At 61.6% G+C, this 57,671-nt stretch carries 53 protein-coding genes and 1 pseudogene (2 of these 54 running past the window's edge); 40 read left to right on the top strand and 14 right to left on the bottom strand.

Annotated elements, in window-relative coordinates:
- The 4 genes in view from P6U24_RS22885 to P6U24_RS22870 are tightly spaced (at most 35 nt apart) and all read left to right on the top strand, a layout consistent with a single transcriptional unit that may run on beyond the window.
- On the top strand, window positions 1–708 hold the 3' portion of the coding sequence (locus P6U24_RS22885) for a TRAP transporter large permease subunit (RefSeq protein ID WP_407160557.1). The gene continues 1,167 nt to the left of window position 1, outside the view; only the last 708 of its 1,875 coding nucleotides appear in the window; the start codon falls outside the window, past its left edge; it ends in the stop codon at window positions 706–708.
- Between the two features lie 35 nt (window positions 709–743).
- A complete protein-coding gene (locus P6U24_RS22880) occupies window positions 744–1,757 on the top strand; it encodes a cyclase family protein (RefSeq protein WP_407154758.1) in 1,014 nt (337 codons plus the stop codon).
- Window positions 1,758–1,759: 2 nt separating this feature from the next.
- On the top strand, window positions 1,760–2,623 hold the full coding sequence (locus P6U24_RS22875; protein ID WP_407154757.1) for a hypothetical protein: 864 nt from the start codon (window positions 1,760–1,762) through the stop codon (window positions 2,621–2,623).
- Window positions 2,620–4,380: a thiamine pyrophosphate-binding protein gene (locus P6U24_RS22870; RefSeq protein WP_407154756.1), complete on the top strand. Its 1,761-nt coding sequence runs from the start codon at window positions 2,620–2,622 to the stop codon at window positions 4,378–4,380. The genes P6U24_RS22875 and P6U24_RS22870 overlap by 4 nt, the downstream gene beginning before the upstream one ends.
- Window positions 4,381–4,636: 256 nt before the next feature.
- On the opposite strand, the gene P6U24_RS22865 is transcribed toward P6U24_RS22870, so the two are convergent.
- Window positions 4,637–5,347 carry an acyl-homoserine-lactone synthase gene (locus P6U24_RS22865; protein WP_407154755.1) on the bottom strand — a complete coding sequence of 237 codons (711 nt, stop codon included), beginning with the start codon at window positions 5,345–5,347 and terminating at the stop codon, window positions 4,637–4,639.
- Window positions 5,348–5,789: 442 nt separating this feature from the next.
- Here P6U24_RS22865 and P6U24_RS22860 point away from each other — a divergent pair, with 442 nt between their 5' ends.
- Together P6U24_RS22860 and P6U24_RS22855 are read left to right on the top strand one after the other, a co-directional pair.
- The gene (locus tag P6U24_RS22860; protein ID WP_407154754.1) at window positions 5,790–6,548 is read left to right on the top strand and encodes a LuxR family transcriptional regulator; all 759 of its coding nucleotides are present in this window, start codon (window positions 5,790–5,792) and stop codon (window positions 6,546–6,548) included.
- A 901-nt stretch (window positions 6,549–7,449) separates the two neighbouring features.
- Window positions 7,450–7,926: a hypothetical protein gene (locus tag P6U24_RS22855; RefSeq protein ID WP_407154753.1), complete on the top strand. Its 477-nt coding sequence runs from the start codon at window positions 7,450–7,452 to the stop codon at window positions 7,924–7,926.
- A 90-nt stretch (window positions 7,927–8,016) separates the two neighbouring features.
- Here P6U24_RS22855 and P6U24_RS22850 read toward each other — a convergent pair whose 3' ends face one another.
- The 4 genes and pseudogenes from P6U24_RS22850 to P6U24_RS22835 all read right to left on the bottom strand — a co-directional run.
- Window positions 8,017–8,802, bottom strand: coding sequence for a class I SAM-dependent methyltransferase (locus P6U24_RS22850; protein WP_407154752.1), 786 nt, complete (start codon window positions 8,800–8,802; stop codon window positions 8,017–8,019).
- A gap of 174 nt (window positions 8,803–8,976) precedes the next feature.
- A complete protein-coding gene (locus P6U24_RS22845) occupies window positions 8,977–9,660 on the bottom strand; it encodes a GntR family transcriptional regulator (protein ID WP_407154751.1) in 684 nt (227 codons plus the stop codon).
- A gap of 214 nt (window positions 9,661–9,874) precedes the next feature.
- Window positions 9,875–10,903: an ABC transporter substrate-binding protein gene (locus P6U24_RS22840; RefSeq protein ID WP_407154750.1), complete on the bottom strand. Its 1,029-nt coding sequence runs from the start codon at window positions 10,901–10,903 to the stop codon at window positions 9,875–9,877.
- A gap of 917 nt (window positions 10,904–11,820) precedes the next feature.
- Window positions 11,821–12,691, bottom strand: a pseudogene (locus tag P6U24_RS22835) (N-acetylmuramic acid 6-phosphate etherase); the annotation flags it as partial.
- 113 nt (window positions 12,692–12,804) lie between these two features.
- Here P6U24_RS22835 and P6U24_RS22830 point away from each other — a divergent pair.
- The gene (locus tag P6U24_RS22830) at window positions 12,805–12,936 is read left to right on the top strand and encodes a hypothetical protein (RefSeq protein WP_407154749.1); all 132 of its coding nucleotides are present in this window, start codon (window positions 12,805–12,807) and stop codon (window positions 12,934–12,936) included.
- Between the two features lie 261 nt (window positions 12,937–13,197).
- On the opposite strand, the gene P6U24_RS22825 is transcribed toward P6U24_RS22830, so the two are convergent.
- From P6U24_RS22825 to P6U24_RS22815, 3 genes are all read right to left on the bottom strand, one after another.
- Window positions 13,198–13,302 carry a hypothetical protein gene (locus P6U24_RS22825; protein ID WP_407154748.1) on the bottom strand — a complete coding sequence of 35 codons (105 nt, stop codon included), beginning with the start codon at window positions 13,300–13,302 and terminating at the stop codon, window positions 13,198–13,200.
- 353 nt (window positions 13,303–13,655) lie between these two features.
- A complete protein-coding gene (locus P6U24_RS22820) occupies window positions 13,656–13,790 on the bottom strand; it encodes a hypothetical protein (protein WP_407154747.1) in 135 nt (44 codons plus the stop codon).
- Between the two features lie 78 nt (window positions 13,791–13,868).
- Window positions 13,869–13,997, bottom strand: coding sequence for a hypothetical protein (locus P6U24_RS22815; protein WP_407154746.1), 129 nt, complete (start codon window positions 13,995–13,997; stop codon window positions 13,869–13,871).
- A gap of 804 nt (window positions 13,998–14,801) precedes the next feature.
- Between P6U24_RS22815 and P6U24_RS22810 the strand changes: the two genes are divergently transcribed.
- From P6U24_RS22810 to dhaK, 12 genes are all read left to right on the top strand, one after another.
- A complete protein-coding gene (locus P6U24_RS22810; protein ID WP_407154745.1) occupies window positions 14,802–16,160 on the top strand; it encodes an ABC transporter substrate-binding protein in 1,359 nt (452 codons plus the stop codon).
- A 120-nt stretch (window positions 16,161–16,280) separates the two neighbouring features.
- Entirely contained in the window at window positions 16,281–17,204 is a 924-nt protein-coding gene (locus P6U24_RS22805) for a carbohydrate ABC transporter permease (protein WP_407160556.1), read from the top strand.
- Entirely contained in the window at window positions 17,201–18,163 is a 963-nt protein-coding gene (locus tag P6U24_RS22800) for a carbohydrate ABC transporter permease (RefSeq protein ID WP_407154744.1), read from the top strand. The genes P6U24_RS22805 and P6U24_RS22800 overlap by 4 nt, the downstream gene beginning before the upstream one ends.
- A gap of 68 nt (window positions 18,164–18,231) precedes the next feature.
- Window positions 18,232–18,360 (top strand): hypothetical protein, encoded by a 129-nt coding sequence (locus P6U24_RS22795; protein ID WP_407154743.1) that lies wholly within the window; start codon window positions 18,232–18,234, stop codon window positions 18,358–18,360.
- Between the two features lie 11 nt (window positions 18,361–18,371).
- Complete coding sequence (locus P6U24_RS22790; protein WP_407154742.1) at window positions 18,372–19,469, top strand: ABC transporter ATP-binding protein; 1,098 nt, start codon at window positions 18,372–18,374, stop codon at window positions 19,467–19,469.
- The gene (locus P6U24_RS22785) at window positions 19,462–20,487 is read left to right on the top strand and encodes an ABC transporter ATP-binding protein (RefSeq protein ID WP_407154741.1); all 1,026 of its coding nucleotides are present in this window, start codon (window positions 19,462–19,464) and stop codon (window positions 20,485–20,487) included. Before P6U24_RS22790 ends, P6U24_RS22785 begins: the two co-directional genes overlap by 8 nt.
- A 13-nt stretch (window positions 20,488–20,500) precedes the next feature.
- On the top strand, window positions 20,501–21,124 hold the full coding sequence (dhaL, locus tag P6U24_RS22780) for a dihydroxyacetone kinase subunit DhaL (protein ID WP_407154740.1): 624 nt from the start codon (window positions 20,501–20,503) through the stop codon (window positions 21,122–21,124).
- The gene (gene dhaM, locus P6U24_RS22775) at window positions 21,121–21,513 is read left to right on the top strand and encodes a dihydroxyacetone kinase phosphoryl donor subunit DhaM (RefSeq protein ID WP_407154739.1); all 393 of its coding nucleotides are present in this window, start codon (window positions 21,121–21,123) and stop codon (window positions 21,511–21,513) included. Before dhaL ends, dhaM begins: the two co-directional genes overlap by 4 nt.
- A gap of 31 nt (window positions 21,514–21,544) precedes the next feature.
- Window positions 21,545–21,847, top strand: coding sequence for an HPr family phosphocarrier protein (locus P6U24_RS22770; RefSeq protein ID WP_407154738.1), 303 nt, complete (start codon window positions 21,545–21,547; stop codon window positions 21,845–21,847).
- Between the two features lies 1 nt (window position 21,848).
- Window positions 21,849–23,468, top strand: a complete 1,620-nt coding sequence (ptsP, locus tag P6U24_RS22765; protein WP_407154737.1) for a phosphoenolpyruvate--protein phosphotransferase — start codon at window positions 21,849–21,851, stop codon at window positions 23,466–23,468.
- Window positions 23,455–23,883 (top strand): hypothetical protein, encoded by a 429-nt coding sequence (locus P6U24_RS22760; RefSeq protein ID WP_407154736.1) that lies wholly within the window; start codon window positions 23,455–23,457, stop codon window positions 23,881–23,883. The genes ptsP and P6U24_RS22760 overlap by 14 nt, the downstream gene beginning before the upstream one ends.
- Before the next feature lie 35 nt (window positions 23,884–23,918).
- Window positions 23,919–24,902 (top strand): dihydroxyacetone kinase subunit DhaK, encoded by a 984-nt coding sequence (gene dhaK / locus P6U24_RS22755; protein WP_407154735.1) that lies wholly within the window; start codon window positions 23,919–23,921, stop codon window positions 24,900–24,902.
- Between the two features lie 362 nt (window positions 24,903–25,264).
- Here the strand turns inward: dhaK and P6U24_RS22750 are convergent, their stop codons facing one another.
- Window positions 25,265–26,146: a GNAT family N-acetyltransferase gene (locus P6U24_RS22750; protein WP_407154734.1), complete on the bottom strand. Its 882-nt coding sequence runs from the start codon at window positions 26,144–26,146 to the stop codon at window positions 25,265–25,267.
- A 355-nt stretch (window positions 26,147–26,501) separates the two neighbouring features.
- Between P6U24_RS22750 and P6U24_RS22745 the strand changes: the two genes are divergently transcribed.
- From P6U24_RS22745 to P6U24_RS22735, 3 genes are all read left to right on the top strand, one after another.
- A complete protein-coding gene (locus tag P6U24_RS22745) occupies window positions 26,502–27,425 on the top strand; it encodes a 2-hydroxyacid dehydrogenase (RefSeq protein WP_407154733.1) in 924 nt (307 codons plus the stop codon).
- Window positions 27,426–27,439: 14 nt separating this feature from the next.
- On the top strand, window positions 27,440–27,796 hold the full coding sequence (locus P6U24_RS22740) for a cupin domain-containing protein (protein ID WP_407154732.1): 357 nt from the start codon (window positions 27,440–27,442) through the stop codon (window positions 27,794–27,796).
- 212 nt (window positions 27,797–28,008) lie between these two features.
- Complete coding sequence (locus tag P6U24_RS22735) at window positions 28,009–29,466, top strand: NAD-dependent succinate-semialdehyde dehydrogenase (protein ID WP_407154731.1); 1,458 nt, start codon at window positions 28,009–28,011, stop codon at window positions 29,464–29,466.
- A gap of 85 nt (window positions 29,467–29,551) precedes the next feature.
- On the opposite strand, the gene P6U24_RS22730 is transcribed toward P6U24_RS22735, so the two are convergent.
- On the bottom strand, window positions 29,552–30,241 hold the full coding sequence (locus P6U24_RS22730) for a haloacid dehalogenase type II (RefSeq protein ID WP_407154730.1): 690 nt from the start codon (window positions 30,239–30,241) through the stop codon (window positions 29,552–29,554).
- A 341-nt stretch (window positions 30,242–30,582) separates the two neighbouring features.
- Here P6U24_RS22730 and P6U24_RS22725 point away from each other — a divergent pair, with 341 nt between their 5' ends.
- A complete protein-coding gene (locus P6U24_RS22725; protein ID WP_407154729.1) occupies window positions 30,583–31,959 on the top strand; it encodes an aspartate aminotransferase family protein in 1,377 nt (458 codons plus the stop codon).
- A 32-nt stretch (window positions 31,960–31,991) separates the two neighbouring features.
- On the opposite strand, the gene P6U24_RS22720 is transcribed toward P6U24_RS22725, so the two are convergent.
- Together P6U24_RS22720 and P6U24_RS22715 are read right to left on the bottom strand one after the other, a co-directional pair.
- The gene (locus P6U24_RS22720; protein WP_407154728.1) at window positions 31,992–32,468 is read right to left on the bottom strand and encodes an Lrp/AsnC family transcriptional regulator; all 477 of its coding nucleotides are present in this window, start codon (window positions 32,466–32,468) and stop codon (window positions 31,992–31,994) included.
- A gap of 112 nt (window positions 32,469–32,580) precedes the next feature.
- Entirely contained in the window at window positions 32,581–33,906 is a 1,326-nt protein-coding gene (locus P6U24_RS22715) for an NAD(P)/FAD-dependent oxidoreductase (protein WP_407154727.1), read from the bottom strand.
- Window positions 33,907–34,588: 682 nt separating this feature from the next.
- On the opposite strand from P6U24_RS22715, the gene P6U24_RS22710 reads away from it, so the two are divergent.
- The 17 genes from P6U24_RS22710 (at window position 34,589) to P6U24_RS22630 (ending at window position 56,626) form a co-directional block, all read left to right on the top strand.
- Window positions 34,589–36,265: an ABC transporter ATP-binding protein gene (locus P6U24_RS22710; protein WP_407160555.1), complete on the top strand. Its 1,677-nt coding sequence runs from the start codon at window positions 34,589–34,591 to the stop codon at window positions 36,263–36,265.
- Window positions 36,266–36,284: 19 nt separating this feature from the next.
- Window positions 36,285–37,949, top strand: a complete 1,665-nt coding sequence (locus P6U24_RS22705; RefSeq protein ID WP_407154726.1) for a peptide ABC transporter substrate-binding protein — start codon at window positions 36,285–36,287, stop codon at window positions 37,947–37,949.
- A 73-nt stretch (window positions 37,950–38,022) separates the two neighbouring features.
- Window positions 38,023–38,973: an ABC transporter permease gene (locus tag P6U24_RS22700; RefSeq protein ID WP_407154725.1), complete on the top strand. Its 951-nt coding sequence runs from the start codon at window positions 38,023–38,025 to the stop codon at window positions 38,971–38,973.
- 38 nt (window positions 38,974–39,011) lie between these two features.
- Complete coding sequence (locus P6U24_RS22695) at window positions 39,012–39,890, top strand: ABC transporter permease (RefSeq protein WP_407154724.1); 879 nt, start codon at window positions 39,012–39,014, stop codon at window positions 39,888–39,890.
- 65 nt (window positions 39,891–39,955) lie between these two features.
- On the top strand, window positions 39,956–41,266 hold the full coding sequence (locus P6U24_RS22690; protein WP_407154723.1) for an NAD(P)/FAD-dependent oxidoreductase: 1,311 nt from the start codon (window positions 39,956–39,958) through the stop codon (window positions 41,264–41,266).
- A 222-nt stretch (window positions 41,267–41,488) separates the two neighbouring features.
- On the top strand, window positions 41,489–42,313 hold the full coding sequence (locus P6U24_RS22685; RefSeq protein ID WP_407154722.1) for a GNAT family N-acetyltransferase: 825 nt from the start codon (window positions 41,489–41,491) through the stop codon (window positions 42,311–42,313).
- A 26-nt stretch (window positions 42,314–42,339) separates the two neighbouring features.
- On the top strand, window positions 42,340–43,509 hold the full coding sequence (locus P6U24_RS22680) for an alanine racemase (protein ID WP_407154721.1): 1,170 nt from the start codon (window positions 42,340–42,342) through the stop codon (window positions 43,507–43,509).
- 43 nt (window positions 43,510–43,552) lie between these two features.
- On the top strand, window positions 43,553–44,830 hold the full coding sequence (locus P6U24_RS22675) for an NAD(P)/FAD-dependent oxidoreductase (RefSeq protein ID WP_407154720.1): 1,278 nt from the start codon (window positions 43,553–43,555) through the stop codon (window positions 44,828–44,830).
- Window positions 44,827–46,284 (top strand): aldehyde dehydrogenase family protein, encoded by a 1,458-nt coding sequence (locus tag P6U24_RS22670; protein ID WP_407154719.1) that lies wholly within the window; start codon window positions 44,827–44,829, stop codon window positions 46,282–46,284. The genes P6U24_RS22675 and P6U24_RS22670 overlap by 4 nt, the downstream gene beginning before the upstream one ends.
- Before the next feature lie 244 nt (window positions 46,285–46,528).
- A complete protein-coding gene (locus tag P6U24_RS22665) occupies window positions 46,529–47,308 on the top strand; it encodes an IclR family transcriptional regulator (RefSeq protein WP_407154718.1) in 780 nt (259 codons plus the stop codon).
- Window positions 47,309–47,568: 260 nt separating this feature from the next.
- On the top strand, window positions 47,569–48,888 hold the full coding sequence (locus tag P6U24_RS22660) for an MFS transporter (RefSeq protein ID WP_407154717.1): 1,320 nt from the start codon (window positions 47,569–47,571) through the stop codon (window positions 48,886–48,888).
- Between the two features lie 11 nt (window positions 48,889–48,899).
- Entirely contained in the window at window positions 48,900–50,531 is a 1,632-nt protein-coding gene (locus tag P6U24_RS22655) for an amidohydrolase family protein (protein WP_407154716.1), read from the top strand.
- 141 nt (window positions 50,532–50,672) lie between these two features.
- Window positions 50,673–51,056, top strand: a complete 384-nt coding sequence (locus P6U24_RS22650) for a RidA family protein (protein WP_407154715.1) — start codon at window positions 50,673–50,675, stop codon at window positions 51,054–51,056.
- Between the two features lie 808 nt (window positions 51,057–51,864).
- Entirely contained in the window at window positions 51,865–52,920 is a 1,056-nt protein-coding gene (locus P6U24_RS22645) for a sugar phosphate isomerase/epimerase family protein (RefSeq protein ID WP_407154714.1), read from the top strand.
- Window positions 52,921–52,931: 11 nt separating this feature from the next.
- On the top strand, window positions 52,932–54,107 hold the full coding sequence (locus P6U24_RS22640; protein ID WP_407154713.1) for a Gfo/Idh/MocA family protein: 1,176 nt from the start codon (window positions 52,932–52,934) through the stop codon (window positions 54,105–54,107).
- Between the two features lie 48 nt (window positions 54,108–54,155).
- Window positions 54,156–55,370, top strand: coding sequence for an MFS transporter (locus P6U24_RS22635; protein ID WP_407154712.1), 1,215 nt, complete (start codon window positions 54,156–54,158; stop codon window positions 55,368–55,370).
- A 548-nt stretch (window positions 55,371–55,918) separates the two neighbouring features.
- The gene (locus tag P6U24_RS22630) at window positions 55,919–56,626 is read left to right on the top strand and encodes a L,D-transpeptidase (RefSeq protein WP_407154711.1); all 708 of its coding nucleotides are present in this window, start codon (window positions 55,919–55,921) and stop codon (window positions 56,624–56,626) included.
- 264 nt (window positions 56,627–56,890) lie between these two features.
- Here the strand turns inward: P6U24_RS22630 and P6U24_RS22625 are convergent, their stop codons facing one another.
- Together P6U24_RS22625 and P6U24_RS22620 are read right to left on the bottom strand one after the other, a co-directional pair.
- Complete coding sequence (locus P6U24_RS22625) at window positions 56,891–57,178, bottom strand: hypothetical protein (RefSeq protein WP_407154710.1); 288 nt, start codon at window positions 57,176–57,178, stop codon at window positions 56,891–56,893.
- 10 nt (window positions 57,179–57,188) lie between these two features.
- On the bottom strand, window positions 57,189–57,671 hold the 3' portion of the coding sequence (locus tag P6U24_RS22620; protein WP_407154709.1) for an SDR family NAD(P)-dependent oxidoreductase. 198 nt of this gene lie beyond the right edge of the window; the window shows 483 of its 681 coding nt (coding positions 199–681); the start codon falls outside the window, past its right edge — the gene reads right to left on this strand; it ends in the stop codon at window positions 57,189–57,191.

The raw sequence follows: 57,671 nt of genomic DNA, 5'->3' as shown, positions 1-57,671 counted from the left end.
GCCGTGGTGATGTATCGCTACCGGAACGAAGATCTCTCCGGTGTGCGGCGTGCCAGTCGACAAGAGATCGGCCGCGCCCTTGTCGCCGGTCTGCCAGCGCTGGCGCTCCCCTTCGTCATCCGCGCCGCAGTCATGGAAGGCATTGCAACCGCAACCGAGGTGTCGACGATCGGTGTGGTCTACGCGATGCTGATCGGGCTGCTCGTCTATCGCAAGTTTCCATGGCGATTGCTGCTGCCCAGATTGGTCGACACCGCGGTTCTTTCAGGCTCCATCCTGTTCATCATCGGTACCGCAACCGCAATGGGGTGGGCACTGACCCAATCCGGCTTTTCGCAGATGCTGGCGAAGTCCATGGCAGGTCTGCCGGGCGGAGCCGGCACCTTCATGGCCGTTTCCGTCCTCGTGTTCATAGTACTCGGCACCGTGCTCGAGGGGATCCCGGCCATCGTGCTGTTTGGGCCGCTGCTGTTTCCCATTGCGCGCGAGCTTGGCATTCATGAGGTCCAATACGCGATGGTGGCAATCCTCTCCATGGGGCTTGGCCTGTTCGCTCCACCATTTGGCGTCGGCTACTACGCGGCATGCGCGATTGGGCGCGTAAGACCCGACGAAGGCATGGGACCGATCTGGGGTTATCTGCTCGCGCTATTGGCTGGCATCGTGCTGGTTGCGGCGGTGCCCTGGCTGTCGATCGGTTTCATTTGAGCGCGCCCCCCAGTTGGAAGGCAACGGAAGATCTCATGCGGCGCTGGATCAATCGACCCGAAGGTTCTAACTGGGGAGAGTTCGGAGAGGACGACCGGTTGGGGCGCCTCAATCTGCTTACCCCGCAGAAGGTCCGCCAAGGCCTCGCCGAGGCGAGAGAAGGTTTGACCTTCTGCCTCAGCCTGCCATTGGACTATCCCGGCGGCCAGGTGCTGGCGCCGCATCGGCTGCCACCGAAGCTGATGCCGACGCGACGTAACGGGCAAGAGTTCTTGAATTACAGTTTCAGGAGGGAGGGGCCTCACTTCTTCGATTGCGGCTGCGACGATGCCGTCCTGCTCTACACCCAATATTCGACGCAGTGGGACAGCCTGGCACATGTCGGTGCCTTCTTTGATGCCGATGGCGACGGCATTCCGGAGGCGGTCTATTACAACGGCTTCCGCGGCACCGTGGATTCCGGCGATCCTTGTCCACGAATGCAGTTGGCAACGACTGCTCTCGGCATCGCGCATATGGCGGAGCGCTGTATCCAGGGCCGCGGAGTCATGATCGATCTCGAAGAAGCGTTCGGGCAGAAGCGAACGCTCGTCGGCTATGACGCGCTCATACAGGTGATCGATAGACATTCCATTACTATCGAGCCGGGAGATATTCTCTGTCTGCACACGGGTTTTGCCGAGCTCTTGCTGGAGATGAAACGGCAGCCCGAGGCAGATCGGCTGCACGCCTCTTGCGCGGTGCTCGACGGAGCGGACGAGAGGCTCTTGCAGTGGATCACGGATAGCGGCGTCGCAGCCATTGCGGCGGACAATTATGCTGTGGAACAGATTCCCGCCAGGACCGTAACCAAAGGAGAGCGCTCCTTCGTTCCTCTCCACCACCACTGCCTTTTCAAGCTTGGTGTCCCGCTCGGCGAGCTCTGGTTCCTCGGCGATCTCAATCAGTGGCTCCGGCAGCATCGTCGAACGCGGTTTCTATTGACCGCACCGCCGCTTCGATTGCCCGGAGCGGTCGGCTCGCCGGTGACACCCATCGCGACGGTGTGACGATGCGAAGTATCGTTGTAGACAGCATTACGCAATTGCCAAGGGACTGCGGTGGCCAAACAGTCATCGCAGCATCTCATGGCGGGCTCTATTCGGCCAACTGCGCTCTCGCGGCTGCAGTGAAAGGTGCGATTTTCTGTGATGCTGGCATCGGGCGCGAACGGGCCGGTGTTGCCGGCGTTTCATTTCTTGACGCCAATCAGGTCCCGGCTGCCGCTATCGGTCATGCTTCGGCGCGCATCGGCGACGGGGCGGATTGCATGTCACGTGGCATTCTCTCCGTTGTGAATGAGGCTGCTCGACGTATCGGGATCAGGGCCGGCATGCCGGCCTCAGTCGCCGTCGCGATGATGCAGGCCATGGAGCCGCCGAGCGCGAAAACTCCTTGGCATTCCGGCGATCCTTCGGACCGGTGCGAGTTCGATCGGCCTGAACACCAGGTTCGCTTCGCGATCGAGGAGTGCCTCCCTGTACCCGTCGTGGCAATTGATTCCAATTCGCTTGTTGCAGAGACTGACTCGCAATCGATCGTCTTAACCGGCTCCCATGGCGGACTGCTCGGCGGCCGAAGCGACCGCGCCATCAAGAACCGGGTCTTCGCTGTCGTCTATAACGATGCGGATGTGGGCGCGGACGGAGCGGGGATTTCACGCCTTGGTGCGCTCGAAGACTTGAGGATCCCGGCTGCAACCGTAAGCGCCTGGAGCGCCCGCATCGGTGACGGGCGATCAACTTATCAGGAAGGCTTCATTACGCATCTCAATGACAGCGCAATCGCGCTCGGCGGCGAGCGAGGCATCTCTACCAAGACCTTTGTCGCACGCCTGGCGGAGGCATGGATTCAGGGCAAAAGGAGCGAAAAGTGAACCAGACGATCGATCCCGCACAATTTAACACACAGCGGACAATGACCGGCGGCCGTGCGCTGGGGGAAATGCTCAAGCTCTACGACGTCGACGCTCTGTTCGGCATGGGAGGCTTTCAGCTCCTGCCATTCTACGAAGCGTGCCGTGTCCTGGAGCTGAACCATGCGCTCATTAATGACGAGCGGAGCGGTGCCTTTGCAGCGGATGCGTATGCCCGAGTCACCAATCGGCCCGCGGTCGTCGACGCCACGCTGGGGCCGGGCGCGACCAACCTCGTGACCGGATTGGCCGAAGCCTTCAATGCGGGAATTCCTCTCATTGCCATCACGGGCAATACCAACCGAGAGCACTCCTGGAAGAATATGACCCAGGAAGCCCGACAACTGGAGATCTTGCGTCCTGTCGTGAAGGAGCTCATTCGCGTCGAAGTTCCCAAGCGAATCCCGGAACTGGTGCGTCGCGCCTTTGCAGTCGCAACCTCAGGCCGGCCTGGACCGGTTCTGCTGGACCTGCCCGAGGACATCACTCATGCAGAAATCGCCTTTGATGCAGCCGACTTCTGGGCGGACCACCATACGGTGAAAGCACAAGCCCGTCGCTTCCGTCCCGATGCCAAGGACGTGCTTCGCGCGGCGGACCAAATCGCTACGGCCGCGCGCCCGCTGATCCTGGCTGGCGGCGGCGTTCATCTCTCCGATGCTTACGATGCCCTCCTCGCGCTTGCGGAGCGGCAAAGCATTCCGGTGGCTCATACGATGTCGGGAAAGGGGGCGATCGCCTGTACACATCCTCTTTCAGCGGGCCTGTTTGGACGTTATTCGCGCATAGCGAACGAGCTCATTGAAGCCTCGGATTGTCTGGTCGTCGTCGGATGCAAGCTGGGTGAGGTAGCAACGCGACGGTTTCAATTGGTTGGACCGGGTAAGGCTGTGATCCACATTGATATTTTGCCGGAAGAGATTGGACGCACCACGCCCGCCTCGATCGCGCTTGTAGGAGACGCTCGGCTCGCCTTGCAAGATCTCTCGGTCGCTCTGGAGGAGAACACAGACAACCTGGTCGACAGGTCCGAGTACGTTGCCGAAATTCCGCGCCGCATGAGTTCGTGGCGGCAATCGGCGGCGGACCGCCTGCAGTCTCGTGAGGTGCCGATCAATATCGGGCGCATCATGGGGGAGCTTAATGCTGTCATGCCCGAAGATGCAATTCTCGTGGCAGACGGTGGTTTTGCAGCGCATTGGGGCGGACTGTTGTTCGATACCAAGCGCGCAGGTCGAGGTTTTGTTGCGGACCGCGGGTTTGCCTCGATAGGGTACGGCGTTCCCGGCGGTCTCGGTGCACAACTCGGTGCCGGCCCCAAGCGGCGGGTGGTCGCCCTGACCGGTGATGGCGGATTCAACATGTCAATGGGCGAGCTCGAGACGGCAAGGCGCCTTGGCGCAAATTTTGTGACATGCGTCTTCAACAATGCCGCATCCGGATACGTGAAAGCGCTCCAGCATGCCGTGTACGGCCCGGGAAACTATCAATCTTCCGATCTGATCGAGTTCGATTACGCTGCGATCGCGCGCGCGATGGGATGTCAGGGGATCCGTGTCACCGACCCGGACGAGCTGCAAACCGCCCTGCGGCAGGCGCTGGCCAACACGAGCTCACCGACGGTGCTTGACATCGTGGTCACACGCGATCCAGCTAGAATGCTGCCGGCTGCCGACAACCGGACTCTGACCGTGAGCAAGGGTGACAGGCCGGTCTGAAACAGATCAGACCGGCAGTGTGCCGAGGCTGCGCAAACCGGAAATGCGAGCGGTTCGACTACAAGCCAGGCGGTTGTCGGTCGCGACGACCGCGGCCGGCTGGCTTAACCCAGGCCGGCCCAATCGCGGGGACAGAGGATCTAAATGAACGAAACATTCATGCCTCGGGATCGCCCAATGGAATGAAGCTTCGTGGCTGCAAACCTCACCTGCTTGTGGTGACATGGCCGATGCATTTCCCCGAAAAACGCTCCGGCTATTTCCGAACGGCCTGTGTGGGCTGCCGGATCGCACCCGTCCGCCCATTCCGTTTCTGTAAACCTTCCGGCGGCCGCGAGGCGGCACGGAAGGGCGGCGGAGACGGATTCGGGTCAGTCAGGGCGTTGTTCAAGCCGGTGTGCTGGCGCACAGCATCGAGCACCGATGGCGATACGTCGATATAGGCTGCCTCAACTCTATCGCCGCCGAGCATGGCTCGCGATCGAAGAATGGTGACAGGGCAGCCATGGGAGCCGATCACGTGCTTGAAAATCCAAGCCGGCATCACGCCGAGGTAGCGCTCGATGCCGTTCAGGACGCCAAACTCCTGGCAACCCTGGATCAGCTGGGCGACGACCTGTCGGCGGTTCACAGCATCGAGATCACGATCGCAACCGAAGCGCGAGGCCTCCCAAATCGCTGGCAGGTGAGGCAGCGCGATATCGATGAGATCCGGCCACAACGTCTCCACCATATAGGGACGCGTCGTCGGTATCAGGCGCGTGGTCCCAAGCGTTCGATTGTGATCGTCGACGACCAGAATGTAAGTTGCGGCCGGCGTATCAAATTGATCATATTCCAGCTGCCGGTAGCTGGGGACGTTCCATCTCTGCCTCTCCACGAACATGCGGTAGCGAAGCCGGTGGTGTGAGATCCAGGCCTCTCCATATTGATGAGCCGTCTCCCACGTGAGGGCTATCGTACGCATGGGGCTGGGTCCAATCACGATGCGTCATCAATCCTCGGCGAGACTAGCTCGCCGAAGGACAGCGTGACGAGCTACCGATTCGGGTAGGACCGAGCTGCCATTCGAGGCGCCAAGCTGTCTGCGCTTGCTAAGTCTGCTGCATCTTGAGCAGGATCGCCGTGCTGGCTCGCCGGCAGTCGTGGCTGATCCGGAGAGCACCAATTCAGCCTAGCGGCGTTAGCCGTCGGGGGTTCCGAACTGATCGCGCAGCCTCGCTTGAATGAACCTGCCTTCCATGCGCGTGGCCAGCCTAGCGATCGCCGATTGCACGCAAACGTACGAAATGCTACGCTCTACCTAAGGTTGGCTAGCTGGTCCCGATCGACCGCTCTGCCGGGTCGAATTTGGAAATTCAAAGCCTGCCGGCTTGGCATTGCGCAGAACACGTGCGACCGAGGTAGAAATGGACCTGTTCAGCTTCATCGATTGTTCAAATCGATTGCAATCGCTTCCCGCGCTGTTCGAACTTCTCGTCGATTGCTCAAGCCAAGAAGGCTTCAGCCAAGTCGCATACGGAGCTTTGAACTACAACGAGCCAGTCCGTCTCCCCGGGCATCCGATGCCGGCAATTGCCATCAACTTTCCCTCGGATTGGCGCAAGCACTACTTCGAGCGCAAATACTACGAGCGCGATCCTGTGGTTCGGCGGACGCCGATGCTTTCCAAGCCGTTTATCTGGGATCATCTCCTCGAGCGCAAACAGCTTCATCCCAATGAGCGCTTGGTCATGGAGGAGAGCAGGGAGGCGGGTCTGAAACACGGTGTCAGTGTGCCCTTGTTCGGGCCGTCGGGGCGGATATCGGTGTTGTCCTTTGCGTCCCTGTTTGATGACGTAGATCCCTGTCGACATATCAGCCGCCTCAACGTCCTGGCATGGCAATTCCACATCGCCTTTGCTGCGATTGCCGAGCCAGCGGAACCGAAAAGGAAGAGGATCGAATTGTCCGATCGTGAGCGTGATTGCCTACGATGGACAGCGGAAGGAAAAACCGCGTCGGATATCGGGTTGATTTTGAACATCAGCGAAAACACGGTCAATTTCCACGTCAAGAAAGCGGGGCGGAAACTCGGCACGACTAGCCGGACCGTTGCCGTCGTCAAAGCGATCCGCCTCAATCTGATCGATCTCCCCGGGCGTCTGGACACTTCAATGCCGACATAGCCAGAGGCCGCCGACCGTCAGCCTTGAGTGGCTCATCTTAAGTACGGCATCCACTATCCAGAAATTCCATTCAAACCATCGGACCTGACTCCTGGCGGCTGACCTCGCCAGCTCCAGGCCTTCCCGGTAGCTGCCCGCACCAGTTTCGATCCCTATCAATGCGAGGATCGGAGATCGTGGATGCTCAGAAATCGTACCGATGCTCGCATGATTGCCGCCGCATTCCCGGGGGAGGCACGCTGACGCTGACCCGCAACCGCATTTCGTCTTCGCAGGCGCCACGTCCAGTGTCGCGCATGCACTATCAAAATCGGTAGCTGGTCGATGGCAACGGGGATGGTGTAATAAGCCCTGAGAGAAGATCTGACGACGCGCCCACTTCCGAAGGGAAGTGCTTCGGAGTAGGGTCGCTGGAGCCATGCGGCTCTTGTATTTGACAGGTGCACGGCCACTCCTGCGCATTGCGCTCGCCGATCGGAGCAATCTGCTATTGGTCAGATGGCCGAGGGGACAAGGCAAATCGCATGCACCAGGTTCGTCGGATCCGATCTCGGGCGGCATGGATCGGTGTGCAATACTGCTACGCCTAGGATCGGCAGTCCGATCGACGTCAATACTCTGAATACGGCACCGGGCGTTCGATGTCAGATAAGACGCTTTGCTCTAGAACGCGAGATAATGGCCTTACGCTCCCGAGGCGACTCGCGTGCTGATCTGCAACCTGCGAGAATCGCGGGACTGAAACACATCTTGTATTGATGTTGATACGACTTAGTCATATCTTTCGCGGACTAACGAAGGTACGGGACACGAGCCGGATCATAGAAGCGCTGCAGCACTTTGCGATGGGCCGCCGAGAATGATTCTGGATATTGCCGCAAATGACCAGCGGAGATCGACAATGTCTCTCGATGACGTGGCTCGGCCGGAGCTGACAGTCGAGCAGTCGAAATTGATCCTCACCAAAGGCGCCGGCGAAGAAGGGCCTGACGAGGTACTGCTGGCGCTCGGTCGTCAATTCGACGCGCTCTCGGCGGAGCTTGCAACGCTGCAAATGCGGGACGAAGCGCTTTCCTCTGCTGTTGCGTCAATTGAAGGCCATCAAGGTGAGGCGCTCGAGAGGGTCTCGCTTGAGCGTGTGGAGGCGATCCTGGCATCGCTTGATCCTATCGAGCGAGCCATCATGGCGATACCAGCGACTACGATCGACGGCCTCGGCGTCAAGGCTCGACATGCAGCGCATGTGCTGTCCAATTATTGGACGGAATCCCCCGAACGGCTCGACTGGCATGCGCGCGCAGTCCGCCTTCTCATCGAAGCGACCTGCAATGTCGCAGGCGTGGGCTTGCTACCAAGCGGCGGCAATCGGTCAGCATGAAGGCTTGTCCTGCTCCGGACAGAGACAGTTGAGCGCCATGCTGCGCGAGCGGCGCGAAAGTTGGCTGCTGCGTTCTCGTAGTCAATCGCGTCAGGAGCTGCGCCGGGCGATCAAGGCTTGTGACTCCATAATCTCCACCACATGACCGTTTGTGGCGAATTGCGGCATCTGCGTCAGAATCTCATGCGCGAGCCGGCCCGATAAGGAGCCGAGCTGCTCGGGTGACGAGGTCGACATCGACAGCGCTCGATCGACGAGCCGCGGGACCGGAACGACGCGTCGTTCGATCACACCAATTCGCATCAGCTGATCGAACGATGAATTGAGCAACACCGCCTCATGCCGCAGGTGCTGCAGTGGAATGGAATTGCGGCTGTCTGCGTAGCTGTCGACGAGTTCGCTGTAGTGCTTGTACCAGCTGTTTTCTGGGACCTCCGGACGAACGTCGTTGAAGAGGACGACGGCACCATCCGGTTTGATCAGCCCGTCAAGCCTGCGCAGGGTGTCGGCGCGATCCATCCAGTGAAAGGCTCGGCCTATCGTGACGACATCGAATGTGCCGAGGTCGGGACCAAGCTCGTAAGAACTTCGTTGGACGAGCTCGATGCGCACATTGGCTGCAGCAGCAGCTGCACGGGCGGCCTCCAGCATGGCCGGCTCAGGATCCATTCCGAGAACGTTTCCCACGAGCGGGGCAAATGCGATTCCGAGCCAGCCAGGTCCGCAGCCAAGATCGAGAAGTCGGTCGTTTTCCGCAAGCTGCAGCTGCTGGGCTACGATCCGAATGAGCGCGGGAGCATAGTTCGGCCGGCCAGCCAGATAATGAGGCACAGTCGATTTGAACCGAGGGAATGAGCGCGCAGGTTTTTCTGGCATGTCTTCTCGATGCACGATCTGCTCGCCGGCGTCTATGGTGCTTCTGTAGCCTTGCAAGAGTTCTATAGGGCGTGCGAAGCGATAGGAAAGCCGGGCAAAGTTGAAGGCTCCGCCGGTGGCCGCACATCGTCTCGGCGGCGCCGTTCCGCCGCCACTGCAACGGAGCGCACGAGTTTAGCGCCCAAAGTCCTTGAGCGGCATTCGTAATTCATAGGTCGCCGGCGGTGCCAAAAGTTCAAAATGCTGGATAGGGCGTTGCTGCATATCGAAGTGCAGGCGTGTCACCTTCAGGAGCGGGGCGCCAATGGCAACATTGAGCCGTTCGGCAACGATAGGATCGGCGGCCGCGGCCGATACCACCTGTTCGCCGAAGGCAAACGAGATGCCGAAACGCTGCAAGATGGCGTAGAGCGATGCTCCCTCCAGCTCGCTTGGTCCAAATTGGCGCCCAATGGCTTCGGGAACGTAGGTCGTGACCTGCATGATGGGCCGATTTTGCATGTATCGAATTCTCACCGTTCGTTGAAACAGATCGTCGTCGGCGGCTTCGAAATGGCTGCGGACGTGCCGGGGGGCGCGCGTAAATTCATACTTGACGACGTGAGCTTGGGTGGTACGCACGATCTCGCTATTGCGGGCAGCGAGATCCATGATCGGCACGGTGAGAGGCTCGGGTCTGGAGAGCTCTCGTACAAAGGTCCCAGCTCCTTGGCGCCGTTCGATCAGGCCGAGCGCCCCAAGTGTCTCCATGGCAGCTCTGACCGTTACGCGCGAGACGCCGAACAGCTTGGCAAGCTCCTCCTCGGAAGGGAGCGTCTCACCAGGGGCGTAGCGCCGTTCTGCAATATCGTCCTGCAAGACCAGGAAGACCTGGTGGTGGAGCGGAATGTTACGGCGTTTCCTGGCACGTACGGGCGGCGGCGCCGCCGTTTGTCGTGATCCTTCACTCGCAGCCGATCTGCGCCCCCGTTTGCTCGCGGTCGAACGCGGGGCGTCCGAGGGGGGAGGAGGGCGGCGTGCCACAGTCTATCTCGAGTCAGCCGTGCTCAGGCTCGCCGCGCAATCGGACGTTTCATTTTTGTCGGATTGCTGAGTTTGCCTTGTCAACGAACGTGTTAGTGAACGTGGCGGGAAGATCAATCGTGGCGCTCCGCAGACGCGGGTCGACCGTCGAGAGGACGTGAAGCGCAACCTTTGCTTCGGCAAGGCTAAACCTACCATCTGGCGAGAACATGTCTCTCGTTCCACGAATCGATGCGAGAAAGCGGTCAAGATCCGGTTTGACCCATTCTGCCGGCAAGATCCTGGCAATCTCCTCGGCCGCGGCGTCGTTAATCCAGATGAGTGCGCGCACCATCGCCTGGGTGAAAGCTTGAACTGTTCTCGGGTTTTCTTCGATGAAGCTGGAGCGCCCGTAGATTGTGCCAGACGGATAAAGGCCTCCATAGATGCGGGTCGTGCCTTCATTCGTCCTTGTGTCAGCGACAACTTTGGCATCGCCGGCCGACGTGAGGGTCGTCAGGGCGGGCTCGCCAGTTACCACGCCATCGACCGTGCCGCTTCGAATTGCCGCGACTGCGCCGGGTCCTCCGCCGACACTGACAAACGATATCTCTGATGGCGCAAGGCCGGCTTCGAGAGCGAGAAATTCAACCATGAACTGTGTCTGGGAGCCGAGCGCTGTCACACCGATCTTCATGCCCTTGAGATCACTTGACCCCCGGTAAGCTGAAGCCTTGTCGTTGCGCAGCGCCAGGGCGAAGGTAGGGTGGCGCCCGAACAGGACGATGCCAGTAATCCGCTGCCCTCGTGCTTGCATCTGTATCGTATGATCGAAGGCCCCCGCCGTAAGATCAGCGCTTCCCGCTATAAGCGCCTCAAGTGCCTTCGAGCCACCGGGCAGATCGACAATTTCGACTTTAAGCCCACTGTCACTAAAATAACCCAGTCTGTCGGCAATCGTTAGCGGCGCATACTGCAAGAAGGCTTGCCCACCAACGGTGACTTTGACTGACGAGATTTCCGGCCCGGAGCTGACCGCCCAAGCTGGTCCGCACATCAAGCAGATTGGAAGAGCGAGAAGGTTGCGTCGATGCAACAAGGGTCAGATCTCATTTGCGCAGCAGGAGGCGATCCGGACGAGCCAAGCTGACCCGCGAGAGCGCCAGCTCACCTGAGGGGACCATATTACCGTTCAGCGATCCGGACAAGAGAAAAGCTCGTTGAGGTTGCATTCCTGAATAGCTCGCAGAGCTCGGCCGCATCCGTTGCCGCATTCATTGATGGAGGCTTACCGAACCATCTGCCTGATCGCTTGCGCCCGTGGAGCGAGGCCGGGCTGCGCCAGGGGACCGCGTATGGCAAAAGTGCGCCCCCCGGAGTCTCCAATTGCCTTTTTGGAGGAATCGCAGCTCGAGCGCTGCACCAGCTGACGATCCCGGAGTGCGATCGTGAATGCACGTATAAGTAGCATAGCAGAACGGATTGGCCTTTCCACGGCTCGCGACCTCGGTTTGTAGACTCGACAGTGGCTGGCCCGGCGCGGTGGAGATGCGGTGGTGCCGCGATCTTTTCGCCGCAAGCAGACGCTGCGGTTGTAGATGACCGACGTGAACGAGCTGATCAGCGGGAGGACAATCCTGCAGCGGACGCTCGGCAAAACCGTTGAGCTCGAAGTTGCAGGACCCGATCCTGTGGCGCTGTCCAGTCGAGTGGTTGGTGGAGCAGGGGATTCACGGTCGTGAGCGGCCGAAGGCGTCCGAGAATATGTGCGCCAGATCTCAAAGCCTGGCGCACTCCGGGCAGACATCGACTGCTACGCTGCTGTTTGGCAAGACATGGAGGGACGACAGGAAGTAGCGACGAGGAAGTTGAACGTCCCCAATGCTCGTGCGCGGCGGCCGCGCTTTCCCCAATGTCGCTCGCCATCGCGGATGTGGACGGCTTGATCGTCGCGTTTTGCGTGCGCTCCGCTGGCGACTGAACATGCTGGTCATGATCATTGCGCCGATCCGCCGCGAGCTCGGCAAACACGCTCCAGAGGGTGCCGTCACACTCTTTCAGAGCGGCCTCGGCATCCGCCCAGTCAACGCCCAACCCCAGCAGGACTGCGGCCTTGATGTCTCCCTTGGCCCCTCGAGAGAGCGTGCCGCGAGCGGCAGATCGCAGCGCGCGAGTTGCGCCACCATGGCCTCGGCCCGCCGTTTCAGCTTGGCGTTCGTCGGCTGCATGTTCACCATCATGCCGCGATACACCCGGCCAAGGCGCAACATGATTGCTGAGGAGATCAGGTTGAGCACGACCTTCTGCGCTGTGCCCGCCTTCATCCGCGTCGAGCCGGCAATCAGCTCGCGCCCGGTCTCGATCAGGATCGGAGACTTTGCCGATGTCAGCAGTGCAGTGCGCGGATTGTTGGCGACACCTATCGTGACGGCACTGAAAGCACGGGCATGCTGCAGCGCCGCCACTGTGAACGGCGTTGTCCCGCTGGGGGCAACGGCGATCACCACGTCGTTTGGCGTGAGCCGCACGGCATTGATCTGCGCGAGCGCATCATCGACATCATCCTCAGCGCCCTCGATGCTGGTGACGAACGCGCTGTTGCCACCGGCGACGATAAAGCGGACGCGCTCGTTGGGCCAGGCGAAGGTCGGCGCCAGCTCGGCGCCATCTGGACCGCCACGCGCGCCGAGGTGCCGGCGCCGACATTGACGATGCGTCCGCGATCGCGGCCGCGGTGGCTGCTTCGGTCGCTGCGCTGATCACGGGAAGGGCACGGCCGATCGCCGCAACGGCTGCAAGCTGGCCCTCCCACAATGGCTTCGATCGCTGACGTCAGCGGCCATGCATCAAGGTCGGCAAAGCGAGGATCGACATCTTCGGTGGCCATTTGCTTGATTCCATGCGCTCCCTAAACGCGGACCTTTGGAGTGGTCAGTTTCTCTTTCCGGCGACACGAGCCGCCGTGAGGCCGTCGCTGATGAGTATGACGGTCGCGAAGGGATGCGCGATCTGCTCGAGCGCCGCTTCCGCGCCGCGGCAACCCAGACCCGCAAGGCCAACTCCGGCGTGCATCCGCGCGAAATCCTCATGCGTCAGTCCGGCCTGCGAGGCTGCTGCTTCGGTGCTCTATGATGGAACACCAGGCTTGCTCAAAGCCAATCCGAGTGGTGGCAGGTCCCGAACTCGCTGCACCGAGCACCCTGCTGTTTTCGTCGTCGATCCGGACGCGGCAACGGGTTCCGCCCTCGCCAATGCCGAGATGCGTGGTATCTTTCCTTCCCAATGGTGAGAGCGGTGGAAAGACCGAGCGTCGGCTGCGCAGCGCATCTTTGATGGTGCAGACATCCGCAAGCCAGGATCGGGCAGTATCTCTCAGCGGACGGATCGAATGCATCACCCTCGCCGAGGCATTTCGAGGAAGGTTCCAAGGATTGCCTGCTCCGGATCGTGCGGGTCGTAGAACACGGGCAGTTTCTCGCTCACCTTGTAGCGGACCACAGCCTGGACCTCACTTCGGCGACCGTGACGAGGGCCCCACGGATTTCGCACCACGTCGGTTTTTGGCGCTGTCCATCAGGCATTCGGTCGGCTTTGCTCCACCCGGCTACACCAAGGTTGGGATGACCACTAGAACAGCTTGCCGGCGTCGTTTTCCAGGGGCGCTCCCAAGAGCACCCTTAAGCGGGGAAATGCACCTAGATCTGTAGGCAATGTAGCTAAATCATTGCAGCTGCTGTTATTTTCTCCGCCCTCCGAGCGCACCATTCAGCCACGTTCTGGCTTGAAATCATTAGCTTTTTTGTGAAAATGACTGATCGGCGCTACTGTTGCGTTCTGGGTGCGCGACGGTATTAAATCACCGTGTTCTCGTTTTGGCTCGCGTCGAACGACACCAACTTCTCCATGCCGCTGGCGCCCAGCATATCGCGCTTGGCCTGGGTAGACGGCCGGCATTTGGGGTCGCTCCAGCCGAGCATGGCCATCATCTGCGCCTCGCTGCGCTCGGCGTAGCAGCGATGGCCACATCGACGGCGTTATTGAACGCCTCCGTCCCGAACTCACCTCTAATCCTGATCTTGGGCAACCGTTCGGAGCTGCACGTAATAGCGCAGCTGCCCGCGCTGGCTGAGGTCCGCATAGAGACAGCGACGCTCCGGCTGGTCGGGCATCACGTCGGCCTGGACGCGGCTCATACGCAGACTCCTCCGAGCGAGGCGACCCCGCTTCGTACGCTGTGTCAAACGCCGACGTCCCGCATTCCTCACTGCGCTAATAGCGGATTTTGACCGCGTTCTCGTATGGCAGATTAGAATCGTCGCTCTCCATCTGCTGTTCGCCCACACGCACAGACTATGAGCCGTCGCTCGGCTCGTCGGAGTTAACGAGTTCGGCAGTCCGACTTACGACCTGGCAGAATCCCGAGGGGTCGATTCCGCTGCGTCTTCATTTGAGTTCGATCGCGTTCGTTAGGTTTGAGTGAAGTCGTCCGTGGTGTGCGAAACGGTCCGTGGCACGGCAACGGCATACTTTGACCTACGATCAGGCTTCTCGGCTCCAATCGTTCTGTTGAACGTTTACTAAAGCGCTATTACTAAACATGCCTGCTACGGATAATCGGCTGGCTGTTCTATGATCCAGATGCGCGCAAATTGCTTGCGCCGGACCAGATGGGCACGCATTCCCTGAAAAGTACCGTGCGTTTTGCTGCAAATGCGAACATTTCGGTTGCGCCTGCGAGCGTCGCAATATTTTCGTCAAGGTTGCAAGAAACTGGCTTGACGGTTTTAAAAATTTAGTAATACGTTTAGTCCCGTAAAAAACTAAACATCACGCATCGGACCGATGTGAAGGAGGACCCCAAGCAATCCGGAGCCGTCTCCGGAAGCGGTCCGTCTCGCCCTTCAGTCATCGCTCCTCAAACTCGGCTTCAGAGTCTTGGCGTCGTTCCGGCAGAAGCGCCGAGCGGGTTGGTTGCTTCAACGAGAGAGGAAACGGAAATGCGGACATTCAATTGGTTGAGAAGTTCAGCGGCCACCACGGTTCTCGGGGCGGCCCTGCTGGGCGCATTTGGCGGAGGCGAAGCTGCGGCCCAGAGCAAGCAGCTCACACTGTGCTGGGCGGCATGGGATCCGGCCAATGCGCTGGTCGAACTCGGCAAGGACTTCACCAAGCAATCCGGCATCGAGATGAAATACGAGTTCGTCCCCTGGACGAGCTATGCCGATCGCTTCCTCAACGAGCTCAACTCTCACGGTAAGCTGTGCGACCTCATCATCGGCGACAGCCAGTGGATCGGCGGCGCGGCCGAGAACAAATGGTACGTCAAGCTCAACGATTTCTTCGCCAAAGAGAAGATCTCGATGGACGACTTCGTCCCGGCCACGGTGGTGGGATATTCGCAGTGGCCGAAGAACACGTCGAACTATTGGGCGTTGCCGGCGATGGCCGACGCGGTGGGGTGGACCTATCGCAAGGACTGGTTCTCGCGACCTGACATTCAATCGGCGTTCAAGGCCAAGTACGGCCGGGAGCTGGCGCCGCCTAAGACCTATGACGAGCTGAAGGAGATCGCACAGTTCTTCCAGGGCCGCGAGATCGACGGCAAGAAGGTCTACGGCGCCTACATCTTTACCGAGCGCGGCTCGGAAGGCATTACCATGGGCGTGACCAACGTGCTCTACAATTACGGCTTCAGCTACGACAATCCCCAGAAGCCGTACCAGATGCAGGGCGTCGTCAACTCGTCCCAGGCGGTCAAGGGGCTCGAGTTGTACAAGGAGCTCTACAAGTGCTGCACGGCGCCCGGCATGACCAACGCCTACATGCAGGAAGGGCTCGATGCCTTCAAGTCGGGCCAGGTCGCGATGCAGATGAACTGGTTCGCCTTCTTCCCCGGTCTCTACAAGGATCCGAACGTCGGCGGTGACAAGATCGGCTTCTTCGTCAATCCGGCAGGGCCGAACGGGCACTTCACCCAGCTTGGCGGACAGGGCATTTCGGTGGTGGCGACCTCCGACCGCAAGGACGACGCGCTCACCTACATCAAATGGTTCGCTCAGCCTGCCGTGCAGCAGAAGTGGTGGCAGCTCGGCGGCTACTCGGCGCTGAAGGCCGTGGTCGACGCGCCCGACTTCCCGAAGAGCGCAGCGTTCGCGCCGCAATTCCTGGAGTCGATGGGCATCGTCAAGGACTTCTGGGCCGAGCCGTCCTACGCGCAGCTGCTGCTCGACATGCAGAAGCGCGTGCATGACTACGTCGTCGCAGACAAGGGCACGGCGCAGCAGGCGCTCGATCTCCTGGTCAAGGACTGGACTAAGGTCTTCAAGGAGCAGGGCAAGCAGGTCGCCTCGCAGTAGACGCGGGTTGCCGCGCGAACCGAAATGGCTTTCCCGGGGGAATGTTCCCGGGAAAGCCCCAGCCAGCCGATGGACAAGATGACCACGATCTCTCAACCTGATGATGCCACGGTCGCCCGCATGGGCGAGCCCGCGAGGTCTCGGACAGCGCGACGCGTGCGCAGCCTGTCGGACCGGGCCATCGCGTGGCTATTCGTGGCGCCGACGATCGCGCTCTTGCTGGCGATCAACATCTTTCCGCTGGCGTGGATGATCCGCCTGTCCTTCACCAGCTTGAATCTCAGCATGTCCTATCTGCCGCTGCGGTTCGTCGGCCTCGACAATTTCACCGACATCCTCGGCGATGAGGACGTCTGGCTCCGGCTGCAGACCACCGCGCAGTTCGTGATCTGGTCGGTCACTTTTCAGGTCATCATCGGGTTTGGCCTTGCGCTTCTGATCAACCGCCAGTTCCGCGGCCACAGCTTCTGGACCACGATCATCCTGTTGCCGATGATGCTGTCGCCGGCGGTGGTCGGCAACTTCTGGACCCTGCTGCTGCAGCCACAGATCGGGCCGTTCAACTATCTGATCAGCCTGTTCACGGGTGTGCCGCCGAGCACGTTCAGCATGACCGGGCAGGTCTCGCTCGCGCCCTGGACCATCGTGCTGGTCGACACCTGGATGTGGGCGCCCTACGTCATGCTGATCTGCCTAGCCGGGCTTCGGTCCATTCCCGACTACATCTACGAGGCAGCGGAAATCGATCGCGCCTCGGCCTGGCGGCAATTCTGGTCGATCACGCTGCCGATGGCGGTCCCGTTCCTGATGCTGGCGGTGCTGTTCCGCGCCATCGAGAATTTCAAGATGTTCGACATGGTCAACCTCCTGACCTCCGGAGGACCGGGATCGACCACCGAGCTGGTGTCGATCACGCTGAAACGCGCGGCATTCGAGAAATGGCGCACCGGCTATTCCTCGGCGCTCGCGATCATCCTGTTCGTGACCGTGTTCGGTGCCGCCAACATCTATGTCAAAGCGCTCAACAAGGTGAAGCAACGATGACCGCCGTTCTCGCCAAGTCCACTGCGCACTCCGTCGTCGAGGCATCGCCCCGTTCGAAGGCCGTGGCCAGCGGTCTCGTCATCCTTTACGCCGTGATCACGATCCTGCCGCTGCTCTGGATCGTCGCGACCGCGTTCAAGTCGCAGAGCGATGCGATCGCCTATCCACCCAAGGTGATCTTCGAGCCGACGCTGGAAGGCTACGTCAACCTGTTCACCGTGCGCACCCGCCAGACGCCGGATTTCATCGCCAAGCTGCCGCCGCCGGAGACCTGGTATGACAAGCTGGTGCGGCAGCGCGACATGGTGATCGCCGGACCATCGAAGGTCGTGCCGCGCTTCGTCAACTCGCTAATTATCGGGTTCGGCTCGACGTTCCTCGCCGTTTTTCTCGGCACGCTCGCAGCCTACGCCTTCTCGCGCTTCCGCATTCCGCTCGCCGATGATCTCCTATTCTTCATCCTGTCGACGCGGATGATGCCGCCGGTCGCCGTCGCGATCCCGATTTATCTGATGTACCGGCAGCTCAATCTGACAGACACCAGGCTCGGCATGATCCTGCTCTACACCGCCGTGAACGTCTCGCTCGCGGTGTGGCTGCTCAAGGGCTTCATCGACGAGATTCCGCGCGAATACGAGGAGGCTGCGCTGGTCGACGGCTACACGCGGCTGCAGGCGCTGCGCAAGGTGGTGTTGCCGCAGGCGGTCACGGGAATTGCGGCCACTGCGATCTTCTGCCTGATCTTCTCGTGGAACGAATACGCCTTCGCGGTCCTCCTGACGAGCGGCGAGGCACAGACCATGCCGCCCTTCATTCCCTTCATCATCGGCGAAGGCGGGCAGGATTGGCCGGCTGTTGCTGCCGCGACCACACTGTTCGTCGTCCCGATCGTCCTGTTCACCGTATTGCTGCGTAAGCATCTGCTCCGCGGCATCACCTTCGGAGCTGTGCGCAAATGACCGGCTCTGCGGTTGCCAAAGGTGGAGTGTCCCGCTGGTTCCGTCGCGGACCCTGGGAGGCGATCACAATGACCTTGATCGGAGGTGGCATCATCATGCTGGTGCAGCCATTGTCGGTCGATCTCTACAGCTATTCCTTCGTCACGATCCTCGCCGGCACGGTTGGCTACGTCGTCGTCAGCCATTTTCCGGAATAGGAACGGTCAACATGGCACAAATCCGCGTCGAAAATCTGCGCAAGTCGTTCGATCAGTTTACTGCCGTGCACGGCTCGACCTTCACAATCGGCGACGGCTCCTTCTTTGCAATGCTCGGCCCCTCCGGCTGCGGCAAGACCACCACGCTGCGCATGATCGCGGGCCTCGAGCTGCCGACCGAGGGCAAGATCCTGCTCGATGGTGAGGACGTGACGTTCCGCCGTGCTGCCGCCCGCGACATCGCCTTCGTCTTCCAGCTGTTCGCGCTCTATCCGCATATGAATGTCGCGGACAACATCGCGTTTCCCCTGAAATGCCAGGGCATGCCGAAGCGTGAGATTTCCGGGCGGGTGCAGGAGACCGCGCGGCTGCTCAGGATCGAGCACCTGCTGTCGAGCAAGACCTCCAAGCTTTCAGGCGGCGACCGGCAGCGCGTTGCGCTTGGGCGCGCCATGGTGAGGCGGCCAAAAGCCTTTCTGATGGACGAGCCGCTCGGTGCGCTCGATGCTGAGTTTCGCCATCTTATGTGCGGCGAGCTCCGCGACCTGCACGACCGCATCGGCGCGACCACGGTCTACGTGACGCATGACCAACTCGAGGCGATGTCGATGGCCGATCAGATTGCCGTCATGAACAGGGGGCACGTCGAGCAGATCGGCTCGCCGCAGGAGATCTATGATCGGCCGGCGAGCATGTTCGTCGCCGACTTCATCGGTTCGCCCTCCATGAACTTCCTTCGCTTCGAGGCCGGCCTGAGATCCGGCGATCGGGCCATTGTCTTCCATGACACGAGCCTCGCGATTCCGGAGATACGCCAGGATCGCGCGCCAGCGCCGCTGGCGCTCGGGGTCCGTCCGGAGCATATCCGCTTCGCGGATGGAGCCGCCGTCCGCGGCGAGGTATTCGGCGCGGAATATCTTGGCACCACACAGATCGTCACCGTCGATACGGCGCACGGACGCGTTGCCGCGCGGCTGCCGTCGAGCGCGTCGGTGCGGATCGGCGAGACGGTGGGTCTCGAATTCCGCTCGGAGAGGGTGGTCCTGTTCGATCTCGGCTCGGGCCTTGCCATACCGACCGCCAACGATGGGAGCGCGCACCATGGCTGAGGTCGCCTTACGAAGCATCACCAAGCGCTTCGGTGCCGTGGAGGCCGTGCGCGAGCTGTCATTGACGGTGAATGACGGCGAGTTCCTGGTGCTGCTCGGGCCGAGCGGCGCCGGAAAGACCACGACGCTGCGGCTGATCACCGGGCTTGAGACGCCGGATGCCGGTTCGGTCATGATCGATGGGCGAGATGTAACCTCCGACCCGCCCGGATCGCGCGACATCGCGTTCGTCTTCCAGCAATATTCGCTCTACCCGCACCTGACGGTCTACGACAACCTGGCCTTTCCGCTGCGCTCACCCGCGCGGCGCATGCCCGAGCCCATCATCCGCAAGCGGGTCGAGCAGACGGCGGAGCTGCTGCATATCGCAAGCAAGCTGAACAACCGTGCAACCCGCCTGTCCGGTGGCGAGATGCAGCGGGTCGCGATCGGCCGTGCCCTCGTGCGCGATCCCTCGATCTACCTGATGGACGAGCCCCTGTCGTCGCTGGACGCCAAGCTCCGCTCCGAGCTCCGCCTTGAGCTCAAGCGGATCCAGCTCGAGCTTGGGGCCACCATTCTCTATGTGACCCACGACCAGGTCGAGGCCATGACCATGGCCTCCCGGATCGGCGTGATCAAGGACGGCCAGCTTCTTCAGTGCGGCACGCCGCGTGAGATTTACGAAAGGCCGTCCTCAAGCTATGTCGCCTCGCGTCTCGGCACACCTCAGATCAATTTTGTGCCGGCCCGTCTGCTATCCGAGGTCGCCCTGCCGCTCGGAACGGAGATGGTCGGCATTCGCACCGAGCACTTGCGGATTGGCGCGCGCAATGGCGGCGCCATGGTCGGCCGCGTGCACCGGGTCGAGCATCTCGGCGAGCAGAATCATGTCCATCTGGACTATAGGGGCGAGACATTGGTGACTCTTGCGGACCCGCATCAGCCCCTGCATGTCGGTGAAGAAGTCGAATTGCACCTGATGCATCCGCTCTGCTTCGATCGGGCAGGGCAATGCATTCCTGCGCAGGTTCATTGAGAGGATTTTCCCAATGTCGATGCAAGCCGAGACGTTCAAATCGCTGGTCAAGGTGGCCGCCGAACAGGTCATCGCCAGTGCGCCGGAGCTCACGAGTCTGGATCAGGCGATCGGCGACGGCGATCACGGAACCAACATGAAGCGCGGCTTCGAAGCCGTGCTCGGCAAGCTCGATACGATCTCGGCGCAGCCGCTCGATGAGGCGCTGAAAATGATCGGCAAGACGCTGGTGATGACGGTCGGCGGTGCCTCCGGGCCGCTCTATGGCAGCTTCTTTCTGGCGGCCGGCGAAGCGCTCTCTCACGACAAGGAGCTGCCCGAGGATCTCGCCGACGTCTTCGGCAGCGGCGTGAATGCGGTGAGCGCGCGAGGCCGCTCACAGGCCGGCGAGAAGACCATGCTCGATGTGCTTGTTCCGGTCCTGCAAACACTGAAGACAGCGGCCGGTCAGCCGGATCTGATCGCGCGGGTGCGAACCACGGCAGCCGAAGCGGTCGAGCGAACCGCGCCGATGCAGGCCACCAAGGGGCGTGCCTCGTTCCTTGGAGCGCGCAGCATCGGGCACATCGATCCCGGCGCACGTTCGAGCTGCGTTCTCGTGCAGGCGGTCTGCGCGAGTCTGGAGGGACGGCAATGAGCGATACCGTCGGAATCGTGATCGTCTCGCATTCGAGGGATATCGCCAAAGGCACCGCCGATATGGTGCGGCAGATGGTCGGCAGCGAGGTCAAGGTCGCCTTCTGCGGCGGCAATCCCGATGGCGGGCTCGGCACCAGCGTTCCCTCGATCATCGAGGCCATCAATGATGCGTGGTCCGTCAAGGGTGTCGCGATCCTGGTCGATCTCGGCGGCGCCGAAACCAACAGCGAGATGGCGGTGGAAATGCTGGAGCCTGCGCGGCGCGATCACGTTGTCGTATGCAACGCGCCGATCGTCGAGGGCGCGGTGATGGCGGCGACCGAGGCGGCCGGTGGCAGCACATTGGCCCAGGTGAAGGCCGTGGCCGAGGAACTTTCTGCCGACTGAACTGTCGGCGAAGCGATGATGGAATATGACGATGCTGGATAAAGCGGACGGACAGATCTTCACGGGCAATGCGCGGCTGGTGCACGTCGTGGGCATGCATGCGCGCCCCGCGGTCAAGCTGACCAAGCTTGCCAAGAAGTTTCAGGCCCAGATTTCCGTCCGGGTCGAAGGCGCCGCCGAGTGGATCAATGCGAAGAGCGTGGCCAAGATCATGGCGATGCGCGCCGCGCACGGCAGCAACATCGAGATCAAAGCATCCGGCAGCGATGCCGAAGCTGCGGTTGCCGCGCTCGTCAACCTGGTCGAAGCCGATTTTCCTGACGAGGTGTCGTAAGATGCAGGGCGGTACTGCAGCGCTGGCCTACCGCGGCAGGACCGCCTCGATCGGCTTCGCCCATGGTCCGTTCGTTCGTGTCAACGCCGGCACCAGTGGCGCGCGGGTTGCAGGTTCGCTGGTCGAGGAGGCGCTCGCGCTTCGCAAGGCGATCGACGTGGCTAGCGGGCAGATCGCGGAGCTCGCCGCGATCGCCGGCGGCGAAGCTGCGCAGATACTCGAATTCCAGGTCGCGCTGCTGGAGGATGAGGATTTCATCGAAGCGATCTTCGCCGCGATCGGGGAGGGCGATGCTGCTGATGTCGCATGGCGTTCGGCGCTCGAAACGCAGATCGCGGATTACAACACGGCGGAAGACGAATATCTGAAGGCGCGCTCCTCCGATCTCGCTGATTTGCGCGATCGCGTGATGGTGATCCTGCGCGGCGGTGGCGGCCAGCGTCTGACGATTCCGAGCGGCGCCGTGGTCTGCGCCGACGACCTGCCGCCATCGCGGTTTCTGGAGATCGACTGGTCGGGCGGCGGCGGCTTGGCGCTGCTGCGCGGCAGCCCGACCAGCCATGTCGCCATGCTGGCGCGCGCGCGCGGCATTCCCATGGTGGTGCAGCTCGGCGCCGTCCCTGAGATCGGTGCCACCGCGCTGCTCGACGGTGAAGGCGCCACACTCGAGCTCGATCCCAGTGCAGAGCAACTCCGCCTGTTCGAGAAGAGGCGCGACATCCATCGCAAGAGCAGGGCTTCTGCCCGCGCGATCCTCAGGCGGCCGACGGCGTTGTGGCGCGGCGAGCGGATCAAGCTGTTCATCAATATCCAGCATGTCGATGATCTTGCCCACGCCGATGCGCAATATGCCGACGGCATCGGGTTGATGCGCACCGAATTTCTGCTCACCGGCCAGGGAGGCCCGCCCGACGAGGAAACCCAGTTCGCCGCCTATGATGCGGTCTTGCGTTGGGCCGGGCAGCATCCGGTCACGATTCGCACCTTCGATGCCGGCGGTGACAAGCCGGTGCCGGGATTTACGATAGACGGCGAAGCCAATCCCTTTCTCGGCGTTCGCGGCTTGCGGCTTTGCCTGGCACGGCCCGAGATCTTTGCCGTCCAGCTCCGCGCGCTGGCGCGTGCAGCCGTGCGCGGCAACCTCAAGGTTATGTTTCCGATGGTCACCTCGGCCGACGAGCTCGAGGCGGGACGGAAGCTGTTCGCCGAAATCGTGCAGCGCTTGCAGGCCAATGGCGTTGCCGCGATGCTTCCCGAACTGGGAATCATGGTCGAGGTCCCGGCAGCGGCTCTGGCGGTCAACAGCTTCAATGCGGCCTTCTTCTCAATCGGATCGAACGATCTCGCGCAATATGTCCTTGCCTGCGATCGTTCCAATGGAGCTCTTGCCCCCTTGATGGATCCCTTGCATCCGGCCGTGCTCGAGCTGATTGCGCGGACTGCGGAGCACGGACGGCGCGCCGGCGTCAGCGTCAGTCTGTGCGGCGACATGGCGAGTGACCCGCGCTGCCTGTCTGCGCTGTTGAACTGTGGCCTGCGCGAACTATCCGTGAACACGTCGGCGCTCGCGCAGATCAAGCAGACGATCGATCAGCTGAGCAGCGGAGGTGGCTTTGGCTGATACGGCGAGCGATGAACCGGCGGAATCCGGCGCTGTTGCGGTTTACAAGCGCATCTTCAAGGAGGTGCTGGAGAGCCGTCCTTCGGGCATGCGGCTTCGCCTCGCCCACGCCATGGGGAAGAACCGCAGCTTTGTCAGCCAGATCAGCAATCCAGCCTATCCGGTGCCGATCCCCGTGCAGCATCTCAACACGATCTTCGACGTCTGCCACTTTCCACCGCCGGCCAAGGCGGCCTTCCTGCGCGCCTATGCGCGCGCGCATCCGCGCAGGATCGGTCGGCTGACCGAAGGCTCGCATGAGCGGACCTTGACGCTGCACTTGCCGGATCTCGGCAGCACCAAGCGCAACGCGGAGCTGGATGCGCTACTCCAGGAATTCGCACGGCGCCTCGTTGCCATCATGCGGGAAAAATAGCCGAGCGTTTCAGAGGGACGAAGCGGGAGGAGACAATGAAGAAATTCTTCAATTCGGTCGATAGCGTGCTCGCAGAGAGCCTCGATGGGTTCGCGGCCGCGCACGCCGATCTCGTCGCGCTCGGCGCGGAGCGGAAATTCGTGCGGCGTCGGGAGCCGAACCCGAAGAAGGTCGCGCTCGTTTCCGGCGGCGGCAGCGGGCATGAGCCGCTGCATGCGGGCTTCGTCGGCTACGGCATGCTGGACGCCGCCTGTCCCGGCCAGGTCTTCACGTCGCCGACGCCGGACCAGATCGTCGAGGCCGCGCAGGCGGTTGCCGGTGAGGCCGGCGTGCTGTTCATCGTGAAGAACTATGCGGGCGACCGCATGAACTTCGAGATGGCGGCCGAGATTGCCGAGGGCCGCACGGCGACGGTCGTGACGGACGATGACGTCGCGGTCGAGAATTCCACGCACAGCATCGGGCGCCGCGGCGTCGCTGGCACGCTGATCGTCGAGAAGATCGTCGGCGCGGCTGCAGAGAGGGGCCTCGACATTGACGGCTGCGTTGCTCTTGGCCAGCGCGTCAATGCGCGGACCCGCTCGATGGGCGTGGCGCTGACGAGCTGCACGGTCCCGGCGGCGGGCACGCCGACCTTCTCGCTTGGCGAGGACGAGATGGAGATGGGGGTTGGTATTCACGGCGAACCGGGACGTCGACGCGTCAAGCTGGAGCGCGCTGACGCAATTGCGGACGAGATGACCACGGCCATCGTGCAGGAACTCGACGCGCGAGACGGGGCCGAGGCCCTCCTGCTCGTTAACGGATTTGGCGGGACGCCGATGATCGAGCTCTATCTGATGTACAATGCGGCGCGCCGGATGCTGGAGAGGCGGGGTTTGCGCATCGCTCGCTCGATGGTCGGCAGCTTCGTGACCTCGCTGGACATGGCCGGGTGCTCGCTCACCGTGAGCCTGCTCGATAGCGAGACCACAGCACTCTGGGATCATCCCGTGCGCACGGCCGCATTGAAATGGTAACCGCCGCGATGGTCGGCCGCTGATTTTCAGATCGCGCCCTCGCCGACGATCGGCTGGGGTCTCGTCATCCATGGCTGCTTGCGGCTCACCCTCGCTGAAACTTGCCGTGTCCTCCAAGGACGGCATCAAGTGATGCTGCGCCAGCAGACCTTTCGTCCCCACCACCCTTCGGGCCGTCGTCTGATTTGATTAAGCTTTTTGCTCGATTCCGCGCACCTGATTTGGCGGATGCCGAAATCCCGGCAGACGTCCATCAGCGGCCGGGACGACCAAGCGAAAGCGTTCTTCCATGGCCGAACTCGCGTCCCACGGCATCCGCGGCGGTACCCACTCATGCGCGGCATTCGCCAGAGGCATCGCTTTTAGCTTAGAGCGTGGCCGGCCAACCCGTATACCCACGGCTCGCCATCTGTTCGATTCAGGAATTGCCGTCCCTTGGACATGGTGGTGACGGTGTCGCTCATGCTGAGCCCGCTCTGCTGAAGAAAGTCGGCAAAGGGACCCGTCTGCTCTCGCGTATCGACGCGGGCGAACTGTCCGGCGAGATCCTTGAGATGCACGGCCGCGAGATGGATCGCGTCACAATCATTGCTGGCTACGATGGGGCCGATTACGCGACCACGACCAAATTCGCGGTTCATTGAGTAGCCGACGATCTCACCGCGGCGCTTCAGCGTGAAGATCGAAGCATTCTCCGCAAGCAGAGCAAGCAGCCTCTTCCGATTGACTCCGACCGCACGCTCATCGAGTGCTGCAACCTTCTCAAGATCGTCGGCTGAGGAGGGGCCCAGTTCACCGCCGCCGAGAGCTGGCAGCATGGGGACAGGCACCATGACGTCTCCCTGCCACTGAAACACAGTCGCTTCCTTCTTGAAGCCGAGCGAAAGATAGAGGTGATACGCCGCATCGGTCGAGTTCAGGCTCAAATTCCGGCCAGCACAGCGCTCAAAGACCTGTTCCATCAGCCATCGCCCCGTGCCTTGTGCTTGGGTGCGGGGCGACGTGATCACCAAACCAATTGTCGCAAATTCCCGGCCATGTGGAAACCACATGGCGCTGCCGAAGACGCGTCCTATGCCATCAACGGCCACGATGCCCTGACCCGCGCGGCGCAAGAGGTCCCAATCCTTGGGTCGATGCGGCCAGCCAATCCCGATCGAGAGCGCGTGAAGCAGCTTTACATCAACTTCGTGGATGTCCTTCGCGGTCAGTTCAAAGGACTTCACGCGTACCGTTCGTCCCATTCGACCCATCCGTTTCTAAGCCCGCGGCACACCGTTTGGCGAACGTCTGCTGCGGTACGGCCAACCGTGTTCGCAGCAGCATAGCGCGGAAGGCCAGCAGGTTTCGCCTGTTTGGGGGTGGGTATTCGCAACGTTCCGCCTGTAGCGCAATAGGATTCAGCAGCGAAAACTGCTGCTTGGGGCTAGCCTTTGGAAGCCCGGGAATAGCGTCGGCGGGTGGCCCGGCGAATGATCAAGAATTCTTCGCAAAGTTCGCCAAATCCCCGAACGGTCAGTTGGGTACAGATGGTTGCCGGAATGCCGAGGGGGCTCAGTGCTCAGTAATCCGGGGCGAGGACATGGAAGGACTACGTCGGTGGCGTTCCTTTTCAATTCTGATGCCGCGCGCGGGGCAATTTTCCGGCAGGTCTTTGCGCGCGAGCTCCCGGATCTCGAATTCCACCTCTCCAGCGAAGGCGTCGACCCGGACAAAGTAAGATACTTGCTGACTTGGAACGTGCCGGGCGATCTCTCGCGTTTTCGCAATCTGGAAGTGCTGTTTTCCATCGGTGCGGGGGTTGATCAGTTCAAGCCGGACACCGTGCCTAGCCACGTGAAGCTCGTGCGCATGATCGAGGACGGCATCATACGCATGATGCAGGAATACATCGTCCTTGGCGTGCTGACGCTCCATCGCGAGATGCTTGCATATCGGGAGCAGCAGAGAAGAGGCCTCTGGCAAGCTCTTGCGGCCTCCCAGGCGGCCGATCGGCGGGTTGGCTTCCTTGGCCTTGGCATGCTGGCGCGAGCCGCAATCGATCGCCTGAGGCCGTTTCAGTTTCCCCTTGCCGCGTGGAGCCGCAGCAAAAAAGCGGTCGAGGGTGTCACCTGCTTTCATGGCGAAGATCAGCTTGGCAATTTTCTGGAGCGAACGGATATTCTCGTCTGTCTTCTGCCCCTGACGGAGCAGACCCGCGGCATTCTGAACGCAAAGCTCTTCTCGCTGCTGCGGATAGGAGCGAGACTGCTGCACGTTGGCCGGGGTCCGCAGCTGGACACAGTCGCGCTCGTCGAGGCCCTCAACAGCGGCCGCCTGGCAGCGGCCATGCTCGACGTCACCGATCCCGAGCCGCTGCCGGAGAGCCATCCGCTTTGGTCGCATCCACAGGTGATCATAACGCCGCATATCGCGTCCGTGACGCAACCGCTTACGGCGGCCCAATCCGTCATTGAAAACATCCGGCGCCACCGCGCCGGGAAAGATCTGGTCGGCCTTGTCGACCGAACCCTCGGCTATTAGTCAGGAAAGATGCTATGTCACTTCTGATCACCATCGACCCCCATCCGGACTTCGCACCAAAGAATGCCGTGCCCGCTCCGGAACGGCTCATTTCGGGCAATCCATCCTTCAAGACCTGGGCGCAGGATGCCTCGAAAGGCGAGAAGGTGCTGACCGGCGTCTGGGAAGCGACGCCCGGTGAGACCCATTCCATCAAGGGCACCACCTTCGAGTTCTGCCACATCATTTCGGGTCTTATCGAAATCGAGGAAAAGGGTGGTGAGACCAAGACATACCGCGCCGGCGACAGCTTTGTGATGAAACCCGGCTTTGTCGGTGTCTGGCGCACCATCGAGACCGTGCGAAAGATCTACGTCTGCCATTATGACTGAGCGCGATGCTCGGGGCGTTCCCAACACGCTGCCGCCAGAACAATCGACTTTTCGAGCCGGCATCTGACCGGCTCCAACGCCGTCAGGCCATTCATTCTCGATGAAAAATGCGGCGCGCGGTCCGGTATCGCTCAGACAGGACCGCTTTGTCTCGCCAATCGCAATCCCAGGCAGCGACGGCGGGGGGACTCGAACACCAAGGGAAAGAGTAGATGATCGCATTGAAGGACAGGGACCTGCTTCGCCAGCAAGCGCTGATCGGCGGTCATTGGCGGGATGCGAGTAGAAGAGCGACTGTCAATGTCATCGATCCTGCTAGCCAGGGCATCCTTGGCACGATCCCCGACATGGGGCGCGACGAGACCAGGACAGCGATCAACGCCGCGGCCGATGCCTTCAAACGTTGGAAGGCCAAGGCTCATGTAGAACGTGCAGCATTGCTGGAGCGTTGGTATGAGCTGATGCGGCGCCATGAGCTGGATTTGGCGCTGCTGCTGACGCTGGAGCAGGGCAAGCCGCTCGCTGAATCGTTCGGGGAAATCCGCTATGGAGCCTCCTTCGTCAAATGGTTTGCGGAAGAGGCGCGGCGGATCAATGGATCGACGATCCCTTCACCCACTGTTGATCGCCGTATTCTGGTCCTGAAAGAGCCGGTCGGCGTCTGCGGTATCATCACGCCCTGGAATTTCCCCAACGCGATGATTACGCGCAAGGTGGCCCCCGCGCTTGCCGCGGGCTGCACGGTGGTGATCAAGCCTTCTGAATTCACGCCGTTTTCGGCACTCGCAATCGGCGTTCTGGCGGAACGGGCAGGGATTCCGCCGGGCGTGATCAATATCGTGACCGGCATGCCGGCGGAGATCGGCAACGAGCTGATGGCCAATGAAACGGTCCGCAAGATCTCCTTCACCGGATCCACTCGCGTCGGCTCCTTGCTGATGAGAGGCGCGGCCGACAACATCAAGAGATTGAGCCTCGAGCTCGGCGGCAACGCGCCATTCATCGTGTTCGATGATGCCGATATCGACCTTGCGGTCGATGGAGCGGTTGCGTCGAAATTCCGTAATGGCGGACAGACCTGCGTCTGCTGCAATCGCATTCTCGTGCAGTCAGACGTTTACGACACTTTTGCAGAGAAGCTCGCCAGCCGCGTCGCGAAAATGAAGGTCGGCCCCGGCACGGAAGACGGCGTCGCAATCGGGCCGATGATCAATGGCGCGGCAATCGAAAAGATCAAGCGCCACGTCACGGACGCGCTGGACAAGGGTGCAAAAATCATCTCTCAGAGTGAGGCGATGCCGGAAGGTCGGCAATATGCCCGCCCCGTCGTGCTCGGTGACGCGAACACCGAGATGCTGCTCGCTTCAGAAGAGACGTTCGGACCGGTCGCGCCGCTCTTCCGCTTCGAGACCGAGGACGAGGCGATTGCGATCGCAAACGGGACGCCATTCGGCCTTGCCGCCTACTTCTACACTGAAAACCTCAGGCGCTCTTGGCGTGTTGCGGAAGCGCTGGAATTCGGCATGGTCGGCTTGAACACCGGCCTGATCTCGACTGAGGTTGCGCCGTTCGGCGGCGTCAAGCAGTCGGGCCTCGGACGCGAGGGATCCCAGCTTGGGATAGAGGAATATCTCGAGATCAAGGCGCTCCATGTCGGCGGGCTGGATTGAGAGATCGATCGGCCAATCGGCTGAGGCAAAAAAGGGCGGTTGAACCGCCCTTTTTCGTCGCAACGCACTCCGACGCAGCGTGCAGTCACGCGCTCTTACGAAGGGACTCCAATCCGACGGCCGCAGCAAGCCCGCCGATGCCATCGACCTCGGTGTACTCGTAGAACGGGTTCGGCGGCTCGTGACCGCGGTTCACCCATACCTTGCTTTTGATCCCCAGGTCGTAGGCGGTCATCAGGTCGTAGCGGAACGAGGAGGAGACGTGGGTGATATCCTCCGGGCCGCAGCCCAGCTTGTCCAGCATATACTCGAAGCCCTTCATCTGCGGCTTGTAGGCGCCGGTCTCCTCGGCCGTGATGACCATGTGAAAGGGAGCGCCTAGCTTCTCTACGTTCGACATGATGAGGTTCTTCATTGAGTTCGACAGGATGACCAGCGGTATCTCCTTGGCAACCTTGGCCAGACCCGCCGGCACGTCGGCATGTGGACCCCATGTGTGGATCTCTTCATTGATGCGCTCGGCATGCTCCGGCCGAAACGCGATACCGTTGCGCTTGCACGCGCGCTCCAGCGCATTGTGTACGACCTCGAAATACGGCTTCCAGGCGCCGAGAACCTCGTCCAGGCGGTAGGCGGAAAAGTCCTTGATGAGCCTCGCCAGTGCCGTGGACGAAAGCTCCGATCCGTAGACTCTCCTCGTCGCGCCGGCCATGTCGAAATTCGTCAGCGTGCCGTAGCAGTCGAACGTGATGTATTTTGGTCTGAATGTCGCCATGTCTCGAATCCTTCCGATCTCACGTACCGCTTGCGGATACGACAAGCATGATAACGGCAGCCGACAAGATAAAGCGCCGCTGTAGCGGCGGTCAGGAGCAGATTGTGTCGTATCAGATGGGAGCTTTGGCAGGAGTCGCGCAGAGGGCGTTTTGAGCTAGGGCGGCAGCGCCGAGCTATCGGCACAAGATGCGGCGTTGATCGCCAATGTTAGTCAGAATCCCTTCACCCCACGGGATGCTCAGGAGGAACTTCTGTCTGCGATATCCTACATTGGATCCGAAACGTCAGGGCTTAAGCACACTTTGATCCTATGAGCGCTGGGTTGATCTGGAGGATAATTTGCTGAGCAACTCGCTGATTGAGCTCGACCGCGCGCATCTGATTCACCCGGTCGCATCCTATCGCGGCCACGAGGCGTCGGGTGTGCGGGTGCTGAAATCGGCAAACGGCGCGACGCTGACCGATGTCTCGGGACGCCAACTGCTCGATGGCTTCGCGGGCCTCTGGTGTGTCAATGCGGGCTACGGGCAGGAGAGCGTCATCGAAGCTGCCACCAGGCAGCTGCGCGAACTGCCTTACGCGACCGGCTATTTCGGGATGGGCTCCGAGCCGGCCATCCGGCTTGCCGCTAGGCTCGCCGAACTGGCGCCTGGTGATCTGAATCATGTTTACTTTACCTTAGGTGGCTCCGATGCCGTCGACAGCACGATCCGATTCATTCGGTTCTATTATCATGCGAAGGGCACGCCACAGAAGGACCAGTTCATTTCGGTCGAGTATGGCTATCACGGATCGTCGACGGCAGGGTCTGGCTTGACCGCGCTGCCCGCGTTTCACGCCGGCTTTGGCGTGCCTTACAGCTGGCAGCACAAAATTCCATCGCACTATGCTTATCGCAATCCCGTCGGTCCTTATCCCCAGGCCATCGTTGCTGCCTCCGTTGCGGCCCTGCGAGCGAAGATCGCCGAACTCGGCGCAGATCGCGTTGCCGCCTTCTATGTCGAGCCGATACAGGGCTCGGGAGGCGTCCTCGTTCCGCCGCCGTCCTGGCTGAAGGCCATGCATGCTGTTTGCAAGGAGCACGATATTCTGTTCGTTGCCGATGAGGTCATCACCGGGTTTGGCCGTACCGGTCCGCTCTTCGCCTGTGAAGAGGAGAATGTCGTGCCGGATCTCATGACGACAGCAAAAGGGCTGACGTCGGGCTATGTGCCGATGGGAGCCGTTCTCATGTCCGACCACGTCTACAACATTATTGCCGAGGGCGCCGGCCAGACGGCCGTCGGCCACGGCTACACCTATTCCGCACATCCCGTCAGTGCAGCCGTCGGGCTCGCGTGCCTTGACCTCTACGAAAATGGCTTGCTGGAAAACGGCAGGAAGGCGGGGCATCGCCTGATGGAAGGCCTTCGCGCACTTGCCGATCATCCGCTTGTTGGCGATGTCCGCGGTCGCGGCATGCTGGCCGCGATCGAGCTCGTCACCGACAAGCAGCGCAAGACGCCGTTGCCGGCGGAAGCCGATGCGGCGCGCCGCATTTTCGACCGCGCATGGGATAACGGACTCGTCATCCGCGCTTTTGCGCAGGGCGTGATCGGGTATGCGCCGGCGCTCTGCTGCAGGGATGGCGACATCGACGGCATCATCGAACGGACAAGCACCACGCTCGACCAAACGCTCGAAGACAGGGACGTCCGCGCGGCGATGAAAGGATAGGCACCGCGCCTGCGGAAGCGGAGGATTGTTCTTCAGCTATTGAATATGCTTTCGAGCGGCAGATGAGATTTCACGATCGGGGACTTCAGCACGACGAAGCTGAAGTACTTGTCGATGCCGATATCCATCTCGACGAGGCGTTCCATCATGGCCTGGTATTCGCTGATCCCTGCCGTGATGAACTTGACGAGATAGTCGTACCCGCCCGAAACGAGATGGCATTCGACGACAGAATCGATCTTTTCGATCGTGGTAAGGAAGCGCGCGAAATCGATCTGCCGATGATTCTTCAGCGTGATTTCGGCGAAGACCGTCAGAGTCTGTCCGAGCTTGGAGACGTCGATCTGGGCGGAATAGCCCGTGATGAAGCCCTCGGTTTGGAGCCTCTTGACGCGCATCAGGCATGGGCTCGGGGAAAGGTTTATCAATTCTGCGAGCTCGACGTTGGAAATCCGCCCGTTCTTCTGTAGTTCGCACAGAATTCTGATGTCGATCTTATCGAGCTTCATAGCAGTGCCGTGAGATAGGGCGACCAGAGCGAGAAATCTTGAGGCAACAGCCTCATACGCACTGTGATAGCATCAATCAGCATACTTTCCCACCGGGGCCGTGGAGCTGCTTTCAGAACTCGCTGACCTTGCCCCAGGCGCTCATTCTCAGCCGCTCCGGCCTGTAGGGATGCGGGTCGACGATCGGTGCACGACCGCTAATGATGTCGGCGATCATATGGCCCGCGCCGGGACCAATCCCGAATCCGTGGCCACTGAATCCCGCCGCAAGGATGAAGCCCGGAATCGATTCAACTTCACCGATTGCTGGAATGCCATCCGGCGTGCTGTCGATGTAGCCGGCCCAGACGCTAGAGATGGCGACGCGCCGGAACTCCGGCAGCAATTCGCAAGCTCGTCGATGTGTTAGCCGAATCTGCCTCATGTCGGGGCGCGGATCGAGCATCCGATTCAGCTCCATCGGGGTTACCTCATCGAGCCGCCATTTCGCCAGCGATTCATGACCGTGCCGCAGGCCCTCAAATGCCCCGGGGCTAAGACTTCGCCAACGGCGGGCGAACATGGGCAGGAATTGGCGGCCGAATCTGAACTGCTGCGGCGTCGGATCGACGCGCGCGCGCCCACTGATTGCCAGGGTGTAACCGCCGTTGCCACGTCGTGTGAGCGACACGAGCGTAGTATGCAGGGCATCAGGCAGGCCGGCCGCACCAGGAGCTACAGCGAGAATGGACTGGCGCACGGAGACCTGCGGGAAACGAATCCCAAGCTGGTTGCAGAATGAAGAAGCCCACGCGCCTCCCGCCATGACCACTGTCTTCGTCCGGATCGTGCCCGCTTCGGTCACCACTCCGTTGACCCGGCCTGCACTGAGTTCGATGCCCCGAGCCGCGCATTGCTGGTGCACCGTGCCACCCGCCGCCATGATCGCACGCGCGGCAACGGGCACCGCCTTCGAAGGATCTGCCGTTCCGTCAGTTGGAGAGAAGACGCCGCCTTTCCACTTGCGGCCGGTCGCCTTGCCTCGCTCGCTCGCCTCTTCCGCGCTCAGCATGTGCGTCGTAACGCCGACGGTCCTGGCAAAGTCTCGCCACTTTGCCCAGCCCGCCAGCTCATTATCGTCGTTTGACAAATACAGAAGGCCGCAGCGACGGAAGCCGGTATCTTCGCCGGTCTCCTGGGCAACGCGCTCCCAGAGATCGAGGCTCTTGGTTGCGATCGGCAGCTCGCGCGCATCGCGGTTCTGTTGCCGGCACCATCCCCAGTTGCGGCTGGACTGCTCGGCGGCGATACGGCCCTTTTCGACCAATGCCACCTTTACGCCGCGGCGGGCGAGATAGTAACTCGTGAATACGCCCACCACTCCGCCGCCGATGATAACGACATCTGCCTCTTTAGGCAGCAATGGACTGGACTCGATGTTCATGAGTGGCGCGCTCATTGCACGGGACTCCGGTGGTTGCCGTATCCTAACCGCGAAATTGCGGCAGGCGCCTCGCCGACTTTCGTGATTGGACGGAATATCCTGCGGTTTGCTGCCTCTGTTTCAGGCCATTGTTGCGAAAACACTTTGCTCGACTCGTGAGTCTGGAGACCGCGCACACCCTCCGCAATCGGATCGCCTCCGATCATGCGTAGCCCACGCGCGGCTCCCGCGCGCCCGCCGGGAGGCTTGGCGGCGCAGACTGAAATGCCAAATCGGACTCCATTTTCAGAAGTTCGTGCTGTTCATCTGGCACGTTTCGGCGACACTGGGGTGATTGAAGAAGTCAGACTTGTGAATACCGGGTCAATGTCGATCAGCGGGGCAGAAGCGTGAAAGGTAATACTGGATGAGCCTTGTCCAGGAAAAGACCTTCGCGGAGGCAATCAAGTTGGACGCCGATGGTAGCTCCACGGACTTCCATTCATTCATCGAGTTGGCCTCTCGACCGAAGATCCGGACTGAGCGACGGCTTTGCCTCTCGAGCACACAGCGCTGAATCATGTCGCAGTTTCCGATCGGGCAGTGGCAGAATGCGCGGCGAACTGCTGACCTGTCCGCGCATCGCAGTCGCGAAAAGGGCGGAAGAGCCAATCCGCGGCGTGGTGACCCGGCGCGATTGAAAGGGGAGAATGTTCAGATGGCCGCTGCCCCTGAGAATGTAGCCGAAGATGTGGCACTCTCGGTGCGCGACCTGACCGTGAGCTTGCCGGCAGGTATGGAGCGGGTGCAGGCCGTCGAGAACGTCTCCTTTGATCTGAAGCGCGGTCAGATCCTGTGCATCATCGGGGAATCAGGATCGGGCAAGTCGGTCACGGCCAATGCCATCATGGGCCTCTTGCCCAAGACGATCCGTGTGTCCTCGGGAGCAATCCATCTCGAAGGGATGAACCTCGTAGGGCTCTCACCGGACAGGCTGCGCGACCTGCGCGGCCGAGTCGTCTCGATGATCTTCCAAGACCCGCTCTCCGCGCTCAATCCGCTGATGACTGTAGGCGAACAAATCGAGGAGGTGATGGCTGCACACGCGGTCGGCAGCCCGAAGACCCGTCGCAGCCGAGCCATTGAGTTGTTGATCGAAGTGGGGTTGCCCGATCCGCCGCTGATGTATCACCAGTATCCATTCCGGCTCTCGGGCGGGCAGCGTCAGCGGGTCATGATCGCCATGGCTCTGGCTCTCGAGCCCTCGATCCTGATCGCGGACGAGCCGACCACGGCCCTCGACGTGACGACCCAGGCACAGATCCTGCAGCTGATCCGCGACATTCAGCGACGCAAGGGAATGAGCGTGATGTTCATTACCCATGACTTCGGAGTTGTGGCGGAGATTGCCGATTCCGTCGTGGTGATGGAGAAGGGCCGTTGCGTGGAGCAGGGCAGTGCCGAGCAGGTACTGAAGTCGCCAAGTCACCTCTATACGCGCCGCCTGATCGCGGCCGTGCCGCATCTGACTGGCAAGGACCGGATTCCAGCGGAAGCGGCTGCCAAGACCTCCATCCTGCAGGTCGAATGTCTCGTCAAGACCTATCGCAGCGGCAGCGCGCTTTTTCGCACGCAGCGGATCGTGCCTGCAGTGAACGAGGTGTCGTTCGATCTCGCGCCGGGACGCACGCTCGGCGTGGTCGGAGAAAGCGGCTCCGGCAAATCGTCCCTTGGCCGACTGCTGATCAAGCTCCTGGACAGCGACAGCGGCGCCATTCTGTTCGAGGGGCGTGACATTGCAAGGCTTTCCGAAGCCGAGTTTCGACCACTGCGGTCCAAGATCCAGATGATCTTCCAGGATCCTTTCGCCTCACTCAATCCACGTTCGACGATCGGTCAAATTCTGACCGTCGGTCCGATTGCGCATGGAATGCCTTACAAGAAGGCTTGTGAGCAGGCGCGCGAGCTGCTGTCCCACGTCGGTCTGGATGCAGGAAGCTTCAGCCGCTATCCGCACGAGTTCTCAGGCGGTCAGCGCCAGCGTATCGGCATCGCTCGTGCGTTGATGTTCAAGCCGAGACTGCTGATCGCTGACGAAGCGGTCTCCGCGCTCGACGTATCGATCCAGGCGCAAATCCTGAAGCTGCTGGACCAGATCCAGCGGGAGACCGGCGTCTCGATGATCTTCATCACACATGATCTGCGCGTCGCCAGTCAGATCTGCGATGAAATCGCCGTCATGCATCGAGGGAAGATCGTCGAACGTGGACCGCCGTCGCAGATTTTCCTGAACCCGAAATCCGCCTACACGCGTGAACTCGTCGCTGCGATTCCGGGGGAGCAGCCGAGTGACGCCAGAGAGGGTGGAAGTCGGTCGACACTGGCCGGGACATAGCCACAAATGAGGAGGGGTCATGACTGAAGCTCAAGCTGCATCGAACTACTCGCGGCGTAGTGCACTCCGATTGATGATCGCCGGGGCGGCCGGCCTCGGTGCATCCAATCTGCTGGGCAGGCCTGCCTTCGCTCAGATTGCTCCGGCGAAGCCGACCGGCCGCATCGTCGTCGGGCTCGGACAGGAGCCGACCGTATTCAACCCGCTGATGGTGCATATCGAGGTGGATGATGGCGTGCATTTCTCGCTGTTCGACGCGCTCTTCCGTATCGACCCAAAAGGCGAAATCCAGCCTAATCTCGCGGTAGAAGTCCCCAGCCCGAAGAATGGCGGCATATCGGAAGACGGCCTCAAGTGGCACATCCGCCTGCGCGACAATATTCGCTGGCACGACGGCAAGCCTTTTACGGCCGAGGATGTGAAGTTCACCCTGGAGTTGATCACCAACCCCGGCTTCCGGAGCTGGCGCACGGCCGGGCATGCGCTCGTACGCGATATCACGGTGGTATCACCTACCGAGATCACGTGGCGGATGGAGGAGGCTTTTGCGCCCTATCTGTCGTTCCTGACCGAGACCTTCATGGTGCCCAAGCATGTTCTCGAGAAGGAGGCCAACATAAACAACGCGGCGTTCAACCAGGCGCCGGTCGGCACCGGCCCGTTCAAGTGGGGCCAGCGGGTGGCCGGCGATCATCTCGAGCTGGTGGCCAATCCCGATTATTTCGGAGAAGGCCCTCATATCGAAAGGCTGGTCTTCAAGTACATTCCCGACCTCACTGTCCTCTACACCCAGTTCAAGAGCGGCGACGTCGATCTTGTCGGCCAGCCCTACATCACGCCGGATCATTATGGTGAAGCGCGGAACCTGCCGAACCGCGTCGTGACGCTGGTGCCACGAACGTCATTCGAGTCCTTCTACCTGAATCTGGAGCGTCCGCAGTTCAAGGAGCTTGCCGTTCGCGAGGCCCTTTACGCCGCGATCGACAAGGAGGCGATCATCCAAGGGCTCTACTACGGAGTGCCGAGCCCGACAGAAACGTTCATGCCGAAGCAGTCCTTCTACTTCAACCCCAATCTGCAACCGCACGAATATAACGTGAACCGCGCGGGCCAGATTCTCGACAATGCAGGCTGGCTCCCGGGCCGCGATGGCATCCGCACCAAGGACGGCGTCCGTCTGTCCTTCGCCAACTCGACCACTTCGGGCGATCCCCTCCGCGAACAGGTGCAGCAGTTCCTGCAGCAGACATTTGCGCAGCTGGGCGTCGAGATGAAGATATCGAACCTGCCGGCCGCCGTGATGTGGGGCGAGTTCTGGATGCAGTCGCAATTCGATTCCGTGATCGTCGGCAGCTCGTACCTGATCGGCGCCGATCCGGACGTCACCAATCGCCTGCACTCGCGTTCGATCGGAGCGAAGGGCGGGCGCGGCTCGAACAATGCGCAGTATACAAATCCGGAGGTCGATGCTCTGCTCGACAAGGGCGCGCGGACCTTCGATCCTGAAGCCCGGCGCGCGATCTACTATCGCATCCAGGAACTTGTCCGTCGCGACCTGCCCTTCCTTCCGCTGTACCAGAGCAATGCGGTTGAAGGTCTCAAGAAAGGGATCAACGGATTCGTGCCGAACGGCAATACGCGCACGGAATCCTGGAACGCGCTCGCTTGGTATTGGGCGAGCTGACGTCCCGAAGGTGGAGCCGCCATCGCTCAACGACGGCAGCGAACAGTAAGTCAAGGTAAGATGGAGAGCTCGAATGTCCGGGTTCCTGTTCAACCGTCTCTCGCAAAGTATCGTGTTGCTGGTGATCGTTTCGATCATCGGCTTCACGATCCTCAGTCTCATGCCGGGTGGTCCTCTCGCACAGTTCGGGCTCGATCCGGGCATGACTCAGAAGGACGTTGAGCGGCTCGCAGCGCAGCTGGGGCTGAACCGGCCGCTGTGGCTCCAGTATCTTGACTGGGCTTGGCGGTTGATTCAGGGCGACTGGGGACACTCATTCCGCGACGGCTCTCCGGTGCTGGCGGTAATTGGCCGGCATCTCTTGGCGACGCTGCTGCTGATGGGCACGTCGACCGCCCTCGCGATCGCGCTCGGCACCTGGATCGGAATCCGCAGCGCCACTCACCGGTATTCCCTCTTCGACTATTCGGCGACCGTCGGCGCCATGATAGCGCTGTCGATCCCGACCTTCTGGTTCGGTCTCGTGGGCATCTACGTCTTTTCCCTGAAGCTCGGCTGGGTGCCTGCCGGCAACATGTACACCATTGGCAACGCGTCGGTGCTGGACTATCTGCACCACCTGATCCTGCCCGCTGCCGTGCTATCCCTGGTTCATGTCGCGGTCTGGAGCCGTTACATGCGGACGGCGACACTCGATTCGCTCTGCCAGGATTTCGTCAAGACGGCCCGTGCGAAGGGCGTGACCGAGCGCCGCATCTTGCTCAAGCATGTCGTGGGTAATGCGCTCTTGCCGATGATCACATTGGCAGGGATGCAGTTGCCTAGCATTCTGACCGGCGCCTTAGTGACCGAAACCGTCTTTACCTGGCCGGGCATGGGCCGGCTGTTCCTCGACAGTCTCGGTTACAGCGACTATCCGGTCGTGATGGGCCTGCTGATATTCTCTGCAATCCTGGTCGTGCTGGGCAATTTGATCGCAGACATCCTCGTCGCTGTTGTCGACCCTCGCATTCGCTTGAGCTGAAGACCGAGCTTCGTGCCTGCCAAAAGGAGTCCGCAGCCATGACCACTATCGCCGCCGACTTGCCTCCAATTCGCTGGTGGCACAGCCGTTTGGTGAGCCGCTTCATGCGCCACCATCTCGCTCTTCTCGGACTTGCGATGATCGCCTTGCTCGTTCTGGCGTGCGCCATCGGCCCTTATGCCTTGCCCTACGATTCGCTTCATATTGATCTGCGCGCCCGCTTTGCTCCTCCGCTGACCGGTCATCATTATTTTGGCACCGACCCGCTGGGGCGAGACTTGGCTGCCCGATTATTGATGGCCGGGCGGGTCTCGCTGCTGGTGGGGTTCTCCGCGATGTTGCTGTCGACTCTGATTGGGACGCTGGTCGGGCTGACGGCAGGCTATCGCGGCGGTTGGCTCGGTGCGGCCTTGATGCGCACGGTCGACGGCTTCCTTTCGTACCCGTCCATCTTCCTGGTGCTGGCGCTCGCAGCAACGCTGCGACCGAGCCCCGTCATGATCACGATCATTATCGCCGTCACCAGCTGGATGGAGTCTGCCCGCATCGTCGAGGCCGAGGTCCGCTCGCTGCGCGAGCGCGAGTTTGTCCAGGCTGCGCGCATGGTCGGGCTTAGCGGGAGGCACATCATGTTCCGCGAGATCCTGCCCAACGCCATGGGTCCAATCATCGTCGCCGCAAGCCTGACCGTCGCGCGTGCAATTCTGCTAGAAGCCTACATCAGCTTCCTCGGCTATGGCATCCAGCCGCCGCTGCCCAGCTGGGGCAACATGCTCAATGGAGCCCAGCAGTACCTGGCGAGCGCTCCATGGCTCGCCATCATTCCCGGTGCTGCAATTACCATTGCCGTGACGAGCTTCAACTTCATCGGCGACGGCCTGCGAGATGCCCTCGACGTCCGAAACGACCACATTTGAAACCGAGCTCAACACGAGCCGAGGCCGATCGCAGAGCCGCGCCTGAAGATAAGAGGATCAAAGACATGCACGCGCCGGGAGTCACCGAGAAGGCTATGCCCTATTGGTGGGAAGCCGCCCCGCCTAAGGAGCTGCCTCAGCAGCCATTGCCCAAGAAGCTCGACGTGCTGATCGTGGGTGCTGGCTATGCCGGGCTTTCGGCCGGGTTGGTGTTGGCGCGTGAGGGACGCTCGGTTGCTGCGTTCGATGCGATGAATCCGGGGGAGGGAGCGTCTACGCGCAACGGTGGGATTACCAGCGGATCCATTCGGCCTGACCACGCGACGCTCACACGGCGGTTTGGCGAGGAGAAGGCGTTGGCGATCGAGGCGGAAGGCAAGGCCGCACGCGAGTTCCTCTATGATTTCATCAAGACGGAAGGGCTCGCCTGCGACTTCAAGCCCGTCGGGCAGTTCAAAGGCGCCTTCGGATATGAACAATACGAAGCCATGGCGCGTACCGCCGAGAGGCTCGCGAAGAGGCTGGGGATCGAGGCTCACGCTGTTCCTTATGCCGAGCAGCGCAATTACATCGGCACCGATGTCTACCGTGGCGGTACGGTTCGGATGGACATCGGTGGGCTGCATCCGGCGAAATTCCACGCCGAGCTGCTGCGCGTGGCACTCGCTTCGGGGTTGATCGTCCACGGGAGAACACCCGTCGTCTCAGTAGAGAAGGATGACGCGGGATTCCGCGTCGTGACCGCGGCCGGCTCGGTACAGGCGCGTCAGGTGCTGGTTTGTACGAACGGTTACACCGACGGCGCTGTGCCCTTCCTGCGCCGCCGGCTGGTCCCGGTTCGCAGCCGGATCATCGCGACCGAAGAGCTCGCGTCGGACGTCATGGCGCGGCTGATGCCGAAACGCATGATGATCACCGAGAACCGCGAGGTCGGCTTCTATTATCGACCCTCGCCGGACGGCAAACGTATTCTGCTCGGCGGACGCGACAGCTCCCGCCTCGGTGATCCAGTGGCCCCGAAGCTGCTTTTACGCAAGGGTCTGGTCAATCTGTTTCCGGAATTGGAGAGCGTTCGCCTCTCACACAACTGGTTCGGCAATGTCGCCATGAACCGCGACATGATTCCCCGCATTTTCGAGAAAAACGGAATTGTCTACGCCACCGGCTTCTGCGGTTCGGGCGTCGTCTGGGCGCCATGGGTCGGTATGCGTGCGGCTCACAAGCTGATGGGACAACACGAGCGGGCACGTACTGCCTTTGATTTCCGGCCGCCGGCCTTCATCCCGTTCTATCGCGGCAATCCCTGGTTCATGCCTGCCTTCATTCAAACCTATCGCATGCGCGACCGGATTGCGCTGCGGCGCGCCAGCCGCTGACAGCAGATTGACCATCCTGCTGCGTCATCAATGAAATACTATGCCGAACTTTGCTGAGATCCGGCCGCCTAATGCTGTCGGACCGAGATTACGCTGCAGGCTGCACGAGCGTCAGGTGGGCTCGCCGTATCAATCACTGGTCACGCCTGCAACTTCAGCAAGAGACGTCGAGCCATCATGACAGTTGCAGCTTACCCGGTCGGAGATCGCGGGAGTGAGGACGTGCTGCTGGTCCCCTTCGCCAGAGCACATCTGGAAGGTGCCCTGAAGCTCTCGCAGGAGATGTCTTGGCCTTATCGGATCGAGGACTGGGATTTCGCGCTGCAATTGGGCCATGGCTTTGTTCTGCAGCGGGCTGGTGTGGTGATCGGAACGGCGGCCTGGTGGCCATATGGCGAGAGCCATGCGTCGGCCGGCATGATCATCGTTTCCAAAGCCGCCCAGGGCCGCGGCTATGGCGCGCAATTGATGGATGCGTTGCTGGCTTCGGCCTATCCACGGAGCATTGTGTTGAACTCGACGGCCGAAGGCATCATGCTCTACCGGCGCCGCGGCTTCGTCCCCATCGGGGTCATCCAACAGCATCAGGGAATTCCGATAGAATGCCACGAGGCGCCGCCGTCGTCCTCGGTCAGGGCCATGGCTGCATCGGACTTCGAGGCGATTGCGCGCCTTGATCGAGAGGCCACGGCTCGGGAGAGGCGGCCACTGCTGGATCGGCTCGTCCAGAGCGGGGATGGCTATGTCTTGCAGCGTGATGGCACAACTCGCGGCTACGCCATCTCACGCCGATTCGGCCGGGGGCATGTCATCGGTCCTGTTGTTGCTGATAGCCTGACTGACGCACGCGCGTTGATTGGGGCCTCGCTCGCGCGTCTCGGGCGCGTGTTCGTCCGAGTCGATACCTCTGCATCATCGCAACTCGGCGAGTGGCTCGAAAGCATCGGCCTGCGGCAGGTCAGCGATGCGACCACGATGATCCTGGGACAGGCATCATCGACCGGACCGGCGCGCATGTTCGCGATCGCCAGCCAGTCGTTCAACTAGGAGACGGCGCGGTGCTACGCCAGAAGATGCGCGAAACGGAGATCCAGCAGGGCGAGACGGCCGCGACGGTCGGCGCGTTGGCGACACCAGCCCTCCTGCTCGACAAGGAGCGGCTGGATCGCAATCTCGCCCGTCTGTCCTCTCGCATGGCCGCGCGCGGCGTCGTGCTGCGTCCCCATATGAAAACCGCGAAATCCATTGAAGTCGCGCGACGCGTATATCGATCCGGGCCGGGGCCAATCACTGTGTCCACTCTGGCGGAGGCGGAGTACTTCGCGCGGCACGGTTTCCGAGACATGACTTATGCCGTGGGTCTGGCGCCTCACACTGCCGAGAGGGCCATGCGCCTCCGGAAAGCAGGCGTTGACATCAAGGTGCTGCTGGATTCGCCTGAACAGGCGATGATGCTGGGCGCGGCCGGTCGTGCGGCTGGCGTGACGCCGTCCGCCTTCATCGAGATCGACTGCGACGGTCACCGCGGCGGGCTGACTGCTACCGATCCCAAGCTCATCGCGGTCGCGGCGGCGCTGGACACGGCCGGCGCAAAGCTCGCCGGCATTCTTACGCATGCCGGCGAATCCTACAGCCTCTCTGAGCCCCAGGTCCTTGTCGCCACTGCGGAGAACGAACGGGCGGTGGCCGTTGCCGCGGCGGACAGTTTGCGAGCAGCGGGACATCAATGCCCCGTCGTGAGTGTCGGCTCGACGCCCACCGCCCATTTCGCCGAGGACCTGACCGGCATCACGGAGATGCGGGCCGGCGTGTATATGTTCTTCGATCTGGTGATGCACGGTGTCGGTGTCTGCAGGATCGACGACATTGCGATCTCGGTGCTCGCCACGGTCATCGGCACCAAGCCGGAAAAAGGCTGGATTTTGGTCGATGCGGGCTGGATGGCGCTGTCGCGCGATCGCGGCACTGCCGCGCAGCGCGTAGATCAGCGCTACGGCCTCGTCTGCGATCTCTCAGGCAGCATCTATCCTGACCTGATCGTCGCAGAGGCGAGCCAGGAGCACGGCATCCTGGCTATCAGATCCGGCTCGGCGCACGTTTTGCCGGATCTTTCGATCGGCGCGAAAGTCAGGATCTTGCCCAATCACGCTTGCGCCACAGCGTCGCAACATGACCTGTACAATGTCGTAACCGCCGGAAACGACGCAATCGAAGCGCAATGGCTGCGGATGCGCGGCTGGTAGTCTCAAGCCCAGCATTCAGTCAGGGAAATCTGGAGCCGGAGGTATGAAGCTCACATCTTATTGGCTGGATACATCGGAGCCATTCACGAGCGCCGCCGCAGGACCGGTGCAAGGGACTTGCGACGTCGCGGTGATCGGCGGCGGCCTGACCGGCTCATCCGCCGCGCTGGCTCTCGCCAAGAAGGGCGCACGCGTCGTGCTGCTCGAGGCCGAGACGATCGGGCACGCGGCGTCTGGCCGGAACGGCGGGATGTGCAACAACGGCTTCGCTCAGGATTACGGCACGCTCTCAGCCAAGCTCGGTAAGGATATCGCCGACCGGCTCTACCGGGCTTTCGACGCCGGGGTCGATACGGTCGAGCGTCTGGTCGCGGAAGAGAACATCGACTGCAACTTCGCGCGCAGCGGAAAGATCAAGCTTGCCGCGCGGCCTGAGCACTATGACAAGCTGGCACGAAGCCAGGAACTGCTGGCCGCCAATATCGATCCCGACACGGCGATGGTGAGCCGTGCGGATCTCGCCGGCGAGGTCGGATCGGAGCGCTACTACGGCGGCCTCATCTATCGCAAGAGCGCAGGCATGCATGTCGGGCGCTTCGTTCGCGGCCTTGCGCAAGCGGCGGCGCGGCGCGGCATCGAGATCCACGAGCACACGCCGATGACGGGTCTGCGGCCCGCCGCCGGCGGAGGCCATGAGATCGAGACGCCCAGGGGCCGGCTGCGGGCCTCGCAGGTTTTGTTAGCCAGCGGCATCTCGCATGTCGGGCCGCTCGGTTGGATTCGACGGCGGATTGTGCCCGTCGGCGCATTCCTGATCGTGACCGAGCCGTTGCCGATCGCGACGCTCGATCGGCTTTTGCCACACCGCCGTATGGCTGTCGATACGAAGAACCTGGTCAACTACTTCCGGACCACGCCGGACAACCGGCTGCTGTTCGGTGGACGCGCGCGCTTCGCCATCTCCAATCCCGCATCAGACGAAAAAAGCGGCGCGATCCTGCAGGCCGCGCTGCACGACGTCTTTCCCGAGCTTCGCGGCGTGCGCATCGATTATTGCTGGGGCGGCATGGTCGACATGACGCGCGACCGGCTGCCACGCGCCGGCGAACGCAACGGCATCTATTACTCCATGGGCTACAGCGGCCACGGCACCCAGATGTCGACCCTGATGGGGACGATCATGGCTGATGTCATGGACGGGCGCGCCGAGCTCAATCCCTGGAAAGACTTCGCGTGGCCGGCCATTCCGGGCCACCTCGGTCCTCCCTGGTTCCTCCCGCTGATCGGCGCCTACTACAGGATCAAGGATCGCTTCCAATGACGTCGCCGGTTCGATACCTGATGGAAGCCGGCCTCCTCGACAAATTCTACCTCGGCGGCGAATGGCAAAAGCCGATTGGATCGAGCACCACGAGCGTCGTCAACCCGGCGACCGAGCGATCGATCGCCGATATCGCTCTCGGCAATGAGCAGGATGTGGATTGCGCGATTGCCGCTGCGAGAGGAGCCTTTGCCGGCTGGTCTCGTAGGCCAGCTGCCGAGCGGGCGGCGCTGCTCGACCGCGTCCACAGTTTGCTCATCGACCGGATGGAGCTGTTCGCGCAGGCGCTGACGTGCGAGATGGGGGTGGCCATCACCTGCGCGCGGCGCGCGCAGGTGCCGCTGGCCGCCGAACATATCCGTGTCGCCCGCGACAACCTCACGAGGTATCCGTTCGTCGCCCGGCGGGGCAGCACCGCGATCATGCGCGAGCCGATCGGCGTCTGCGGCCTCATTACGCCCTGGAACTGGCCGCTATACCAGATCACAGCCAAGGTCGCTCCGGCGCTCGCAGCCGGCTGCACGGTGGTGTTGAAGCCGAGCGAATTGTCGCCGCTGAGCGCATTGCTGTTCGCCGGGCTGATGGAGGATGCCGGTTGTCCGCCCGGCGTATTCAATCTTGTCAACGGGACAGGACCAATCGTGGGCGCCGCTCTGGCGGCGCATCCGCAGGTGGATATGATCTCGATCACCGGTTCGACCCGCGCCGGGGTACTGGTCGCGCAAGCGGCGGCGCCCACTGTGAAGCGCGTTGCCCAGGAGCTCGGCGGGAAGTCGCCGAACATCATCCTGCCGGATGCCGATCTGCGGCGCGCTGTTCGGCTCGGTGTCGCCGCCGCCTTCCGCAATCTCGGCCAGTCCTGTAGCGCACCGACGCGCATGCTCGTGTCGCGCCCGCAGATGGCTGAGGTTGAGGTTCTCGCCGCTTCGGCGGCTTCGGAATGCGTGGTCGGCGATCCGCTTGTGGAGAGGAGGACCCATGGTCCGATTGCCAACCGGCCGCAGTTCGAGCGTGTGCAGACCATGATCGGAGTCGGCCTGGAGGAAGAAGCCAAGCTCGTCATTGGCGGGCAGGGCCGGCCCGACGACCTTCATATCGGCCTCTATGCGCGGCCGACGATCTTCTCAAACGTCCATCGCGAGATGAGGATCGCGCAGGAGGAGATCTTTGGTCCGGTACTGTCGATCGTTCCCTACGACAGCATGGAGGAGGCGATCGAGATCGCCAACGACACTGTTTATGGCCTCGGCGCCCATGTGCAGGGCGCAGATCTTGAGACGATGCGGACGGTGGCCGCGCAGATCCAGTCGGGTCAAGTGCATCTCGATTATCCCGACTGGGACCCCAACGCACCTTTTGGCGGATACAAGCGTTCCGGCAACGGCCGGGAATACGGTCTTGAGGGCATGGAGGAATATCTGGAGACCAAGGCCATTCTCGGCTTCTACCGGTGACGGGCCACTCGACCGGCAGGTGATGTTGGGTGCATGATGCCATCTCCGCCGACCGTTGGTGCGATTAGTGTCGCTTCATCAGGCCTCGCTTTCGACCGCTTGACCAAGGTGCAGCCGTGTCATTCGGCTTGTTCTCTCCAGATCCCAATCTGATCTCGATTGGCAAACCAATTCTGTATGTGAGTTCGCTATACTGACAGCGCGGTTTATGCGAGAACGCGTTTTCGGAAAGCTTACGAAGGGTATGCGAATTTTGGCCGCATCCAAAAAGGGCATCCAGCCTGCGGAACGCCAGAACGGGATTGATCGGGCTATCGATCTCCTTGAAGCGCTGCTGCATTTGCGCGCACCCTCCAAGCTCGGCGATCTCGCCAAGCAGATGGGCGCGCCGCGGTCGACCGTCTATGCCATCGCCAACCGCCTGATCGAGGCGGATCTGCTGGAAATGGTCGGCGAGGGCGGTCAGGTCTATTTCGGCAAGGCGGTGCATCTCTACGGCCAGGCCTATGCGGAGGCCAATCCGCTGCATCGCCGATGTCACGAAGCTCTCGATCGGCTCGCGACCAAGCATAGTGCGACCGCACAACTCTGCGCCCTGCGGGGCCGCAAATATGTGGTGGTCGACACAAGGGACGGCTCTGGCCTGTTCCGGATCACCACTGACGTGGGCATCGAGGTGCCGCTGCCGTGGACCGCATCCGGAAGGCTGCTGCTGGATCACATGAGCCCTTCGGAGATTCGTGCGTTCGTTCCGAAGGAGGATTTTCGCCTACCTGACGGGCGCCTGCTCGATGTCGGTGATTTCATCAAGGATGTCGCGCGCGCAAGGCGCGAAGGCAGATGCGTGACGACGGCGCTGTCCGACCGGTTTACGTCCTGTCTTGCCGCGCCAATCCGAGACAAGAGGGGGGTCGCGGTCGCGACGCTTTGCTTCGTCATTCCCGCGGACTCGCTGAAGGAGCGCAGGACCGCGCTGCTCGACGACCTCGTCGCCACGGCCACTGAACTCTCAGACCGTCACTGAGCCGAGCCGGCCGGCAGCGCTCGCGCAATGCGGCTGCATTGCTCCTGCGCCGTCCTCGCGCGGCCTTGCGACCTGGGCGGACGTATTCGGGCGAAGCGGCCCTTCAACGTCCCGGGCTTGACATGGCAGCGCCGGAATATCTAACGTGACGCTATAAGGTAATATTGTCCACTATAAGGGACAAAGCCGACTTGGCAATGTTCTCTGTTCTGTTTAGGCGGACAAAGGAACATGATCGTGCGTTTGAGGGAGGGTTCAAAATGGTGAAGGCAAGCCAACCAGTGCCTGGGCGACGCTGGCTCATCGGTTGTCTCATCGGCGTCGGAATCCTCATCAACTACATCGATCGGGTCGGGCTGTCCGCCGCGACGCCCGAGCTCACCAAAGAGCTTGGCCTCACCGCCACCGATATCGGCCTGCTCGGCAGCGCGTTCTTCTGGACCTATTCGCTGTTGCAGGTCCCCGGCGGCATGGTGCTCGACCGCTTCGGCGTCACCGCGGTCGGCCGCGCCAGCAGCTTGCTCTGGGCGGTTGCAGCCACCATCACCGCGCTCGCCAGCGGTCTTTACGGTATCGCCGCTGCGCGTCTCTTGCTCGGGGTGGCGGAAGCGCCGGCATTTCCGGCAAGTCAGAAAGCGACCGGCCACTGGTTTCCACTCGACGAGCGCGCGCGTTCGACCGCGATCTTCGATTCCGCTGCCAAATTCTCCAACGTGATCGGCGTGCCGCTGGTCGCCTATGTGATCTATCTGTACGGCTGGCGCTGGGGCTTCGGCGTCACGGCGTTGCTGAGCTTTCTGTACTTCGTCGCCTACTACGTCATCTATCGAAATCCGAGCGAGGATCCGAAGCTCTCCAAGGCGGAGCATGACTATATCGTCGCTGGCGGCGGCACGCCTGAAGGCCCGGCCACGGCGGGACAGAGCCGCATGCTCGGATACCTGTTGCGCAACCGAAAGGTCTGGGGGCTGACCATTGGGTTCTCAGCCTACGGCTACACCTTCTATCTCTTTCTCACCTGGCTGCCAGGCTATCTCGCCCAGACCATGCACATGAATCTGATGACGGCCGCGGGCTATTCGACGATCCCCTGGATTTTCGCGACCCTGTCGGACCTCCTGATCGGCGGATTCCTGGTGGATCACCTCATTGCCCGCGGTTACGACAGCACGAGGGTCCGGCAGTCGGTGATCATCGTCGGCATGCTGATGGGGCTTGCCGTGATCGGCGCAGCGTTCACTGTGAAGCCGGGGTGGGCGCTGCTCTGGCTGTCGATTGCGATCTCGGGCCTATCCGCCGCTGCGCCCGTCGGGTCCTCGATCGTGTCGCTGATCGCGCCCAAGGGCGGCGCGGGAACGGTCGGCGGCATTCTGAATTTCACGAACAACATGATGGGCGTTCTCGCGCCGATCGTGACCGGCGTCGTGGTCGACTGGACGCAATCGTTTGCCGGCGCTTTCATGATCGCCGGCGTCGTACTGCTGATCGGCATCTTCTTCTATGTCGTGGTGCTGGGACGGATCGAATCGATTCCAGATTTCGAAGGAACACCGCTGCGAGACGCCGTGGCCGTCCACTGAGGAGAGGGGGCATGCCCCAAGACACAAATCGAGATCCGAACCAAGGCAAGGATGTCCTCATCCGCAATGCGCGGCTGATCGACGGCACCGGCGCGCCGTGGTTCGAGGCCGATCTGCGCATCAGCGGCAGCCGAATCGCGGCGATCGGCGCCTCCCTGCCTGCGGATGGAGCCGAGGTCATCGACGCGCGTGGGTGCTACCTTACGCCCGGCTTTATCGACGCCCACTGCCACGATGACCTGATCTGCCTGCGCGAGCCGGACCGGCCCGAGAAGGCCCTGCAGGGTGTGACCACGCTCGTGGTCGGCAATTGCTGCTTCTCGCTCTATCCGGCAACGCCGAACTCCGCAGAGATGCTGCGCCAGCATTTCTCCGGACTCGCCGGCGAGACCCGGGCGAACGAGGTCTTCGACAGTTTCGAGGGCTACCGGCAGGCCTTGGAAGGGCCGGGCATAGCGCTCAACCTCGTCTCCCTGGTCGGACACGCCGCAATTCGGCTCGCCGTTCTGGGTTACGAACGCCGCGCGGCGACCGACCAGGAGGTCCGGGCTATGCAGGCGCTGCTTGCGCAGCAGCTCAGGCAGGGCGCGGCCGGCCTGTCGCTCGGCCTCGTCTATCCGCCAAGCGCCTTTGCCGACACGAATGAACTGTGTGCGCTGGCTGCGACCGTGCGCGCGCACGGCAAGCTGCTCACGGCGCATATCCGCAGCTACGAAGCGGACCTGCTGAAATCGATCGACGAGTTCATCGCGATCTTGCGCGCCTCTGGCGCGGCCGGGCTGTTGTCGCATCTGCAATCAGCCGGAAAGCCGAACTGGGGCGCCATTCCCAAAGCCCTCGACCGGCTCGAGGCGGCGCGAGCAGAGGGGATCGACGTCTCGTTCGACATGTATCCTTATCCTGCCGGCAGTTCCTACATGCTGCAATTGCTGCCGCCGGCTGCGCTCGAGGGTGGCATCGACGCTCTGCGCGCGCGGCTGCGCGATGCGGCGAAGCGCGAGGCGCTTCGCGTGCTGGTCGAGGAAGGCGATCCCGATCCCCATGCCGCGCAGTCCAAGATCGTGCTGATCGGCTGGCACAACGTGCGAATTTCCGGCACCGGCAATCCCGCACTGAAGCCCCTTGAGGGGAAGTCGATGGTCGACGCCGCGCGCGAGCTCGGTATCTCGCCATTCGATCTCATGGTCCGGTGCATCGAGGAAGACCAGGGCCAGACCGGCATCATCATGTTCCAGCTCGATGAGGCCGACCTGCGTGCCGCCTTCACCCATCGCCTGCACATGGTCGGCTCCGACGGCATTCCGCGTCCGGGTACCAAGCCGCATCCGCGTGCTTATGGCAGTTTTCCGCGCGTTGCAGGGCGCTTGACACGCGAGCAAGGCTGGCTGTCTTTGGAAGATGCCGTGCGACGGATGACCGCGATGCCCGCCCAGCGCTTCGGTCTTAGCGACCGCGGCATCCTGCGACCGGACATGATCGCGGATCTGGCTCTGTTCGACGATACCATTATCGACAACGCGACGTTCGAAGCACCGACCGAAATTCCGGCAGGCATCCGTTCGGTGTTCGTTGCTGGCGAGGCCGTGGTCGCGGAAGGGCGCAGTACCTTCGCGCGCCCCGGCCGGGCTGTGATCGCCGGATGACAACACCATCAACAATCGCTCGGCTCTTCAACATACCGAATCCGAAATTCGCCTGGCTCGCACGCGGAAAAGCGAGTGTCCAGGACAGCCAAGCGCGCACCACAAATTCTGACCTGATTATCGCACAGAGGAAGATACGCAATGACGCTGAAACGATATGGCGCGGCCGGCGGCACCGGCACCGGCGGCCAGCACCTTCCTTTTGCCCGTGCAGTGGAGGCCGGCGGCTGGCTGTACGTCTCCGGGCAGACGCCAATGGAAAACGGCGAAGTGATTGAGGGCGGCATCATCCCGCAATCGCACAAGGCGATCCGCAACCTGCTCGCCATCCTGGCGGAGGCCGGCTACGAAGCCAAGGATGTCGTGCGCTGCGGCGTCTGGCTCGACGATCCCAGAGATTTTCCAAGCTTCAACAAGGTCTTTGCCGAATATTTCGGCGCCCATCCGCCGGCGCGGGCCTGCGTGGTTTCGAGCATGGTCGTGGACTGCAAGGTGGAAATCGATTGCGTTGCCTATCGCGCGTGAACGACAGCGGCGCCCGGACTTGCGTTGGTCCTTAAGCGGCGACTGGGCCACCACGGCAGAGGTCGTGGTGGTGATCTCCCGGCAAAGGTCATCCAGATGCCGCGAGCTTCTTATCGGTTGATCTGTCGGTTCGACCCGCATTTTTCAAAGCTGGGCGGGGCGAACAACTAAGCGCAACATGGACGGCGCTCCTGCACTGCGAGAGTGGCTCGCTACCGGCATTCAAAGAGCAAAGGTGCGACATGGTGACCGCTCTGTCGGGCACAGCGTCACCGACCAGTCCGTACACCCAGAGTTGGGGTTCTTTTCGGTTCAGGAGGCGCTTCCCGCCGGAGATGGTCGTGACGGTGTCGTTCGTCCCCCAAACGGCTCTGCAGCACCCTGAATAGATCAACGGACTGCTAGTTTTGGCCTTATAAGACCCGGTGTCGCCTTCGAAAAACCAGTGACCCGGGGGACCCCTTGCCGCCACCTTTCTCGATTTGGAAAAACTGACAGCCGGAAGCCTGACAAGGCGCCTGTTCGGACTGGAGACGTGGATCGCCCTTAGCGCGGGCATTCTTACTTCGATCAGCTAGGCTTCGGGACGTAGCGTCGTCAATGCCGGATCCAGGCCGGGGCGCATGCGTTTGTAGCAATCGCTCGACAATCACAGCAGTCGCTCTGGGCAGCCGCACCTTGTCAATCCGCACTGGAAAGGCAAAATCCTCAGCGACGCCTTCCGCGCCCTTGGCGGTGGCCGGGGGCTCGAAGGTGTCGAACTCGGCGGGCGCCCAGCTGGAGCGTCCAGGGTAGAAGGAACTATGCGATGAAGATGATCAAGGGACCGGCGATATTCCTCGCTCAGTTCGCTGCGGATGTGGCGCCATTCAACTCCTTCGACTCGATCTGCGGATGGGCCGCTTCGCTTGGCTACGAGGGGGTTCAGATCCCGACATGGGATGGGCGGCTCTTCGACCTCAATAAGGCATCGGAGTCGCAGGACTACGCCGACGAGGTGAAGGGGATCGCGGCCGGCCACGGCCTTACGATCACCGAGCTCTCGACCCATCTGCAGGGCCAGCTGGTTGCCGTTCACCCGGCCTATGACGTCGCATTCGACGGCTTCGCAACGCCGCAAGTGCGTGGCAACGCCAAGGCCCGCACCGACTGGGCCGTCGACCAGGTGAAGCGTGCGATCTTGGCCTCGAGGCGGCTCGGACTCACTGCACAAGCGACGTTCTCCGGTGCACTTGCTTGGCCCTATGTCTATCCTTGGCCGCAGCGTCCGGCCGGTCTTATCGAGACCGCTTTCGAGGAGCTCGCCAGGCGCTGGCGCCCGATCCTCGACTATGCCGACGAACACGGTGTCGATCTCGCCTATGAGATTCATCCAGGCGAGGACCTTCACGACGGCATCTCCTACGAGATGTTCTTGGAGCGGGTGCAGAACCATAAGCGTGCGAATCTGCTCTATGATCCGTCTCATTTCGTTTTGCAGCAGCTCGATTATCTCGACTACATCGACATTTATCACGAGCGCATCAGGGCCTTCCACGTGAAGGACGCCGAGTTCAACCCGACGGGCCGCCAGGGCGTCTACGGCGGGTTTCAAAGCTGGGTCGATCGTGCTGGCCGCTTCCGCTCGCTTGGAGATGGTCAAGTCGATTTCGGCGCGATCTTCTCGAAGCTCACGCAATATGGCTACGGCAGCTGGGCGGTGCTCGAATGGGAGTGTGCGCTCAAGCATCCCGAACAGGGCGCACGCGAGGGCGCCGGGTTCATCAAGAGCCATATCATCCGCGTCACCGAGCAAGCCTTCGACGATTTCGCGAGCTCAGGCGCCGACCACACGGCGAACCGCAGCATGCTGGGCCTATCGTGAGCGAGGAAAAAATGACTATCGAAGCAGGCAAGGAAGCAAGCGACCATGGGCGTATCCGGCTCGGCATGGTCGGCGGCGGCCAGGGGGCCTTCATCGGCGCCGTGCACCGGATTGCCGCCCGTATCGACGACCAGTTCGAACTCGTGGCCGGCGCGCTCGCGTCGGATCCGGCGCGAGCCAAGGCCTCTGCGAAGGAGCTAGGCATCGCCGACGACCGCGCCTATGGCTCGTTCGAGGAGATGGCGAAGGCGGAAGCCGCGCGAGCGGATGGCATCGAGGCGGTCTCGATCGTGACACCCAACCACATGCACAGTCCGGTCGCGAAGGCGTTCTTGAACGCCGGCATTCATGTGATTTGCGATAAGCCACTGACGACGACCGTTGCCGAGGCCGAAGAGCTGGTGACCCTGGTCAGGGGGACGGGCAAGATCTTCGTGGTCACACACAATTACACGGGTTATCCGATGGTCCGACAGGCCCGGGCCATGGTCGCGAACGGCGATCTCGGCGACATCCGTCTCGTCCAGGCCGAGTATCTGCAGGACTGGTTGACCGAGCGATTGGAGGTCAGCGGCCAGAAACAGGCAGCGTGGCGAACCGATCCCGCCCGTTCCGGCCTCGGCGGGTGCATCGGCGACATCGGCACTCACGCCTATCATCTCGCCTGCTTCGTCACGGGGCTCGAACTCGACAAGCTGCTCGCCCAGCTCTCGACCTTCGTCGAGGGACGGCGTCTCGATGACGATGTCCAGATCCTCCTCAAGTGGAAGGGCGGCGCCAAGGGCATGCTGTGGGCGAGCCAGGTTGCCGTAGGCAATGAGAACGGCCTTACGCTGCGGATCTACGGCAGCAAAGCGGGCCTGGAATGGGCGCAGGAGAATCCGAACCAGCTCTGGTTCACGCCGTACGGGCGCCCCAAGCAACTCCTGACCCGCGGCGGGGCGGGCGCCTTCAGCGAGGCGGGCCGGGTCACCCGCATTCCCTCCGGCCATCCCGAAGGCTATCTTGAAGGATTCGCAACGATCTATGCCGAGGCAGCGCGCGCCATCCGCGCAGCAAGGGCCGGCGAAAAGCCGGACCGCGAGGTCATCTTCCCGACGGTCGAGGATGGGCTGTCAGGCATGAAGTTCATCGATGCCGCGGTGAAGTCGTCGGAACGGGGCGGTGCCTGGATTCAAATGACCTGACTTCCGAACTCATAAGCCCGTCATTCGGGTCGTCTTGCGGCGACGAAGGTGCTGCCAAACATCTCAGGGCTCAAGCCGGTGCGCATGCCTGAACCAGTCGCTTATGTTCTGCTTTACGTAGCCCTGTACGCAGCGTTCGGTGTCGCATCTCCGTTCTGGTCAAAGTTTTTCGAAACGAAGACTCTGGCTTCCCAGCAGATCGGATTGCTCTTGGCGGCTGCCATGCTGGCGCGGCTTGTCGCAGGACCATTGGTGGCGACCGTCGCTGACCGAGTCGGAGCGCTGCGCCTCGTGCTCGCAAGCTGTACTGGCTTGGCGGCCGCGGCAGCGCTCGCATTGATCTGGGCCGATAGTTTCCTGTTGTTGTTTGCCATCGCATTGGCCCAGGCCGCTGCTCTTGCTCCTACGACCTCGATCGCAGATGCATTGTCCGTCAATGTGGCGCGGCCGAAGATTGCGGGAAGGCGCTTTGAGTACGGCTGGATAAGAGGCTCGGCCTCGGCGGCTTTCATACTGGGGACCTTGGGGGTTGGGCAGCTCATTAGCCCGCCCGATTACTCTGTCATCGCATGGGCGAACGCCGCCCTGCTGATCACGGCCGCCGGTGCCACGGCATTGGTGCCTGGTGCGGCCGGTCGAGCCGCACGGCAGCCTGTGCCATCTTCCCTCGTGCTGGACCTCGGTGCGCTACTTGCGATCCCGCGGTTTCGAGCTGTGATCTTGGTATCAGCTCTGGTCTATGGCAGCCACGCGATGCATGACGCATTTGCTGCGATCCGATGGACCGATGCCGGCATGAGCCCTTCGGCGGTCAGCTTCTTGTGGTCGGAAGCTGTCATCGCGGAGGTGTTCGTGTTCTTATTCATCGGTCCGGCATTCCTCGATCGTTTTGGAGCCCGCGATGCGGCTATATTGTCGGCGGGAGCCGGAATCCTGCGTTGGTGTGTTGCGGGACTGACGACCTCAACCTGGGCGCTTGCTTTGATACAACCGTTACATGGATTGACCTTCGCTTTGCTTCATCTGGCGTGCATGCGTATATTCGGTGATCTGATCCCGAGAAGCGCCGCTGCAACTGCGCAAGCTTTCTACGCGCTTGGCTCGGGCTTAATGACTGCGGCGCTGACTTTTTTATCCGGTGCTCTGTACGCCTCATATACCGGCGCCGGATTCTTTGCCATGGCAGTACTCTGTGCTCTAGCACTCCCCGTGGCCTCGCTTGGATTAGCCGATACGAGCGATGGGTCTATTGCTGGCATGTAATGCAAACCTTACGGAGTTGCCGGATTAGAGTCGTCCGTCAGAGGGGCTGCTGGATCCATAAGCTCAGCGAAACTTACGGCGTGCAGCCGGATCGCACGGTTTGGATCATACGTTTCGGGCGAGATTCTAACTCAGATCGAGGGACCGCTGGTCTAAAGGAACCGTTGCGGCGGAGTTCGCCGATTGCAGCCGGCGGGCGCCCGGCGGCGCCCGATTGTACGAAAAAGCTGGCCGCTCGGAGTTCAGGCAAGGCTTACACCGTGCAGCAGCGGGAGCCGTTCGCAATGCATAACTTGGCTGGATGTCTGGGCGGTCAGGTTCGCAACACGTCTCCCATTGCCTTTGTCATCGCGATTCTCTCAAGGGTTGGGAGTGAATCAGGACCGCGATATTGCGAGCGCAATCGAGCGCTTGGTTGCGATCGTTCGACAATCAGCAATCGGAGCGGAAAATTATTCGGTTCCACGACATCATGACCATTCCGCTTTCTCCTCCTCCTGATGTATGCCAAAGTCTTCTCCGGCTGTACAACGGGACAAGGGGAAATCATGATCATGGACCGTGGAATTGCCGACGCCGACGCGATGGGCGAGGGGGCTCTGACCGGGCTTCGGTCGCGGCTTCTCAATCGCCGGGCCTTTCTGTTCGGCTCCGCTACCGGTCTCGCCGCACTGGGCCTGGCCGGTTGCGCATCCGACTACATGAGTCTGGCCGAGGCGCAGAAAGTCTACGGGCCCGTGCCCGACGAGAAATTCCCGATCCCTGCGGTCGATATTAGCAAGATCAATCCGAAATATTTTCGCAAGACAGTGCGCTACGACAGCAATGAGGCGCCCGGGACGATTATCATTGATCCCAGCAAATACTATGTTTACCGCATCGAAGGCGAGGGAAACGCGACCCGCTATGGTGCCAATGTCGGCCGCGATGGGTTTCGGTGGAGCGGGGAGGCTTATGTCGGGCGCAAAGCCGAATGGCCTACCTGGACGCCACCCAAGGAGATGATCGCGCGCCAGCCGGAGGCCGCCAAATATGCTCGCGGTATGCCGGGAGGTCTCGACAATCCACTTGGTGCCCGCGTGCTCTACCTCTATCAAAATGGGGTGTACACGCTTTACACGATCTATAGCACCAGCGACCCCGAAACGATCGGGAACGGCATTACGAGCGGCTGCACCGGCCTCCTCAGTCAGGACATGATCGACCTCTATTCGCGAACGCCCGTCAAAACGAAGGTGATCGTGCTGCCGGCATAGGCAACGGCGTCGGCTGCCGGTCCAGGCGCCGCAAGCATAGGCAGGGCAAAGACCGGGGCCGTTGCGTTAGACTAAATGGGGCCACATCAAATTCAGGCCCGTCAGCTCAAACTCGCCGCGCTGGTAGCCAAGATTGGCCGCTCTGACAAGTTACCTTGGAGGTAACTCCGGGGCGCCCTTCAGCCCGACCGATAGTGTCTATTTTGGAAGAGGGAAGCGACCCTGTACTTGACGTTGAAATCTCACCACGCCGGTTGCTATCAATCAAGTATAGTCCTCAGGGCGCCGCTCGACGTCGTCGGCGGCTGCTTCAGTGCCGCCATCGCCATGAGTCCCATCATCGTCGTCGTCCGCCGACGATGATTCCTTGATGTAGAGCTCAGTCCTATCCAGAACGAAATCTTTCTCGTCCATGCCGAGCTTTTTCATGATCGCCGGCAATACTTGATGGATGATCCGCGGGGAGATGTTGCACCCTCCGGCCAGCACTGAAGTCTGCCCCCTGGCGAGTTGGATGGCGACCTGGAGTTGCTTCCTGCCGAGGGCCGTCAAAGGCACCAGCTCAGAGCGAGGTCCCGCCACAGATGACCAGCTGCTGCCCCGTTATCGCGGCCGCCTCGGTCGACAGCAGGAACGCCACCGCGGAGGCAACTTCCGCTGGCTGAACGTATCGGCCGATGGGCGGCAGCTTGGGTGCGACACTGGCGCGCGCCGGAGCCTTCAGCATCGGCGTTTCCGTTGCGGCAGGCGCGACGACGTTGACCGTGATGCCGCGTGGCGCAAGCTCGAGTGCCCAGGACCGCGCCAACGCGGCCAGCGCCGCTTTGGTCGCGGCGTATTGTCCCCGACCGGGTGCGCCGGAGGCCGTGCGGCTGCCGACGAAGACGATGCGCCCGCCCTGCGGCAGACGCGGTGCGAGTGTATTCGCAAGGCGTTCGGCCGCGTCGACATGCAGCCGCCACATCGCGGCGCCGTCCTCATGGTCGAGCGCGCCGAGCCTACCGACCTTCAGAACGCCCGCGGCATGGATAAGTGCGGTCGCGTC

It is taken from the genome of Bradyrhizobium sp. STM 3557 (assembly GCF_045571465.1).
Classification (GTDB): Bacteria; Pseudomonadota; Alphaproteobacteria; order Rhizobiales; family Xanthobacteraceae; genus Bradyrhizobium.
The sequence above is the reverse complement of the archived record's forward strand: the minus strand, read 5'-3'. Positions and strand labels throughout refer to the sequence as shown.

Coding starts and splice junctions, on each gene's coding strand:
- P6U24_RS22860 (WP_407154754.1), top strand. CDS start 5,790: ATGGACCTGTTCAGCTTCATCGATTGTTCAAATCGATTGCAATCGCTT.
- P6U24_RS22705 (WP_407154726.1), top strand. CDS start 36,285: ATGACTGAAGCTCAAGCTGCATCGAACTACTCGCGGCGTAGTGCACTC.
- P6U24_RS22855 (WP_407154753.1), top strand. CDS start 7,450: ATGTCTCTCGATGACGTGGCTCGGCCGGAGCTGACAGTCGAGCAGTCG.
- P6U24_RS22750 (WP_407154734.1), bottom strand. CDS start 26,146: ATGGGACGAACGGTACGCGTGAAGTCCTTTGAACTGACCGCGAAGGAC.
- P6U24_RS22810 (WP_407154745.1), top strand. CDS start 14,802: ATGCGGACATTCAATTGGTTGAGAAGTTCAGCGGCCACCACGGTTCTC.
- P6U24_RS22735 (WP_407154731.1), top strand. CDS start 28,009: ATGATCGCATTGAAGGACAGGGACCTGCTTCGCCAGCAAGCGCTGATC.
- P6U24_RS22690 (WP_407154723.1), top strand. CDS start 39,956: ATGCACGCGCCGGGAGTCACCGAGAAGGCTATGCCCTATTGGTGGGAA.
- P6U24_RS22720 (WP_407154728.1), bottom strand. CDS start 32,468: ATGAAGCTCGATAAGATCGACATCAGAATTCTGTGCGAACTACAGAAG.
- P6U24_RS22850 (WP_407154752.1), bottom strand. CDS start 8,802: ATGCCAGAAAAACCTGCGCGCTCATTCCCTCGGTTCAAATCGACTGTG.
- P6U24_RS22655 (WP_407154716.1), top strand. CDS start 48,900: ATGCCCCAAGACACAAATCGAGATCCGAACCAAGGCAAGGATGTCCTC.
- P6U24_RS22695 (WP_407154724.1), top strand. CDS start 39,012: ATGACCACTATCGCCGCCGACTTGCCTCCAATTCGCTGGTGGCACAGC.
- P6U24_RS22650 (WP_407154715.1), top strand. CDS start 50,673: ATGACGCTGAAACGATATGGCGCGGCCGGCGGCACCGGCACCGGCGGC.
- P6U24_RS22665 (WP_407154718.1), top strand. CDS start 46,529: ATGCGAATTTTGGCCGCATCCAAAAAGGGCATCCAGCCTGCGGAACGC.
- P6U24_RS22675 (WP_407154720.1), top strand. CDS start 43,553: ATGAAGCTCACATCTTATTGGCTGGATACATCGGAGCCATTCACGAGC.
- P6U24_RS22680 (WP_407154721.1), top strand. CDS start 42,340: ATGCGCGAAACGGAGATCCAGCAGGGCGAGACGGCCGCGACGGTCGGC.
- P6U24_RS22730 (WP_407154730.1), bottom strand. CDS start 30,241: ATGGCGACATTCAGACCAAAATACATCACGTTCGACTGCTACGGCACG.
- P6U24_RS22770 (WP_407154738.1), top strand. CDS start 21,545: ATGCTGGATAAAGCGGACGGACAGATCTTCACGGGCAATGCGCGGCTG.
- dhaK (WP_407154735.1), top strand. CDS start 23,919: ATGAAGAAATTCTTCAATTCGGTCGATAGCGTGCTCGCAGAGAGCCTC.
- P6U24_RS22645 (WP_407154714.1), top strand. CDS start 51,865: ATGAAGATGATCAAGGGACCGGCGATATTCCTCGCTCAGTTCGCTGCG.
- dhaM (WP_407154739.1), top strand. CDS start 21,121: ATGAGCGATACCGTCGGAATCGTGATCGTCTCGCATTCGAGGGATATC.
- P6U24_RS22830 (WP_407154749.1), top strand. CDS start 12,805: ATGCGCGATCTGCTCGAGCGCCGCTTCCGCGCCGCGGCAACCCAGACC.
- P6U24_RS22815 (WP_407154746.1), bottom strand. CDS start 13,997: ATGAGCCGCGTCCAGGCCGACGTGATGCCCGACCAGCCGGAGCGTCGC.
- P6U24_RS22630 (WP_407154711.1), top strand. CDS start 55,919: ATGATCATGGACCGTGGAATTGCCGACGCCGACGCGATGGGCGAGGGG.
- P6U24_RS22670 (WP_407154719.1), top strand. CDS start 44,827: ATGACGTCGCCGGTTCGATACCTGATGGAAGCCGGCCTCCTCGACAAA.
- P6U24_RS22710 (WP_407160555.1), top strand. CDS start 34,589: ATGGCCGCTGCCCCTGAGAATGTAGCCGAAGATGTGGCACTCTCGGTG.
- P6U24_RS22715 (WP_407154727.1), bottom strand. CDS start 33,906: ATGAGCGCGCCACTCATGAACATCGAGTCCAGTCCATTGCTGCCTAAA.
- P6U24_RS22865 (WP_407154755.1), bottom strand. CDS start 5,347: ATGCGTACGATAGCCCTCACGTGGGAGACGGCTCATCAATATGGAGAG.
- P6U24_RS22805 (WP_407160556.1), top strand. CDS start 16,281: ATGGGCGAGCCCGCGAGGTCTCGGACAGCGCGACGCGTGCGCAGCCTG.
- dhaL (WP_407154740.1), top strand. CDS start 20,501: ATGTCGATGCAAGCCGAGACGTTCAAATCGCTGGTCAAGGTGGCCGCC.
- P6U24_RS22700 (WP_407154725.1), top strand. CDS start 38,023: ATGTCCGGGTTCCTGTTCAACCGTCTCTCGCAAAGTATCGTGTTGCTG.
- P6U24_RS22800 (WP_407154744.1), top strand. CDS start 17,201: ATGACCGCCGTTCTCGCCAAGTCCACTGCGCACTCCGTCGTCGAGGCA.
- P6U24_RS22790 (WP_407154742.1), top strand. CDS start 18,372: ATGGCACAAATCCGCGTCGAAAATCTGCGCAAGTCGTTCGATCAGTTT.
- P6U24_RS22740 (WP_407154732.1), top strand. CDS start 27,440: ATGTCACTTCTGATCACCATCGACCCCCATCCGGACTTCGCACCAAAG.
- P6U24_RS22785 (WP_407154741.1), top strand. CDS start 19,462: ATGGCTGAGGTCGCCTTACGAAGCATCACCAAGCGCTTCGGTGCCGTG.
- P6U24_RS22640 (WP_407154713.1), top strand. CDS start 52,932: ATGACTATCGAAGCAGGCAAGGAAGCAAGCGACCATGGGCGTATCCGG.
- P6U24_RS22820 (WP_407154747.1), bottom strand. CDS start 13,790: ATGATGGCCATGCTCGGCTGGAGCGACCCCAAATGCCGGCCGTCTACC.
- P6U24_RS22875 (WP_407154757.1), top strand. CDS start 1,760: ATGCGAAGTATCGTTGTAGACAGCATTACGCAATTGCCAAGGGACTGC.
- P6U24_RS22880 (WP_407154758.1), top strand. CDS start 744: ATGCGGCGCTGGATCAATCGACCCGAAGGTTCTAACTGGGGAGAGTTC.
- ptsP (WP_407154737.1), top strand. CDS start 21,849: ATGCAGGGCGGTACTGCAGCGCTGGCCTACCGCGGCAGGACCGCCTCG.
- P6U24_RS22660 (WP_407154717.1), top strand. CDS start 47,569: ATGGTGAAGGCAAGCCAACCAGTGCCTGGGCGACGCTGGCTCATCGGT.
- P6U24_RS22795 (WP_407154743.1), top strand. CDS start 18,232: ATGACCTTGATCGGAGGTGGCATCATCATGCTGGTGCAGCCATTGTCG.